This window comes from Enterobacter sp. S-33 (assembly GCF_028735835.1).
GTDB classification, from domain to species: domain Bacteria; phylum Pseudomonadota; class Gammaproteobacteria; order Enterobacterales; family Enterobacteriaceae; genus Enterobacter; species Enterobacter vonholyi.
Map to the genome: position 1 here is coordinate 2,116,404 of NZ_CP117838.1, position 57,671 is coordinate 2,174,074.

Here is a 57,671-nt window from a genome sequence, read left to right on the forward strand (position 1 = left end):
CCAGATAAAAACGGGGCGACCCCTGACCAATATAGGCCGTGACGATTTTGGCTTCCGGCTGCTGGCCCAGCCACGCTTCTATTTTTGCGGTGGCGGCGCTGGTTTGCGCAATCGAGGTGCCGTAGGGCATCTGTACTTCAACCAGCACTTCCGGGCGATCGGAGGTCGGGAAAAACTGTTTTTTTACCAGCCCCATGCCGAGCACGGCCAGAATGAAAATGGCAACCACGGAGCCGGCCACGCGCCACTTTCTGGCGATTACGCGGCCAAGCAGCTGGCGAAAACGGTTATAGCGGGGCGTGTTATAGATGGCGGCATGACCCCCTTCTACTTTGGGGATCGCCGGCAGGATCTTCACCCCAAGATAGGGCGTGAACACCACCGCGACAAACCACGATGCAATCAGGGCGAGGCCGACAATCCAGAACATATTGCTGGTGTATTCCCCGGCGGTCGACTGGGCAAACCCATTCGGCATAAAGCCAATCGCCGTCACCAGGGTTCCGGCCAGCATGGGCGCGGCGGTATGGCTCCAGGCGTAGGCTGAGGCTTTGATTCTGTCGTAACCTTCCTCCATCTTCACCACCATCATTTCGATGGCGATAATGGCATCATCAACCAGCAGGCCGAGGGCGAGTATCAGGGAGCCCAGCGTGACGCGGTCAAAGTTTATTCCCGCGGCCTCCATCACCACGAAGACGACCGCCAGCGTCAGCGGGACCGCCGCCGCAACGACTACCCCCACGCGCCAGCCCATGCTGACAAAACAAACCACCATGACCACAAGCAGTGCGACAAAGAATTTGATCATGAACTCATCGACCGACGAGCGAATATTGACGGACTGATCGGTGACTTTGGTCAGGGACATGCCAAGCGGCAGGCTATCATTAATTTTTGCCGTTTCCGCATCCAGCGCTTTACCCAGCGCCAGACCGTTCCAGCCTTCGCGCATTACGATACCCAGCAGAAGGGCGGGTTCATGCTGATTGCGTATCAGCATCGTCGGGGGATCTTCGTAGCCTCGCTCAACCGTTGCCACATCGGACAGCTTGAGGGTTTTGCCCTGAGCGACAAAAGGCGTATCGCGGATTTTCTGCAGTTCATCGAACGCGCCGTCAAGGCGGATAAAAATCTGCGCTCCTCGGGTCTCAATCGAACCCGCCGCGGTCAACGCGTTCTGGCTGTTGAGGGCCTTGAAAATATCCTGGGGTGAGAGCCCTATCGTCGCCAGACGGTCGTGGGAGAAGGCGACATAAATCCGCTCGGCCTGTTCGCCGATAATGTTCACTTTCTTCACGCCGGGAACGTGCAGAAGCTGCTGGCGCAGGCCTTCGGCATCGCGTACCAGCTGCCGCTGCGGTTCGCCTTTTGCTTTCAGGGCAAAGAGGGCAAAGGTGACATCCGAGAATTCGTCATTGATCATCGGGCCGATGACGCCCGCCGGGAGACGCTGCGATTCATCTCCAAGCTTTTTACGCGCCTGATAGAACTCCTCCTGCACTTCGGCTGGCGGGGTTTTGTCCTGCAACGACAGCGTGATAAATGCCATGCCGGGGCGGGTATAGGTTTCGGTACGGTCATACCACTTGAGTTCCTGCAGGCGCTTTTCCAGCGGCTCCGCGACCTGATCCTGGATCTCCTGCGCGGTCGCACCCGGCCAGACGGTTATCACCGTCATTTGCTTTACCGTGAAGGGCGGATCTTCCGCGCGGCCGAGCCCAAAGAAGGCGTAAATTCCGGCAATCGTCACCAGAACGATCAGAAACAGCGTGATGGAACGTTCGCGGACGGCCAGCGCGGACAGGTTGAAGCGGCTTCCGCTCATGGCGTGTTCTCCGCCAGGGCGTTATTGCGTTGTTTCGCGAGTCTGACGACCTCACCTTCGTGCAGAAGATGTGCGCCTAGCGCAACAATCTTCTCACCGGGCTTCACGCCGCCCGTGACCTGCACGGCATCTTCACTCACGCTCAGCACCTTGACGGGCGTCCATGCGACCTTTGCGGGCTGGGCGGAAATGCGCCAGACGCCGGGACCTTTTCCTGCATCATAGAGTGAGGCCAGCGGGACCTGCATGATCTGACCTTCCGCTTTATTGTCCTGAATGTTCAGCGTGACGGTCGCCCCCAGCGGCGCGTTCGCCAGCAGGCCATCCAGCACGTAGCGGGCTTCATACGTGCGGGTCGCGGCATCGGCCGAGTCAGACAGCAGGCGAAGCGTTGCGGTGACCGGGTGTTTTTCATTGCCATAAAGCGTGGCCTGCGCTTCGCTGCCGACGGCAGGGCGCAATGTTTCCGGAAGCTGCACGAGCGCTTCACGCTGTCCCGCTCTGGCGAGCCTGATCGTCACCTGTCCGGCACTGACGACCTGACCCGGCTCGGCGAGCGTCTCCATCACCACGCCGTCTGAATCCGCCAGCAGGACGGCATATCCCGTGGCGTTTTGCGCCACGTTGGCCTGCGCGCGGGCGGCGCTGAGATCCGCCCTGGCCGTATCGGCCGCCGCTTTAATCTGATCGTACTCTGAGGCAGAAACGGCGCCGGACGCCACAAGTCCGCGATAGCGCGCCTCATCGCTGGTGGCTTTTCTCGCCCGCGCCTGGGCCGCATCCACCGCGCGCTGCTGCGCCTGAGCCTGTAATTTCAGGTCAACCGGATCCAGGCGCAGCAAGGGCTGACCCTGTTTGACGGTCTGGCCCGTATCAACCAGTCGCTCAAGGATTTTGCCCTGAACTCTGAAACCTAAATCGCTTTGCGTTCTTGCGACCACCACGCCCGTGAAGGTGCGGGCGCTATTGTTCGCAAGCTCGACGGATGCGGATCGGACAAGCGGTGGCTTTGTACGCGGATCGTCACTTGCGGAAATATCGCCGCATGCCACCAGGGCAAACGGCAGGAGACAAACGGCAACGCGGGCTGAAGTGAGCCTGAGCATGGGAAACCTTTTCGACGTAACAGGACGGTTTCCGCATTCTCTGACTAGTGACCAAAAATGTCAATGGTCACAAATTAGGGGGCAAGGCTTCTTAAAATGAGTGAAGAGAGAAGCACCGCCGCGGTGGGAGCCATTTCGAGATTGTACTGCAGCTGAACGGGATTAATAAAAGGACACATCACCATGTGGATAGCCTGAGTGACCTCATCCAGCGGCGTTTTTCTTTCAAACTCTCCGGCCTGCCTGCCTTCGATAATGATGCTCTCAATCAGCTTCATCAGGCTTTCTGCATACCGCTCTGTCGACGGCCACTGCTCGCGCGCGGCGACGGCGGCGATGTCGTAAAGCTTACGATCGTGGAAAAACAGCTCGCTTCCGGCCTCGGTGAGCGCCTTGAAAAGACGGCGGAGTTTTTCGCTTGCTGACGGCGCATCCTCAATGGCGGAAAGCACCGCCGCCATGATCAGCTCCAGGCGGTTAGCGCAGATCACCTCGCCAATAGCCTGTTTAGAATCGAAAAACTTATAAATGTAGGATTTTGAAAAACCTATGGATTTAGCCAGCTCGGCGACGGTGGTTTTTTCATAGCCGTAGTGACCGAAGTGCTCAAAGGCCGCTTCGACGATTTGCTCTCTGACAGAATGGTCAAGTGGACCACGTATTGATGGGGCGTTCATAGTTTTAGTCATTATGTAAGCTTAGCGTGACGGGCCAGGGTTGGCAACGAGTGACCATATTGTACTTTGGTTACTGTTGTGCTGCCTTACGCCGTAAAGACGGGACAATCGGCCAGGTGGAGTAAGTGTATCACTGTTTTTACGTTAATGTTTTTTAAGCCAGTCGAGAAAAAACTGGCTAAACGCCGTGACCTGAAGCGGCTGCAGTTTGCGCTGGGGGTAAACAAGCTGCAGCCCGACATCTTTGCGATCGTATCGGCTAAACCCGGTGAAGCTGTCGGCAAACAGCACCGTGAGCCTTCCGGTTTCAACGTCGTCTTTGACGTCCCACCACGATTTCCCCGCGATGCCCGCTCCGCTGAGCGCCCACTGACGAAGCAATGCTCCGTCGTCGCACACCATGGCGGGCTCAACGCGAACAATGCTTTCCTCACCATTAGTTTCAAAGCGCCATTCATTCATCACCACGCCCTGCGATTCCAGCGCCAGGCACCGGTGCCGGGCTAAATCGGCAAACGTGGCGGGGACGCCGTGGTCGTTAAGATACGCCCCGGAGGCAACCAGCACCCGACGGTTCGGGCGGATGTTTCTGACAACAAGACTGCTGTCCGGCAGGTTGCCAAAACGCACGCTCATATCCAGCCGGTTAGCGACCAGATCCTCAACGTGTTCTCTTAACGAAATGAAAAATTTAACGTCAGGATGGCGCCGGGAAAAATCAATGACGGCGGGGCTAAGATACTGTCTGCCAAAATCCGAGGGCGCGGAAAGGCGAATATTGCCGCTGAGCACGCCCTCTTTTTGCGTCAGTAACGACTCGGCATGATGCATCTCTTCCAGCACGCGCAGCGCGGCATGGTAAAACTCTTCCCCGGCGCGGGTCAGGGTGAGGGATCGCGTTGAGCGGTGAAACAGGCGCGTCTGGTAACGCTCCTCAATCGCCTTCAGCCTGGCCGTCATGGTCGCGGGGGAAAGCGACAGGCGTCGTCCGGCGGCGGAAAGACTTCCGGCCTCGGCAACTTCCACCAGTAAAGCCATGTCTTCGAGTTTACCCATTATTCATATTTTCCGAAAAGTGCATCTGCTTTTAGCGTAATTATCAAAATCAGATGCGGACTGTAAAGTGATTTTATCCAAACCATAAGGGATAAAATCATGCAACGTACCTCACTTTTTGAACGCTACAGGCTGGGTTCGCTGGACCTGAAAAATCGTATCGTCATGGCGCCGATGACCCGCGCGCGCTCCCTTCAGCCGGGAAATATCCCCTCCGCGCTGATGGCAGAGTATTACCGGCAGCGTGCCAGCGCGGGATTAATCATCACGGAAGCCACGCAGATTTCGCCTCAGGGCCAGGGATACTCATGGACACCCGGCATCCATTCGCCTGAACAGGTTTCGGGATGGCAACTCACGACGGGCGCCGTGCATCAGGCGGGCGGAGTGATTTTTTCGCAACTCTGGCACGTCGGGCGAATGTCGCACGCCAGTTTTCACCAGGATGGTCAGCCCGTCGCCCCGTCAGCGCTGGCCCCGGATGCGCAGGTGTGGGTGGTGAATGAGCGTGGGGAAGGCCAGATGGTTGACTGCCCGCAGCCGAGAACACTCTCGCGCAAGGACATTCAGAACATCGTCGCGGACTATCGCCAGGCCGCTTTGAATGCCGTTCAGGCCGGGTTTGATGGTGTCGAGGTCCACGGCGGAAACGGGTATCTGATAGACCAGTTCCTGCGCCAAACCTCCAACAATCGCACGGATGAGTACGGCGGTACGCTGGTGAACCGCATCCGTTTTGCCCAGGAGGTGTTAAGCGCCATTGCCGAGGCCATTGGTCACGAGCGCACGGGCATCCGCCTTTCCCCATTTATTACCCAGCGCGGGATGAACGACCCGCAGGTCTCTGAAGCCATACTTGCGCTTGCGGCCTGGTGTGAACAAAAAGGTATTGCATTCATCCACCTGGCGGAAGCCGACTGGGATGATGCCCCTCAGGTACCCGAGCGTTTCCGTCAGTCCCTTCGCGAGACCTTTAGCGGAACTCTTATCGTCGCGGGTAACTATGACCTTGATAAAGCTGAAAAGATCCTTGCTGCCGGCTATGCCGATTTGATTGCCTTCGGCCGTCCGTTTATTGCCAACCCCGATTTGCCCCACCGGCTGGCAAACCAGCTGCCTCTTGCCCAGGTGCGCGACCCCGCCACGCTGTTTGGCGGTACCGGCACGGGATATACCGATTACCCAACGTACGCTCTACAGGAGGAAACATTATGACCCGTAAAACTTTAATTATCGGTGGCGGTTCCGGCATCGGTTTCGCCTTGGGCAGCCTGCTTGCCGGGCGCGGTGAGGAGATTATTCTTGCCGGACGCAACAGCGCAAAACTGGACGCCGCGCGACAGCGGCTGAGCGCCCACGCCGCGTCCGTTCACACCCTCGTGCTGGACATCAGCCGTGAGGAAGAGCTTGTTGCGCTCGGTGAAACGCTGGGCGAGGTCAATAATGTTGTCGTCACGGCGGGTTCACAGGCGCCGGGCGGGTTGCTTTCCGGACTGGATCTCCGTGCGGCAAGGCAGGCCTTTGATACAAAATTCTGGGGAAGCCTCAATGTCGCCCGCTATCTCAGCGGGAATATTGCCCCCCGCGGTACGTTGACGTTCACCAGCGGTTTCGTGGCGCGCCGCACCGTGGCGGGCGCCATCGTAAAAACAACGATGAATGCCGCCATTGAGGCTGCGACAAAAGTGCTGGCGAAAGAGCTTTCACCGCTGCGCGTCAACGTCGTCAGTCCGGGGCTGACCGACACGGAAGCGTATGCGGGGATGGACGCCGCCGCGCGGGAAAAAATGCTCGTCGGCGCGGCGGAAACCCTGCCAGCCAAGGCCTGGGGAAGGGCGGAGGACATCGCGCAGGGGTATCTTTTCGCCATTGATAATCCCTTTGTCACGGGGTCGATTATTGATATTGAGGGCGGGGCGTTAATTAACTGACCCTCATTTAAATTGGTCCGCAGGTCTTCGTCTGCGGGTGACGTAATACTCTATTGAGAAACAACATGAAATATACGACGTGTTTTCGTCCCGCTATCGCGGCGCTTATTTTTGCCGGTCTGTCGGGCAATGCTATTTCCTCGCAGGGGGAATGGCTGCAGCCGAAACAGCTTATTGTGGACAACAGTCTGTCACAGGCACAATTAAAGGCGAATGAAGCCGCTGCCAGAAAATATTCCACGTTCTGGAACACCGGTAATGAAACTCTGGCGCGTGATGCCCTGGCAGTAAACTTTATTGATAAAACGCCCCCGGAAGGACGTAAGCAAGGTCCCGAGGGCGCTATTCTAGCTTCCAGGGCGTTTCGGACAGCCGTGCCTGATTTGCGTTGTGACGTTGAGCAAATGATTATTTCAGGCGATCGCGTGGTTTCGCATCTACATTTTCACGGCACTTTCACCGGGACATTTGGCAAGCTGAAAGGACAGGGGCAGAAAATAGATTTTATCGCCACCGATATTTATGAAGTCGCTGACGGTAAGATTGCGGCAAACTGGCACATTGAGGACAACCTGACGCTGATGAAACAGCTCGGCGCGCTGTAAAGTCACCACTCCGGGGCGGCCCGGAGTGATGCGAAAATCCTATAAGCCAAGATCGCTCAGCGAAGGGTGATCGTCCGGGCGTCTGCCCAGCGGCCAGTGGAACAGCCGCTCGGATTCTTTTATCGGCATATCGTTTACGCAGGCAAAGCGGCGCTTCATCAGGCCGTCCGGCTCAAACTCCCAGTTTTCATTGCCGTAAGAGCGGAACCAGTTGCCGGAATCATCATGCCATTCATAGGCATAGCGCACCGCGATCCGGTTATCCGTAAATGCCCAGAGCTCTTTAATCAGACGATACTCCAGCTCTTTTTTCCATTTCCGCTCCAGAAACGCCTGGGCTTCTTCACGGTTGGTTGCGAACTCTGCGCGGTTACGCCATTGGGTGTCCAGCGTATAGGCAAGCGCGACTTTCGCCGGATCGCGGCTGTTCCAGCCATCTTCTGCCAGCCTGACTTTTTCGATGGCGCTTTCACGAGTGAACGGCGGTAAAGGAGGACGAGTGTTCATGGCGATTACCTCAGTGTGATTTATGTAGACAGGTCTGTCTACTTACGGTAATCTATGTCTGAAAAATAACGCTGTCAACACTCTTTTTGAGACTGTCGAAAAAATGAAAACCGAACCCGCAGGTAACGAGACAAAAATCAGCGTCAGAGATAAAATATTACTCACGGCGCACGATCTTTTTTATTCCACTGGCTTCAGGGCGACGGGGGTGGACACGCTGATTAAAGCATCGAAAGTGACTAAGGTGACGTTTTATCGCCATTTTCCGAGTAAGAGCTTGCTTATTCTCGCCTATTTACACTATCGACATGAAATATGGATTAACTGGTTTGAGGCCACGCTTCGTCGACATCTCGTTGAAGGCCAGACGCCTGCGGACGCTCTATCGGCTACCCTTTATGAATGGTTTATTTCGCCCGAGTTCCACGGCTGCGCGTTTATTAACGCCAGCGCGGAAGCCAAATCCGAAGAGATTGAAAGCGAAATAAAAGAGATTTGCCGCGATCATAAAATCGAAACAAAGAAGATTATTGCGTTGCTGACGAAGATTGCTGATGAGCGCGTCGTCAATGAAATCATGTTGCTCATTGACGGCGCAATTATTCATGCGCAAATGGGCATGGATACAGAAACGATAATAAATGCGTTAAAAAGGGTCTTAGCGGAACTGACCGGCCAGTGAGATTCCGGTGCTTAATCAACTCTTGCACCAGGTCGATTAAGCATCCGCGTTACACTGTTGGAATGGTGCCGCCATCAATCACAAATTCAGTACCTGTGATACTCGCAGCATGCGATGAAGCGAGGAAGACGATGAGGTTGGCAACCTCAATCGGTCGGGCAGGGCGTCCGAGCGGTATTCCACCTAACGCCTTCATAATGATCTGTTTGCCACCTTCATAGTCTGTTCCTGCCTGCTTTGCCAGTCTCTCCGCCAGTGCCACTGCCGCTTCAGTTTCGATCCAGCCGGGGGCAACGCGCACCACCCGAACACCTTTCGGCGAGACTTCCTTTGAAAGACTTTTACTGTAGGTTGAGAGGGCTGCCTTAGCCGCCGCATAACCCGTTGTTGAATCCGGTAAAGGCAGTTCGCGCTGGATAGACGTCACGTGAATAATCACCCCATTTCCCTGCTCAAGCATTCCGGGAAGCAGGGCGCGATCTAAGCGTACTGCAGGTAACAAATTAAGATTGAGCTCCTGCTGCCACTCGTCTTCGCCAAGTGCAGCAAAACCGCCACCGGGTGAGGTTGAACCGCCTGCAACATGGATAATTACGTCGACACCTCCCATCTGTTCCTGCACTGCGGATGCGACTGAGGCACATCCAGCGACCGTAGTAAGATCAGCGGCTACGAAAGTATCCGCGATATTTACGTCTGGATCGTGGCGCGCCGTGGTAAATACCGTTGCACCGAGTTGTTTTAAAAGTCCGACGACTGCTTTGCCGAGCCCTTTCGTGCCAGCGGTAACAAGCACGCGCTTGCCTTTAAAATCAATATCTAATGACATGGACTTTCGCTCCCATTATTTACAGTACAGGTATATTCAACCTAGACTGAGTAATTGACAAGTACGCACGAAAAAGTGAGTTACTAAATTATGAGTAAGTTATATAGTCCGGAATCTGCCGCAAGCGGCGTGGAGCAAGTATTACGGTTGCTGGAAGGGCGCTGGAAATTAATTATTCTTTTTCATCTTTTCGACGGAAAAGTGCAGCGCTATTCTGATTTCGAAAAACTGATCCCCGGTATTTCCCAAAAGATGCTGGCGCAGCAACTTCGACAACTCGAGTCCGACGGTATCGTTTCGCGGATGGTTTACCCTCAAGTGCCACCGAAAGTAGAGTATCGCCTCACCGATTGGGGGCAGGCATTATGTCCGGCGCTTGATGCCATGCTGAAATGGGCAGAAAAACGTGAGGCTTACGCAAGCCTGTAAGCCTGGCGGTCAGCACGCTTCAATGGAATAGCGTTATCCGTAACCCATTTGTGCAAAGGAAACGAAAAAATGAGAACACAGAAACGATGCCTTGGCTGCGTGGCTATTGTGGTTGATGACTACGATCGTGCCATTGAGTACTACACAGATAAGCTGGGGTTTACCCTCGTAGAGGATACGCCGCAACCGGGGAAACGCTGGGTAGTCGTCTCACCCAACCCGGAAAGCGACTGCAATATCCTGCTGGCTCGTGCCTCTAACGAGAGGCAGGAAGGTTTTATCGGTAATCAATGCGGCGGCAGAGTTTTCCTGTTCCTTCAGACGGATGATTTTTGGCGCGATTACCATGCCATGAAGGCAAAAGGCGTTCATTTCTGCGAAGAACCTCGTGAGGAAGAGTACGGTACGGTGGTGGTGTTTGAAGATATTTACGGCAACCGCTGGGATCTTTATCAGACTGCGCAACCGTGAATACCACCGCAAATGATGTGTCATTCGCCTTTTGTCCTGTACGCTTCCCAGCAGAGCGTACTCAAAATTATGGGGATGTCTCTTTAGGGCCAGGGCCCTCGTCCCGCTGTGCCAGCGACAGCGCGCTGGCGCTTGCGGGATCGAACAGCGAGATGCTCTCAATCTGATTGAGTAAAATCACCTTGCGGAATGACATGGCGCTGCGGGGTTCAGAGTCGAGCGTAATGTCATGCTCCGCATACCACCTGCTGTAATTATTCTCGATGCGCAGGTTCATCGTATTCGCATCCCGGTACCCGCTCAACATCGGGATCAGCACGATATTGGCCGTTTTTTCATACTCCAGCGTCGCGGTGTGGATCATACCCACGTATATCCGCCTCGAGCGGAGCGTGACCTGCGCCAGCTCGCCTTGTTCCATACACTGGTATAGCAGCTGTTCGATACCGCTCGACTGCGCCAGACGTTTGTAGAGCTTTTTCCGGCTTTCGCCGTCCAGCCTGGCGCTGCCTGCCCAGTTAGAGCGGTAGAGGCAAAACAGGATGGCGAACGCCAGCATCACGACAACCGGCGCCTGAATGCCCAAAAAACTCCAGTTCATAAAGTCGATTTGCCAGTCGGTGTATTTCGGTGAGGCAAAGTGAAAAGCGTTATTGGCGGCGGAAAGGGCGAGCAGCAGCAGCCAGAGCAGCCCCGTAGCAATCACCCCCTGCAAAACGAAAATACAGCCGTAAAGTGCAACGAGAAAATAGACGTCCCAGCCGAAGGAACGCTTGATTTTAAAGCGGGTCGACAGGTCGCGGCTGGTGTACCAGTACCCGCAGACCATCAGCACCATAAATATCGCCGTTCCCATATCAGGCCCTCTTCAGCATGTTGACGTGACGCAGAAAATCCTGCCGCACCTCATTGCTTTTGTAGTTAACGGAGGCGTTCCCGTCCTGGTCGATAATGATGCGGTCGCCATCTTCGACGGCTTCAATAATTTCCTGCTGGCTCATCACCTGCAGTAAGGATTCCGGGCTGGAGAAAAGGGAGAGAAAGAAACGTTTCATGTCAGGCATCCTTATGAATAAAAAGGATAAGCCTGGAAGATGACCGCTGAATTTGCCTTAAGGATAACCTGAAAGTGAAAGCCGGGTAGCGGCTACGCCTTACCCGGCCTACAAAAACGTCAAATGATTGAGTTATCAAGTTGTTGATATTTATAAGTAATAAAAAATAAATTTGCACAAACTTGGACAAATAACGTTAATTGTGTAAGTTTTAAGTATGCGATTACGCCACGTTGTTTACAGCCAGGATGTGACCCATGAGCACTTTGCCCTCTGTCGTGAGTCGGTTTGTTGAGTACTACGCCGCACTGGATAGCCAGCCGCCGTCCGCGCTGGTCGGGCTTTACCATTCAAATGCCACACTTGTCGATCCGTTCGGCGAGCATGACGGTATCTTTGCGCTTCAGCGCTATTTCACCCATTTGCTGGCCAACGTCGAGAACTGCCGTTTTTCTATCGATCCGCCGCTGTGCAGTGGGAACCGGTTTGTTGTCACCTGGGTGATGCACTGGTCGCATCCGCGCATTGCCGGAGGTGAGCCGCTCGATCTGCCGGGGTGCTCGGTGGTGGAGACGGAAAACGATCTCATCACGCACCAACGCGACTACTACGATGCGGGAGAGATGATCTACGAACATCTCCCTCTGCTGGGCTGGGCGGTACGCGGCGTGAAGCGGAGGGTTAAATCATGAAGACGGTGCTGATTACCGGCGCAAGCTCGGGCATTGGCGCCGGGCTGGCAAAATCCTTTGCCGCTGACGGCTACCATGTGATTGCCTGCGGGCGCGATCCGGCGCGTCTGGAAGCGCTGCATCAGACCTGCCCCAATCTTACCGTTCGTCTGTTCGATATGACGGACCGGGACGCCTGTCGCCAGGCGCTGACCGGCAGTTACGCCGATCTGATTATTCTCTGCGCCGGAACCTGCGAATATCTCGACCAGGGCGTGGTGGACGCAGCGCTGGTAGAGCGGGTCATGAACACCAATTTCCTCGGGCCGGTGAACTGCCTTGAGGCGCTACAGCCGCAGCTGGTTGCCGGTAACCGCGTGGTGCTGGTGAGTTCGATGGCCCACTGGCTTCCCTTCCCGCGTGCTGAGGCCTATGGCGCGTCTAAAGCCGCGCTGAGCTGGTTTGCCGAAAGCCTGCGCCTGGACTGGGAGCCAAAAGGCATTGCCGTGACGGTTGTTTCCCCGGGCTTTGTCGATACGCCCCTGACGCAAAAAAACGATTTCGCCATGCCGGGCAGGGTGACCGTCGACGAGGCGGTGAAGGCGATCCGTATCGGGCTGGCGGCTGGGAAAATGCACATCGCGTTTCCGTCCGGGTTTGGCTTCATTTTGCGGCTGCTCTCCGGGCTGCCTGCGTTTCTACAGCGCACGCTGCTGCGCAGGATGGTGCGTTCATGAACATTGCAATTATCGGCAGCGGCATTGCCGGACTGACCTGCGCCTGGCGCCTGGCCGGGCATCATCAGGTGACCCTGTTTGAAGCGGGATCCACACCGGGCGGCCATACCGCAACGGTTGACGTGACGACGCCCCAGGGCACATACGCGATCGATACCGGTTTTATCGTCTACAACGACCGCACCTATCCGCGCTTTATGGGCCTGCTCAGCGAGCTGGGCATCAGCGGGCATAAAACGCAGATGAGCTTTTCGGTACACAACCCCGAAACGGGGCTGGAGTACAACGGTCACACCCTGACGTCGCTGTTTGCCCAGCGTCGCAACCTGGTGAATCCGGCGTTCTGGCGTCTGCTTGGCGAGATCGTCCGCTTCAATCGTCTGGCAAAACAGGCGCTGGATGGGGTGGTGGACCCGAACGCCACGCTGCAGACGTTTCTGGACCAGCACGGCTTTACGCCGTTTTTTGCGCGCCACTATATTTTGCCGATGGGAGCCGCCATCTGGTCATCCTCGCTGCAGGAGATGAAGCGCTTCCCGCTGCCGCTTTTCTTACGTTTCTTCCAGAATCACGGGCTGCTGGATATCACCCATCGCCCGCAGTGGTACGTTGTGCCGGGCGGCTCGCGAGAGTATATCCGTGCGATGCTGGACAAATTAGGCGATCGGCTGACGCTGCATCTCAATTCACCGGTGCAGCGGGTGAGCCGCCACGAGGACGGGGTTACGCTTCAGCTTGAAAACGGCAGCCATACTTTCGATCGGGTGATTTTTGCCTGCCACTCCGCCAGTGCTCTGGCGATGCTTGACGATCCCACCTCCGCAGAGCGCGAGGTGCTGGGCGATATTGGCTGGCAGCGCAACGAGGTGGTGTTGCACAGCGACCCGCGCTGGCTGCCGGTGCGGCCGCGGGCGTGGGCGAGCTGGAACTACCGCCTGAGCGCGCAGGAGCAGGCCAGCGCCTGTGTTACCTACAACATGAACATTCTGCAGGGGCTGCCTGCGGGCAGTCCGCTGTTCTGCGTCACCCTGAACCCTGACGCACCGGTAGATGAACGCTTCGTTCTGCAACGCTTCGTTTATGAACATCCGCTGTTTAACCCGCAAAGCTGGCGGGCGCAGGCGCGGCGCGGCGAGATCAACGGTCATAACCGGAGCTGGTACTGCGGGGCCTACTGGTACAACGGTTTTCATGAGGATGGCGTGCGCAGCGCGCTGGACGTGGTCAATGCGATAGCGGCCGGAGAGGGGAACTAAGATGAACAGCTGCCTCTACCACGGCGTATTACGCCACCGCCGCCTCCAGCCGAAAAACCACGAATTCAGCTACAGCGTCTTTATGGCCTGGCTGGATCTCGATGAACTGCCGCTGCTGCCGTCCGTCGGCGTACGGCACAATCGCTTTGCCGCCGCCTCGTTCCACGACGCGGACTATCCGCTCGGCACGCCGCTTAAGGAGAACGTGCTCAGCAGGCTGGAGAGCCTGACCGGAGAACGTCCGGACGGGCGGGTCATGCTCCTGACGCAGCTGCGCTATTTCGGCTTTCATTTCAATCCGGTCAACTTTTACTACTGCTATGACGAGAAGGAGACGCTGCGCTGGGTGCTGGCGGAGGTCCGAAACACGCCGTGGAATGAACGTCATTACTATGCCGTCAACGGACAGAATGCACAGCCCACGGAAAAAGCGTTTCACGTTTCCCCCTTCAATCCAATGGACATGATCTACCACTGGCGCTTTAACGACCCGGATAACACGCTGCATATGCACATTGAAAATCATCAGGAAGCGAAGGTCTTTGACGCCACGCTGGCGCTGCGCCGGGAGCCTTTGACGCGCCCCGCGCTGCGTGGGCTTTTGGTGCGTATCCCGCTCATGACCCTGAAAACCGTTTTTGCCATTTACTGGCAGGCGCTGCGGCTCTGGCTCAAGCGCGTGCCGCTGTATAACCACCCCGTCAGCAGGAGTGAACGCTCATGACCGATCCCGTCTTTGCGTTAGAACCCGATATCCCGCGCAACGTGCGCATCGCGCGCTGGCTGCTTTTTCGTCTGTTAAGCGGTATCCGCGGCGGCTCGCTCACCCTGCGTGAAGGGGCGCAGACCTTCCATTTTGGCGAGACATCCTCCGCGCTGCACGCCGACGTACAAATCCTCACGCCCGGCGTTTACTGGCGAGTTTTAACGGGCGGTAGCCTTGCTGCCGCAGAAGCCTGGATGGACGGCGAATGGGAAACCACGCACCTTACGCCGCTTCTGGAACTGCTGGCGCTCAACGGCGAGGTGCTTGGCCGTCTGGAAAACGGGTTCCGCCTGTTCGGCAGGCCGCTGGAGCGTCTGCGCCACTGGACGCGACGTAACTCCCGCGCGCAGGCGCGTGAAAATATTGCCGCTCATTACGATCTGGGCAATACCTTCTATGCCCATTTTCTGGATAAAGAGCTGCTCTATTCCAGCGCCTTGTTTACGGAGGACGAGCAGGATCTGACGGCGGCCCAGCAGGCCAAAATGGCGCGCCTGTGTGACCAGTTAATGCTAGAACCGAATGACCACCTGCTGGAAATCGGTACCGGCTGGGGCGCGATGGCGGAATACGCGGCCCGTCATTATGGCTGTCGGGTGACTACCACCACGCTGTCGCGGGAGCAATACGTCTGGGCGACCGAGCGAATTGCGCGCGCCGGACTGCAGGATCGGGTCGAGGTGCTGCTCTGCGACTATCGCGACCTCACCGGACAGTACGACAAGCTGGTCTCGATAGAGATGATTGAAGCCGTCGGTCAGCGCTATCTGCCCACGTTCTTCCGTACCTGCCAGGCGCGGCTGCGCCCGGGAGGACGGATGGCGATTCAGGCCATCACGATTCAGGACCAGCGCTATCGCGACTACAGCAAAAGCGTCGATTTTATCCAGCGCTACATCTTCCCCGGCGGCTTCCTGCCGAGCATCACCGCGATGAACGAGCTGATGACGCGCCACACCGATTTCGTGGTGCGCAATCTGTTCGACATGGGGCCGGACTACGCCCGCACGCTGGCGCACTGGCGGCAGCGCTTTGTCCACGCCTGGCAGGAGATTGAAAAGCTCGGCTTTGATGAGCGGTTTCGCCGCATGTGGCTGTACTACTTTGGCTACTGCGAAGCCGGGTTTAACGCCCGCACCATCAGCGTGGTGCAGCTGACCGCCGAGCGCGTATGAAACGATATCTTCAGGTCTTTCTGCTGGCTGTCGCGTTCGATCTTTACTGGACGCTGGTGGTGCTCTTTCGCGAAAAGGGCCTGATTATCTGGCTCGCGCTGGCGATCCTGGCGTGCCTGCTCTTGCCGTCTGTATATCGTTTTTACGCCATCGGGCTGGCCGCGGCGGGCAGTTTGCTGGATACGCTCTGGGCGCTGACGGGACTGATAGCCTTCACGGGCGAGTCTCTGATGCCGCTATGGATGGTGGCATTGTGGCTGATGTTCGCCACCGTCTGGACGCAGCTGACGCGCACCACCACGTTGCCCGGCTGGCTGCTGACCCTGCTGGCCGCCGTGGGAGGCCCGGTGGCGTACATGATTGGCGAGCGGCTGGATGCCATCACGTTTCTGGAGCCGACCTTTATCGTCGTCAGCTGGATGGCACCGGGTTGGCTGGTGTTGATGCTGTTTTTCCACCTGCTGATGGGGAGACAAAAATGAGAGCTGCGATTTTGCTGCTTTGGCTGATCGCCATGTCTGCGGCCCAGGCCGCCGACTGGCTGGCGTGGCGTAAGGTGGGCGATGCCACGCTCACCTGGGGGCCGTTCACCGTCTACACCTCCCAGCTGCGTACGCCGGATGGGCGTTACGGTCGGGAGAACCAGGATCAGGCGCTGATAATTACCTATGCGCGCGACATCGATCGCGATGAGCTGGTCGAGGCGACCCGCGACCAGTGGCAGGCGCAGGGGATCCTGGCGCAGGAACCGCAAAGCGAAGCCTGGCTGCGGATGCTCCGGTCGCTGTGGCCCGATGTCCGACAGGGCTCACAGCTGGCGTTTGTTCTCAACGATAAGCAGGGGCAGTTCTGGTATCGCGACCCGACCCTTCAGAAAACCTTTATTCCCCTGGGACCACGCCAGTCAGAAGCGTTCAGCACCCGCTTTCTGGCCATCTGGCTCGATCCCCGCACGCAATACCCTGAACTGCGTCAGCAGTTAATCGGAGGCCAAAAATGAAACGTTTCCTGATGATGGCGCTGGCATTGACGATGCTTCTGGCGGGCTGTAGCACGGAGGTGACCGAGTACCGCCAGCAGCAGCCGCGGCTGGATATCTTCCACTACTTCCAGGGTAAAACTGAAGCGTGGGGGATGGTGCAGGATCGCAGCGGCAAGCAGATCCGTCGCTTTCACGTTGAGATTGCCGGGGATGTGATTGGCGATACGCTGACGCTCAACGAGCACTTCGTTTATGACGACGGTGAGAAGCAGCAGCGGGTCTGGCATATCCGGCGCCTGGGGAACGATCGCTATGAGGGCACGGCGGGGGATATTGAAGGGCTAGCAACGGGGCAGGCCGCAGGCAACGCGTTCAACTGGCATTACAGCATGAACGTGAAGGCCAACGGGAGCACGTGGCTACTGAACTTTGACGACTGGATGTACCTGCAGGATGAGAACCATCTGTTTAATAAAACCGAGATGAAGAAACTGGGCGTCACCGTCGCCACGGTAACGCTGTTCTTTACCCGTAAGACATGAGTCTAGTCGCGGGTGCTGTGAATTTTACTGCTCGAGTAGATGAACCAGAGAGCAATACCCAGGCAGACTACCGCCCCCAGACGGCTCGGCGAAAAGGGAATAGCGGCATTACCCAGCCAGCCAAAGTTATCAATCAACATGCTCATGGCGAGCTGGCCGAATATGACCGCCACCGTGGCGACGGCGGTGCCGATGCGCTGTACGGCGAGGACCATTATCACGATATAGGGCACGCCAAACATTGCGCCGAGAAGCTGCCATTTCGGCACGTCCAGCAGGCTGACGGCCTGCTTAGGCTCAAAGAAGAAAATCAGCAGGGCGGTCACCAGCGCGCCGACGGAAAAGGTCAGAAACGCGCTTTTGAATACGCCCACGCTGCTGCCGAGCTGTCCGTTGATTGCGGCCTGAATGCTCAGCGTCGCGCCGCCGCATACGGCCAGAAGAATCATAATCAGTGTCATACGTTACCCCTGCGCGACCAGAACCAGTGCCGCAATAATGAACCCCAGTGCAATAATGCGCTTTGCGTTTATCTTCCTGTGCGGCGAACCCAGCAGACCATAGTGGTCAATGATCAGGCTTTTAAAGACCTGGCCGGCCAGAATGCCAATCATGGTCATGGCAATGCCGATGGCGGGTGTCGCCACGGTCAGGATGACCACGTACACCGGACCGAGCACGCCGCCGAGCAGCTGCCAGCCGGGCTGTGCGAAAAACGACGGGCTGTTGCGCGGGCTGAAAAACAGCATCAGCAGAAACGTCAGCGCGGCGCCGACGCCAAAAATGCTGAACGTCGCCCATAAATCCCCGACCTTTCCCCCCAGCGGTCCCAGCAGGCCCGCCTCGACGGAGAGGCCCATCCCGCCAGCAATCACCAGTAAAATCAAAACCAACTGCATTCTTCTTCCTCCGTTTTCAGGCGAAGAAGATTACGTGGGTTGTCCAGTGAGAAAAATGCCATAATGGTGGAAACACCTTTGCGAGAAATGCATTAATGGTTGACGCCAGCAATATCAACATTCGCACGCTGCTGATCTTCATCGACGTGTATGAAGCGCAGAATTTCTCAGTCGTGGCGCGGCGGCAGGGCATTTCGGCCTCGCAGATATCGCGCGTGATCCACCAGCTTGAGGATGCGCTCGGGCAGCAGCTTTTCTATCGCAATACGCGGGCCGTCATTCCCACGGAAAGCGGTCATCTGTTTATCCGCTACGCCCGGTCAATGGCGGAAAACCTGGAAGAGGCGCGACGGGAGCTGGACGCGCGTGCGGTGGAACCGTCCGGTGCGATCCGCATTAACGGACCGGTGTTTTTCGGCCAGAAGCACATTGCGCCCGGCCTTCCCGGCCTGTCGGAACGCTATCCCCGCCTGAACGTAGAGCTGACGCTGACCGATGATTTTATCGACCCGCACCGCGATGCCGCCGACGTGATCTTCCGGATTGGCGTGCTAACGGACTCATCTTTTCACGCGCGGGTGTTCGGGCAGCAGGTGTATCATCTGGCCGCGTCGCCAGATTACGTGCGTAGACACGGTGCGCCTGAAGGACCGGACGATCTTAACCACCATCACTGTCTGGTCTATCGCGGATCGTCAGGGCCCAACCGCTGGCTGTTGCGCAGTGCAGGCGAGGCGTGGAGACACTATCCCGTAACGCCATTGATGACCTCGAATAATGCGGAAGCGCTGCTGGCTGCGGCGCTTGGCGGGATGGGGATCGTGCTGTTCCCGGACTGGCTGGTGAGCGAGCAGCTCCAGCGCGGTGAGCTGATTCCGCTCCTGCCCGCGCTGGAGTGCGCCATCAATACGGAACAGCAGGCGATCGCGGCGATCTACCCTGATGCCCGACATCCGCCCCTGAACGTCAGGGCGGTAATTGATTATTACGTTGAGCGTTTTGGTACGCCGCTTTACTGGCAAACGTAAGGGATTACGCGCCAAGCTCTTTGCGGATAATCTCTGCGCCAGCGCTGAGTGCTCTCAGCTTGCCGTTAGCAACCTGACGGGAGAGGGGAGCCATGCCGCAGTTGGTTGACGGATAAAGCTTGTCCGCATCGACAAACTGCAGCGCTTTACGCAGCGTATCGGCCACTTCCTCCGGCGTTTCAACCGTGTTGGTTGCTACGTCAATCGCGCCAACCATCACTTTTTTGCCTCGGATCAGCTCAAGCAGATCCATCGGCACGCGGGAGTTGTGGCACTCCAGGGAGATGATGTCGATGTTAGAGGTCTGCAGCTTAGGGAAGGCCTCTTCGTACTGGCGCCACTCGGATCCGAGCGTCTTTTTCCAGTCGGTATTGGCCTTGATGCCGTAGCCGTAGCAAATGTGTACCGCGGTCTCGCACTTCAGCCCTTCAATGGCGCGTTCCAGCGCGGCGATGCCCCAGTCGTTGACCTCGTCAAAAAAGACGTTAAACGCCGGTTCGTCGAACTGGATAATATCCACGCCCGCGGCCTCTAACTCACGCGCTTCCTGGTTGAGGATTTTGGCGAATTCCCAGGCCAGCTTTTCGCGGCTTTTATAGTGCGCGTCGTAGAGGGTGTCGATCATGGTCATCGGCCCCGGCAGGGCCCATTTGATCGGCTTGTCCGTAAGCTGGCGCAGGTACCTGGCATCGTCGACGAAGACCGGTTTCTGGCGCGCAACCGCAGAAACTACGGTCGGCACGCTGGCGTCATAACGGTTACGAATGCGCACCGTCTGGCGGTTCTCAAAATCAACGCCGCTCAGGTGTTCAATAAAGGTGGTGACGAAGTGCTGGCGGGTCTGTTCCCCGTCGCTGACGATATCGATTCCCGCACGGATCTGCTCATCCAGAGACAGGCGCAGCGCATCCTGCTTGCCCGCCAGCAGTTCCTGATCCTGTAATTTCCAGGGTGACCACAGCGTTTCAGGTTGCGCAAGCCAGGTCGGCTTTGGCAGGCTGCCAGCGGTAGAAGTCGGGAGCAATGTTTTCATAATAAAAGACCTTTTTTAATGTATTAAAGCGTGTAGTTATCAGACCACTGCTCAAGAATGTGTTTGTAAGGCTTAATAAAGTATTCTTCGGTAAACCGACCCTGTTCAATCGCCAGACGGCTTCGCTCTTCCCGGTCATACACAATTTTGGTTAATGAGTGATCCTGCTGGTTCAGATCCGGTCGGTAGCACAGCCCGGCCGCCGAGTTGGCGTTATAAATCTCCGGGCGATAGATCTTCTGGAACGTCTCCATCGTGCTGATGGTGGCGATCAGTTCGAGATCGGTGTAGTCGCTCAGCAAATCCCCGGTGAAGAAGAAGGCGAACGGCGCCACGCTGTGTTCCGGCATAAAGTAGCGGACGCTCAGGCCCATCTTCGCGAAGTACTGCTCCGTTAGCGATTCGCCGTCCGGCTGATACTCAACGCCCAGCACGGGGTGCTGGTTGCCGGTGCGGCGATAGGTATCTTTGCTGGAGACGCTCAGGCAAATCACCGGTCCTTTTGTGAAGTTCTCTTCGTATTCCGGTGAACTCACAAAATGGCGGAAAATATTACCGTGCAGTTCGCCAAACTTTTCCGGGATGCTGAAGTGCTGCTGGTTCTTGTTGTGCTCCAGCAGCAGGACGCTGAAATCATAATCCCGCACGTAAGACGAGAAGTTATTCCCGACGATGCCAGGGATGCGCAGGTTGTTTTTCTTGTCGACAATAGTGGTTTGCAGTATCTCAATAGCCGGGAACGGCTTTTCCGCGCCAATGTTCAAATCGACAGAGATGATTTCAAGCTCAACCGCATAGCGATCGGCGTTTGGGTTATCCCAGCGCGCCAGAGCGTTGAAGCGGTTGTTGATCATCACCAGCGTATTGCGCAGGTTTTCCTGACGTTTTTCCCCGCGCGCCAGGTTGGCAAAGTTGGTGGTCGTACGCGTATTTTCAGACGGGTTGTAATTCTCATCGAAGCAACTGCGCTTAAGGGTATATGTGAAAGCTTTGCTCATTGTGGTTATGCATCCTAAGTTCATGTTGCTAAGAAGTTACCAATGCATAATTTATGCCTGAGCCCGCGGCGCAGGGGAAGTGACTTAATTTCACTGCAACATGAGGGAAGTTCATGATGTTGATCACAAATTCCCACGACTCCCGTTTAGTGCCAGTTTTTTTGCTAAGCAGACGGCTTCTTGCCTGCCGATGTAGGGACCATAGTTGTCAATTACGCGGTAGCCATTTCGCTCATAGAATTTCACCGCACGAGCATTAACGTGTCGGGTTTCTAGCCAGATTTCGCTATAACCTAAACGCTGTGCCGACGCTTCAAGAAAAGCCAGTAAAACCTTACCAATACCCGGCTCGCTCCTGTCGGAATACATGCGTTTCAGCTCGGCAACCTGTTCGGAAAGTGGTCGTAGTGCGGCACATCCAACGGCATCACCTGTTTCATTCCTGGCGACCAACCACAGGGCGCGTTCGGCCATCATCGAGTCGACGTTAAAATGACGCGTACCGCCATCCCCGGTAATGTTCGCCAGTTCTGATGATAATTTTTCAATCAGACTCAGGGATTCAGAAGAGTGCAGGTCGGCTTTTTGAATCGTTATCATTGGAGTGTTCCATTGTGTTTTATTTTGCAGGCGTCAAATTATCAGACGGTTAAGGTGAACCGTCCTATGTTTTACTTATGTTTCGGCACGCCCTTAATGACGCTATAATCCCCAAAATTTCCAACCGGTTTAGAAACAATCATGACAAAACTCACCTTACAAGAGCAGATGCTGAAAGCGGGCCTGGTCAGCAGCAAGAAAGCGGCGAAAGTGCAGCGCACGGCAAAGAAATCACGCGTTCAGGCGCGTGAGGCTCGGGAAGCGGTAGAAGAGAACAAGAAGGCGCAGATCGAGCGTGACAAGCTGCTGAGCGAGCAGCAGAAGCAGGCCGTGATGGCGAAAGAGTTTAAGGCGCAGGTGAAGCAGCTGATTGAGATGAATCGCATCACCGTGGCGAAAGGCAACATCACCTTTAATTTCACCGACGGTAATCTGATCAAAAAAATCGACGTCGACAAGCAAACCCAGGCTCAGCTGATCAACGGTCGTCTGGCGATTGCCCGTCTGGTGATTAACGCCAGCGGCGACTGCGAATACGCAATTATCCCGGCGGTGGTGGCCGATAAAATTGCCCAGCGCGATGCCGACAGCATCGTGTTAAACAGCGCGCTCAGCCAGGAAGAGCAGGACGAAGACGATCCGTACGCGGACTTCAAAATCCCTGACGATTTGATGTGGTAAAACGCGTTCAGAACGGGGCGGCGTGACGGGCGTTAACCGGCTCTCCGCTCACGGGATGAATAAAATTCAGCTCGCTGGCATGCAGCATCAGCCGGGGCGTTCCTTCAGCGCCCGGTACGTCAAGACCACCATACAGATCGCAGCCCAGAATCGGGTGCCCCAGCCGCTGGCAGTGAATACGCAGCTGATGGGTTCGCCCGGTCTCCGGAGTAAGTTCAACCCGCGTTAACGGCAGTCCCGTCTCCTGATAAAACCGTTCCATCACCCGGTAGCGGGAGCGGGCGGGTTTCCCGGTGATGGCGCAGATCGACATCAGCGGGAACAGCGCCGGGTCTTTGGCAATCGGCGCATCGATTACACCTTCGTCATTTTCCACATGTCCGCAAAGCAGGGCGCTGTAGACTTTCTCCACGCTACGCTGGCTGAACTGCTGGCACAGTGCCGCGTTGATGGTCTTATTGCGCGCAACCACCATCAGCCCGGACGTGCCGAAGTCCAGGCGGTGTACCAGCGTGCAGCCGGGGAAGGTCTGGACCAGACGATAGTGAACGGAATCAAGGTTTTGCGGATTTTTTCCCGAGAGGCTGAGCAGGCCGGAAGGCTTATCGATCAGCAGCAGATGTTCATCCTGCCAGAGGATCTGAATGTCATCGTGACACGGTGGGGCAATAAAAGAATCAATAATCGCAGACATCGGGCCGCCCGGCTGGAGAGTGGGAGCGGATGATAACGAAATGCGGGGGAAAAGAAAAACCCTCCCACCGGGCGGTGAGAGGGTGAAGTCTTACGCTGCAACCAGGCTGTCGATGGCGGCTTTCGCATCGGTCTGCGCTTTGGTCGCCACTTCAGGACCGTAAGCGATACCTTCTGCGAACACGAAGTTCACGTCAGTGATGCCGATGAAGCCCAGGAACAGGCTCAGGTACGGCGCAACCAGGTCGGTTGGGGTGTCTTTATGGATGCCGCCACGGCTAGTCAGTACGATCGCACGTTTGCCTTTCACCAGACCTTCAGGGCCATTCTCGGTGTAACGGAAGGTTACGCCAGCGCGTGCCACCAGGTCGAAGTAGTTCTTCAGCTGGGTAGGGATGTTGAAGTTGTACATCGGGGCGTTGATGACGATAACGTCGTGCGCCTGCAGCTCGGCAATCAGCTCGTCAGAGAGCGCCAGGGCTTCCTGCTGACGTGGGCTCAGCGGTGCATCGCTTGGGCGCAGCGCGCCAACCAGCTCGCCATCCAGCACAGGAATTGGGTTTGCAGCCAGGTCACGCACGGTGATTTCGTCAGCAGAATGCTGTTCACGCCACTGTTCAACGAAGTAATCAGACAGCTGACCAGACTGAGAGTACCCTGCCAGAATACTGGATTTCAAAACTAATACTTTGCTCATGGGTGATTCCTGTTTTTGCATTTGATTGAAGGGGGTTGCCCCGTTGCTTGTTGAGACTCTATTCACAATCCTGCCATAGAGATAGCGCAATATATCGAAGCCTATGTTCGAATTTTTTGAATAAGGCGCGAAAGGCGTCATTGTGGTACTCTATAGCAATCATTAAAAAGAGAATTTATCAGGGCGTGTACTGCCCTTTAACGCTATGACAGAACAACAAAAATTCACCTTCCCGATGCTCCTGCAACAGCTCGATTCTCTGATGCTGCGCGACAAACAGCGTTTCGCCCGCCGTCTGCACGGCGTTAAGAAGGTTAAAAATCCTGATGCTCAGCAGGCCATTTACCAGGAGATGGCGAAAGAGATTGAACAGGCGGCAGGGAAAGTCTTGCTGCGCGAAGCCGCGCGACCGGCGATTACCTACCCGGAAAACCTGCCCGTCAGCCAGAAAAAACAGGACATCCTTGAGGCCGTCCGCGACCACCAGGTGGTGATTGTCGCGGGTGAAACCGGTTCGGGGAAAACCACCCAGCTGCCGAAAATCTGTATGGAGCTGGGCCGCGGGATAAAAGGCCTGATTGGCCACACCCAGCCGCGTCGTCTGGCGGCGCGCACCGTTGCCAACCGTATTGCCGAAGAGCTGCAGACGGAGCCGGGCGGCTGCATCGGCTACAAGGTCCGTTTCAGCGACCACGTGAGCGATAACACCATGGTCAAGCTGATGACCGACGGTATTCTGCTGGCGGAAATCCAGCAGGATCGCCTGCTGATGCAGTACGACACCATCATCATTGACGAAGCGCACGAGCGCAGCCTGAACATCGATTTCCTGCTCGGCTACCTGAAAGAGCTGCTGCCGCGCCGCCCGGATCTGAAAATCATCATCACCTCCGCGACCATCGATCCGGAGCGCTTCTCGAAGCACTTCAACAATGCGCCGATTATCGAGGTGTCAGGTCGCACGTATCCCGTGGAAGTGCGCTATCGCCCGATTGTGGAAGAGGCGGATGATACCGAGCGCGACCAGCTGCAGGCCATCTTCGATGCCGTTGACGAGTTGGGTAACGAAAGCGCGGGCGACATTCTGATCTTCATGAGCGGCGAACGCGAAATCCGCGATACCGCCGATGCGCTCAGCAAGCGCGACCTGCGCCATACCGAGATCCTGCCGCTCTACGCCCGTCTGTCAAACAGCGAGCAGAACCGCGTCTTCCAGCCGCACGGCGGACGCCGCATCGTCCTGGCGACCAACGTGGCGGAAACCTCGCTGACCGTGCCGGGGATCAAATATGTGATCGACCCGGGCACGGCGCGCATCAGCCGCTACAGCTACCGCACCAAGGTCCAGCGGCTGCCGATTGAGCCGGTCTCCCAGGCGTCCGCTAACCAGCGTAAGGGCCGCTGCGGCCGCGTGTCGGAAGGGATCTGTATTCGTCTCTATTCCGAAGACGATTTCCTGTCGCGTCCGGAATTCACCGACCCGGAAATTCTGCGCACCAACCTGGCGTCCGTTATCCTGCAGATGACGGCCCTGGGGCTGGGCGACATCGCGGCGTTTCCGTTCGTCGAAGCGCCGGACAAACGCAACATTCAGGACGGCGTGCGTCTGCTGGAAGAGCTCGGGGCGATTACCACCGACGAGCAGGCGACGGTTTATAAGCTGACGCCGCTGGGCCGCCAGCTCAGCCAGCTCCCGGTCGACCCGCGTCTGGCGCGCATGGTTCTGGAAGCGCAAAAGCACGGCTGCGTGCGCGAGGCGATGATCATCACCTCTGCGCTCTCCATTCAGGACCCGCGCGAGCGCCCGATGGACAAACAGCAGGCGTCTGACGAAAAGCACCGCCGCTTCCACGATAAAGAGTCCGATTTCCTCGCCTTCGTGAACCTGTGGAACTACCTCGGCGAGCAGCAGAAAGCGCTTTCCTCGAACCAGTTCCGCCGCCAGTGCCGCGTGGATTTCCTCAACTACCTGCGCGTGCGCGAGTGGCAGGATATCTACACCCAGCTGCGCCAGGTGGTGAAAGAGCTGGGCATTCCGGTGAACAGCGAACCGGCGGAGTACCGCGAAATCCATATCGCGCTGCTGACCGGCCTGCTGTCCCACATTGGGATGAAGGACGCCGAGAAGCAGGAGTATACCGGCGCGCGCAACGCCCGTTTCGCCATCTTCCCGGGTTCTGGCCTTTTCAAGAAGCCGCCGAAGTGGACCATGGTCGCGGAGCTGGTGGAAACCAGCCGCCTGTGGGGACGCATTGCCGCCCGTATCGATCCGGAATGGGTGGAGCCGGTGGCGCAGCATCTGCTTAAGCGCTCGTACAGTGAACCGCACTGGGAGCGCGCGCAGGGCGCGGTGATGGCGACCGAAAAAGTGACCGTTTACGGCCTGCCGGTGGTCGCCGCGCGTAAGGTCAACTACAGCCAGATCGATCCGGCTCTGTGCCGCGAGCTGTTTATCCGCCACGCGCTGGTGGAGGGTGACTGGCAGACGCGGCACGCCTTCTTCCGTGAAAACCTGAAGCTGCGCGCCGAAGTGGAAGAGCTGGAGCATAAATCGCGCCGCCGCGACATTCTGGTGGACGATGAGGCGTTGTTTGAGTTTTACGACCAGCGCATCAGCCATGATGTGATTTCCGCCCGCCATTTCGACAGCTGGTGGAAGAAGGCCAGCAAAGAGACGCCGGACCTGCTCAACTTTGAAAAGAGCATGCTGATTAAAGAGGGAGCGGAGTCGGTCAGCAAGCTCGACTACCCGAACTTCTGGCATCAGGGCAACCTCAAGCTGCGTCTGACCTATCAGTTTGAGCCAGGGGCAGACGCGGACGGCGTGACCGTCCACATTCCGCTGCCGCTGTTAAACCAGGTGGACGAGAGCGGGTTCGAGTGGCAAATCCCCGGCCTGCGCCGCGAGCTGGTGATTGCGCTGATCAAATCCCTGCCGAAACCGGTGCGTCGAAACTTTGTGCCTGCGCCAAACTACGCGGAAGCGTTTCTGGGCCGCGTAACGCCGCTGGAGCTGCCGCTGCTGGACGCGCTGGAGCGTGAATTCCGCCGCATGACCGGGACGACCATCGACCGCGACGACTGGAACTGGGATCAGGTGCCCGATCACCTGAAAATCAGCTTCCGCGTGGTGGACGATAAAAACAAAAAGCTGCTGGAAGGGCGTTCCCTCAGCGAGCTGAAAGAGGCGCTGAAAGGCAAAGTTCAGGAGACGCTCTCTGCGGTGGCCGACGACGGCATCGAGCAGAGCGGGCTGCATATCTGGAGCTTTGGCCACCTTCCGGAGAGCTACGAGCAGAAGCGCGGTAACTATAAGGTTAAAGCCTGGCCGGCGCTCGTGGACGAGCGCGACAGCGTGGCGATCAAGCTGTTTGATAACCCGCAGGAACAGCAGCAGATGATGTGGCGCGGGCTACGTCGCCTGCTGCTGCTCAACATCCCGTCGCCGATTAAATATCTGCACGAGAAGCTGCCGAACAAGGCCAAGCTGGGGCTCTACTTTAACCCGTACGGTAAGGTGCTGGATCTGATTGACGACTGCATCTCCTGCGGCGTTGACAGACTCATTCACGAAGCGGGCGGCCCGGTCTGGACGGAAGGGGGCTTTGCTCAGCTTCATGAAAAGGTGCGCGCGGAGCTGAACGACACCGTGGTGGAGATTGCCAAACAGGTCGAGCAGATCCTCACTGCCGTGTTCAACATCAACAAGCGCCTGAAGGGACGCGTGGATATGACCATGGCGCTGGGACTGTCGGACGTGAAGGCGCAGATGACCGGACTGGTTTACCGCGGCTTTGTCACCGGCAACGGCTTTAGCCGTCTTGGCGATACGCTGCGCTATCTGCAGGCCATTGAAAAACGCCTGGAGAAGATGGCTATCGACCCGCACCGCGACCGGGCGCAGATGCTGAAAGTGGAGAGCGTGCAGCAGGCGTGGCAGCAGTGGCTCAACAAGCTGCCGCCAGCCCGTCGCGACGATGAAGACGTCCAGGCGATCCGCTGGATGATCGAGGAGCTGCGCGTCAGCTTCTTTGCCCAGCAGCTCGGTACGCCGTATCCGATTTCGGATAAGCGTATATTGCAGGCGATGGAACAAATCAATAATTAATTAATAACAAGTGGGGGTTAAATGTTTACAAACCTTAAAATAGAGAATTTTAAAGCATTCTCAAGTGAGCAAGAGATCGATTTTGCACCAATCACACTTATCTTTGGTCAAAACTCCTCGGGTAAAAGTTCTATTATTCAGTCCATTTTGGCACTGAAGCAAACGCTGTTAAATCCTACTAACAATGCCAGTTTTATAACTAGCGGGTCTTGCATTGATCTAGGAGGGTATTTATCAGCTGTAAACTCTCATGATGCAAAAAAAGATATTAAATTAGAAATTTCCTTTGTTAATAATCTTTCACCTCAAGAGTATAATGATGAGTTTTTAGAATATCCAATATTCTCAATAACTGATGTAAGAAATGTTGGTTTCAAATATAGTTACTCTAATAAAGAAGGGGTAAAAGATAGTTTCTTGAGGGATTTCTCATACTCTGTTCAAACACAAGGTTCTCGACACAAAAAAATAGAGTTAAATATAAAGAAAGGTGTGACGGGATTTACAAAAACTTTAGATGAAACATATTATAGTGATACGAATTCCTTAAAATCATTTTTCTCGTTCATAACTAGGCCGAGTAATAAACAAATGGCTAAGGAAATTGAGCCGATTAACAGGATGATTTATGAATCACTCGCAACAGGTGTGTATAAAGTAAGAAAAGACATTGCAATGCCTCTGATGCTAAACGGTGATGTTATGGTTAATATTCCAAATGGATATCTTCAAAAAATATCGGAAGAAATCAAATTCGAATTCAATAAAACAAAATATTTGGGTCCATTGAGAACTCATCCTAAAAGATTTTATCAAGCTGGTAAAGACATGGCTTCTAAAACCAAAGGTGAAACAAACTTAGGGGGAGAGTTGTATGAGGCAGGTGAAAGTGTAATATCTGAAATAAATAAATGGTTGGAGTCTTTTGAAATACCATATAACATCAATGTCAATAATTTAGGCGACGAAACAATTGGAGATGTTATTTCTGTTATCCTAAATGATAAAAGAACTAATACGTTAGTTACTCCAGCTGATGTTGGTTTTGGTATCGGGCAGGTAATGCCTATTGTCACAGAAGCTATAGCATCAAAAAACATTACAATATGTGTTGAACAGCCTGAAATTCATTTGCACCCTCGCTTACAAGCACATCTTGCCGATTTATTCATCGACTCCGTTAATCCTGCTGGTAAGAATAATCAGTGGATCATTGAAACTCATAGTGAATCACTAATGTTAAGGATTCAAAAGAGGATTCGTGAGAAAAAAATAGATTACCGATTAGTAAAGGTTTTTTATGTAATTCCTGATTCTGACGGTTCAAAGATTATGGAGCTTCCATTAGATAGCGATGGTGACTTTACTGTACACTGGCCTGAAGGATTTTTTGACGAAAGGCTTGACGATCTTTTTGGAGTTTAATATGTTAACTGAATTCCATTTTGATGAAGAATTATTATCATGTGATGAAATTATTTCAGAAGTATCTCATGCTTTGAATATCTCTTTGCTAGAGTTTTGGTATGAGAGAGGATGTCTTGTTTTTCCTTATTCACATTTAATAAAATACAAAGAATGGATGCAATATATTCATCCAAAATATATACAGAAATGGCAGGCAGCTTTGGCTTCCAACTTAACTGTAGACATGCCAAATGGATATAGGATGATTAGTGAATATGAGGATTTTAACGCTTTAACAACATCTTGCGTTTCTAACGGAATAGATTTGGTATTAGTTCCCGGTAGTTTTGATAAGCTTGGTATAACATCAGATAATGATTTTTATAGTGATGTAATTGACATAACTAAGGTGGGTTCATTTTTATCATCTCCTGTTATTAATCGCAACAAAATATTTTCCACCAAAGGTATTCTTCCTGGTGAAGATATCAATGATATATGGGAAAAACAGTTTTTGAAAGTTGCTAAACACTCTAAAAAGATAACCATAATAGATAGATATTTCGGTAAGAATCTATGTGATGATATTTTGATTGAAACTCCTTTAAAAAAAACATGTCTTCACAAATTTATCGAGCTTTTATCTGTTGCTAACAAGAAGTTCAATGTTAACATCTTGACTGTTGGCGATGGAAAAAATTCACAGATGCATTTGAATATTGAAACCTATGCTCGAAGGTTATTACAGAAACCAGGTGTGGGTAATACAATCTCCTCTTTAACAATATCTTCCTGTGATGATATTGTATTTAGAGATCATTCACATGAAAGATATTTATGCTTTGAATCCTTTGTTTATAAAATTGACCGTGGGATGAAAATATTCTCTCCTTTTCCACAAGTGGCAACGTCAATTTCTGTTGATCGAAACATAGCAGGATCGACCTTTAATCATGCATTGCAGGAGTTGATGAAAAAAAGGTTATGGGTTTACTGAGAAGTATTTGGCGCAAAGAATATGTGATCTTTGCGCTTTTAAATCTTATTAGCATCTTATTTTATATATTAATACAATCAGGACATTACAATCGCCAACGTAAACCCATCCCATCCCTTAACCCCCACCGTTTGCAGCGCGGTGGCGGTTAAGCGCGGGTTATCCCCCGTCATCTCGATAAAACGCCGCACGCCCAGCACGCGCGCGTCGTCGCTTTGCCCGTTAATGACCTCGCCGTCGCGGACCACGTTATCGCCGATGATCACCGTGCCGGGACGGGAATAGTGCAGCGCCCACTCCAGATAGCCGGGATTGTTTGGCTTATCGGCATCAATAAAGATCAGGTCGAACGGCGGAACGTCGCCGAAATTCTCCAGCGAGCTCAGCGCCGGGCCTTCAATTAATTCAATGCGTTCGTTTAACCCGGCAAGCTGAATATTCTCGCGCGCAACGCGGGCATGCGTGGGATCTGCCTCAAGCGTAATCAGCTTACCGTCCGGCGGCAGCGCACGCGCCATCCAGATTGAGCTGTAGGCACCCAGCGTCCCAATCTCAAGAATGCGTCTTGCCTGCGTCATGCGCACGAACAGCGCCAGCAGCTGCCCCTGATTGGCCGCTACGTCGTGCTCGGGGAGCCCGGCGCGTTTGTTGTTTTCCAGAACCTGATTCAGTACGTCATCGTCAGGAATAAGCGACGAAATCATGAAATTATCAACTGCAGACCACTGTTGTTGCATAGATTGTCTCCTGAGGGGGAATCGCCGGGTGGCGGCTGCGCCTTACCCGGCCTACGTGACGAAATCCAGGCCCGTTAAGCGCCTTCAGACATTGACCCAGCCGCCGCCCAGCGCTTTATACAAATCAATCTGCGCAAGCAGCAGGTTGTTTTTCACCTGCACGACGCTGGTCTGAACCGAGTACAGCGTGCGCTGGGCGTCCAGCACGTCCAGATAAGAGGAGTAGCCGTTGCGATTGCGGTTCTGCGCAATGCGCAGCGTCTCCTGGGCCACCTCCTGCTGGGCAAGCAGCTCCGTCAGCTGTTCCTGATAGCGACTTATCGCATCAAGGCTGTTGTTCACTTCGGCAAACGCGTTACGCACGGTTTTTTCATAGGCGTAGAGCACCTGGTTACGCTGGGACTGAGAAATATCTAACTGCGCATTCAGCGCCTGGCGGTTCAGCAGCGGGGCAAGGATACTACCTCCGACGCTCCAGAGCTGAAGCGGGTTGTCCAGCAGGCCGGAAAGGGTGCGATCCTGAACCGAACCGGTGGCGGTCAGGTTGATCGACGGCAGCAGGCTGGCGCGCGACGCCGCGAGCGAGGCGTCAGCCGCCACCAGCTGGCGTTCGGCCTGGACGATATCCGGCCTGCGGTTCAGCAGCGTAGAAGGCAGCTGTGTCGGCAGCGTAAGCGGCGTCAGTCCCGCGAAGCTTTCGCTGCGCGCCACCGCGCCGGGATTGCTTCCCAGCAGCAGGCTGAGGGCATTCTCCTGCTGCGCAATCTGATGCCGCAGCACGGGAACCTGCGCCCGCGTTGAGCGCAGTTCGGAATCCGACTGCATTAGCTCCAGGCGTGAGCTGTAGCCCGTCTCAAACTGACGTTTCGCGAGGTTAAACGCCTCTTCGCGTGATTTCAGGGTGGATTCGGTCACGCGCAGCTGTTCGTCAAGCGAGAGCAGGGTGACGTAGCCGGATGCAACGGAGGAGGCAACGGTCAAATCCGCGGCCGCGGCGGCGGCTTTTTGCGCCGCCAGCGAGGCCTCGGCGGCTCTGGCCGTGCTGCGGTTGACGCCCCAGATATCCACGTCATAGCTCGCCGTCAGGCTACCTCTGTACAGCGTGCCGTAGACCGGCAGCCCGGTCGCGGCGGACTGCGAACGGGCGCGCGTCCCGGTTACGCCCGCGTCAAGCGAAGGAAACAGGCTCCCGTCAGCTGCATAGACCCGCGCCTGATACTCGTTAATTCGTTCGCGGGCGATCAGCACGTCGCTGTTATTCTTAAGCGCCTGATCCACATAGCGGTTGAGGTGGTTGTCATGAAAATTGCGCCACCAGAGCTGCTCCGCCGGGCTGGCAGGGCCGGAGACGGTGCGCCACTGCGCAGGAATTTGCAGCGTCGGCTGCGCCGGTTTTACGTCTGCGGACTGGCATCCGGCCAGCATGACCGCCACCGCCAGCGCGGCAATCGGGCGAAGGATCATTACTTCGCCTCCCGCGTATCAATGGTCACCTGTACCGACATACCCGGACGCAGCAGCGCGGAATCTTCTGGCTTACCGAGCACCTCAATGCGCACCGGAATACGCTGGGCGATTTTGACAAAGTTGCCGGTGGCGTTGTCCGGCGTGATGGCGCTGAACTCCACGCCGGTCGCCGGGGAAATACTCTCCACGCGGCCCTGATACGCTTTGTTGTTCAGGGCATCTACGGTGAACTTCACCGGCTGGCCGACGCGCAGCTCTGCGAGCTGAGTCTCTTTAATATTCGCAATGACCCAGTGCTGAGGCGGCACCAGGGTGGTGAGATGGGTTCCTGCGGTCACATACGCCCCGAGACGCACGGCGATCTGGCCGAGCTGGCCGTCGCGCGGCGCCACGATGCGGGTGTTTAGCAGGTCAATCTGCGCCAGCTCAAGCGCCGCTTTCGCGTTTTCGACATCCGCCTCCAGCGCGCCGCGGTTCACAATCACCGTCTGCAGATCCTGACGCGACATCTCAAGGGCGGCTTTCGCCTGGTCGATGTCGGCACTGCCCTGGGCGGCACTGGCCAGCGCCGCGTCGCGCTCGCGAATGGAAAGCGAGCCGTCAGACGTCAGCTCTTTCACCCGCTTTAAATCCGCCTGGCTTTTCAGGCTCTGGGCGCGGGCATTTTTCAGCGCCGCGTCGTTTTTGGCAATCGTCGCTTCGGCGCTTTTACGCTGCTGCAGGTTGTTATTCAGGGCGGCAATTTTCATCGCCAGCTGCGCCTCGGCCTGATGCACGCGCTGCCGATAGATTCGGTCATCGATCTGCACCAGCAGGTCGCCTTTTTTGACCTGCACAAAGTCCTGAACCTTCACCTCGGTGATATAGCCGTTTACCTGCGGGCTTATAAACGTCGTCTGACCGCGCACGTAGGCGTTATCGGTAAACTGCGCGTGGCGGGTGAACGGCGGCAACTGCCACGCGTAAAGGATCACCAGCACGCCAACAATACCGATGGCGGCGGCGGTAAAAACGGAAACAATACGCACATTTTTGCGGGTGTTGGCCTGCTCTTTGGCGGCATCCTGCTGACTCATAAACTCTCCAGAACTCTTTCAATTATTTATTGCCGGTGGCGTTCTTCAGCGCCAGACGGGCAGTGATGCGCAGGCGCAGCAAGCGCCATAAAATCCAGACCAGCGTGGCGGCAGCGATGCTCGCCGTCAGCAGATAAGTATCGTTGTAAGCCAGAATATTCGCCTCCAGCGCGGTGACCGTTTGCAGCTGCGTTATCGCCTGGGTTCCCAGCAGCGCGCTGTCGCCAATCAGGCTTTTGTACATCTGGGTATAAAGCTGAATTCGCTCGTTGACCAGCGGGTTGAGCGTGGTGAGCTGGTCCGCCAGCAGGCTGGAGTGGTACTTCTCGCGCCAGGTCTGGAAGGTGCCGAGGATCGCGGAGCCCAGCAGGCCGCCGAGGTTCTGGCTCATGCCAAACATCACCGAGAAGCTGACCAGGTTGCGCGGGTCGGCGATCACGCCGCCAATGGCGGCCAGCATGGCGGGCGCCAGGAAGAAGGCGCTGCCGAAGCCGAGCAGGAACTGGCTTACCATCAGCTGATCCGGGCGGGTCAGGTTGTTAGACTGGCTGTCCAGCAGCGAGGCAACAATCATCAGCGCCAGGGAGGTAATAATTGGCCACGCCAGTTTGGTGGGCTTGATGGTGAGACAGCTGGTGACGATCCCGCAGACGATCCCGGCGAAAATAGACCACGCCAGGTGCGTCATCTGCTCGTTCTGTAAGCCTACGTACTGCAGCCAGCCGATGACGCCGGTGTTTTGTTCGGCCAGCACGATACGGATCAGCAGCATAATCAGCCCCAGGCGGACGATGCTGCCGCTCGACAGCCAGCGGGTGTTCAGCAGCGGGTTAGTGCGGTTATGTTCAAAGACGATGGCCGCCACAATGAGCACCAGCGATAGCGCCAGCGACCAGCCAATCCACGGCGCTTCGAACCACCAGTCAAGGCGGCCTAACGAGAGTACGGCGCAGAGCAGGGCCATCCCGGGGGCCATTAAAAAGAAGGTGATAAAGTCTTTTTTCTCGAATACCTTGCGCCGGTCGCCCGGCGGCAGTTTTAAGGCTATCACGCAGGCCAGGGAGATCAGCGCCAGCCCCAGCTCGAAGAAATAGAGCCCGCGCCACTCGTCCAGCTGCAGCAGCTCGGTCGAAAACAGACGCGCCAGCGGGATGGCGAGCGACGATCCGGTGATGCCGATGGTCAGCGCCTTCAGGCGGTGCTTCGCAGGCCAGGCCTGGATTTGATAGTAAATCCCCAGCGAGCTGAGCGCGGCGGCCACCATGCCGTGCGCGGCGCGCACTATCAGCGCCGAGCTGAGATCGTTAACGAACAGGTGGAAAAAGGTGACCAGCACGTACAGCACCAGAAACCCTTCCGTAAAGGCCCGCAAACCGTACTGCTGGCGGAATTTGACCAGAAGCAGGTTAATGGAAATGTTGGTCATCACATAGACCGCGGGCAGCCAGGCGATTTCAGTCGACCAGGCGCCGAATGTCCCCTGCAAATTTTGCAGGTTGGCGGTCACCACCGCATTCCCCAGCGCCCCCGTCAGGCAGACCAGCAGGCCCACGACGCCGTAGGCAATGCGTTTTGGCGTACTGTGTTCGGGCGTGGAGGGCGAACCCAGCAGGGCGGGTTTCTCATGTGGCTGCCACTCGCGAGGAGCATAAGGGTCGCGTTCGGGCAGGCGCATAACGTCGTTTACCTTAGAAATGATTGAATAATTAGCGGGCTAGCGATTCTACGTCTGCCGCAAATGATAATTCAAGTGAATATGATTTACGCATGTTAATCAAATGGTGAAGGGAAATTTAAGGAAAAAGAGCGGCCCGCAGGACGGGCCGGGAACGGTCAGAGACGTTCGGGCTGCGCCTGGATGAGTGTTGCACGCTTAACGCGGCTGGCGCAGAAAATCGCGATTAAGGAAATGGTTACCGTGACGGCAAGATACCAGGCCACCGGCACCCAGTCGCCGTCGTATTTCGCCAGCAGGCCGGTCGCAATCAGCGGGGCGGTACCGCCTGCCAGCGCGGCACCCAGCTGATAGCCGAGCGTAATGCCGGTGTAGCGCACGTTTGCACTAAAAATTTCAGAGCACAGCGTGCCGAGCACCGCCGTGACAGGGGCCCACAGCACGCCAAAGGCGATGACCGTCGCGAGCACGATGCCCCAGGTTGTACCGGTATTGAGCAGCATAAACCACGGTACGATAAACAGGCCCAGCACGAAGACGCTGATTGCGTACATGCGCTGACGGCCTATTTTATCGGAGAGCAACCCCATCAGCGGGATCATAATGGTCGCTACCAGAGCTCCCAGCGTCACGGCTTCCAGCGCCTGTGATTTTTGATAGGTCAGCGTGCTGGTGGCATAGCTCACTACAAACGTAGAGAAGATGTAGAAGGGGGCGGTTTCAACCACCTTCAGACCGGCGGCGATCAGCACTTCACGCCAGTGATGCTTCAGCGTATCGCGCAGCGGGGCCTTAGCCACCTGACCGGACGCTTTGACTCTCTTAAAATCGGGCGTTTCATCAATATCTTTGCGGATCCACAGGCCGAGCAACACCAGAACCGAACTCAGCAGGAACGGGATACGCCAGCCCCAGGAGAGAAAATCCTCCTCGCTGAACAGTGTCATCAGCGAAACGATAAAGGTTGCCATCAGCATGCCGATGGTGACGCCCGCCTGAGGAATGCTGCCGAAGAAGCCTTTACGTTTTTCTGGCGCGTATTCATAGGCCAGCAGCAGCGCGCCGGCCCATTCACCGCCGATGCCCATCCCCTGAATGATGCGCATCAGGATCAGCAGAGCAGGAGCCCACAGGCCGATCATCTCATATGTGGGCAGCAGGCCAATCATAACGGTTGCACCTCCCATCAAAGAGAGGGTCAGCACGAGGGTTTTTTTACGTCCGATGCGGTCGCCAATGTGGGCGAAAAGTACCCCGCCAATGGGGCGAATAAAAAAGGTTAATGAGAAAGAGAGATACGAGAGAATGAGCCCGATCACCGGATCGACCATCGGGAAAAAGATCTTATTGAAGACCAGCGCGGCCGCCGTACCGTAGAGAAAATAGTCAAACCATTCAATGGCGCTCCCGGTAAGGCTGGCGATTAATACCTTTTTATTTTTTCGTAATACCGTCGTCGTACTTTCATGTTCTGTCATGACCTGAAACCCCGCCACGTTGATGATGAGAGAGAGGTGTCACCTGGCGCGCTTCAGGTGCAACCTGTGATGATGAAAAAGGTTGTGAAATTGTTAAGCAACTTAGGGTTGGATGTTGCTTTTGGCAAGCGCAGGGGGGATAAAACTGGTCAGATCACGGTGAAATAAGCAGCGCCGGGTGCTTTTTCATAACGCCTGAACAATACAATGTTTTGTAAGGCTGGGAATCAAAAGCATAATAGGCAGGTGCAACCCGATGATTTTTGGATGTTTCTGGTTATTTCAGAAAATGATAAATTCGGCGCTTCAACAACATGAGGAGTTCATCATGGTTCACCCCCATTTTCCCCTTCTGGCGGATGCCACGCTGGCGGCCATCAATACTGTCGGCGCATGGCTGGCGCAGGACGAACTGAGCGTGACGCGTCAGTCCCCGGAGATTGATGCGGTGATTCTGGCTGGAAACGCGGTGATCCCAACCATTGACGCGGCCTGCCGTTTTGCCGCGCAGAGAGAAGTCCCGCTACTGATTAGCGGCGGCATCGGGCATTCGACCAGCTTTTTATATGCTGCCATCGCCAGTCATCCGCGTTACCACACCGTACCGGTCGCAGGGCGGGCCGAAGCAAGCATTCTTGCCGACATTGCGCGGGAGTTCTGGCAGATCCCGCAGGCGCATCTGTGGGTTGAGGATCAATCCACCAACTGCGGTGAAAACGCGCGCTTTAGCTGGAACATGCTGAAACAGCGTCATCGAACGACCGGGCGGGTGCTGGTGGTGCAGGATCCGACGATGCAGCGCCGCACGATGGCGACGTTTGCCCGCGTGTGTCGTGATGAGCCCGATTCACCGGAGTGGACAAGCCATCCCGGGTTTACGCCAACGCTGCAAAACGGAAAAGATGGCGTGGAATTCGGTGAGGGCTACACCGCGCTGTGGCCCGTTGACCGCTATCTTTCTCTCGTTCTGGGGGAACTACCGCGCCTGTATGATGACGCAAACGGCTATGGCCCGGCCGGGCGGGATTATATTGCTCACGTTGAATTCCCCGAGGCCGTCATGGCCGCATGGAAACAGCTGCAGCAGGATCCGGTCCTGAAGGTGACGCGAAAAATCATCTGAGCACGGAACAATTCCCTCGCCCCAATGGGGAGAGGGTTAGGATGAGGGGAAAAAATCACAGCGCCGCAAACTTATCCAGCGTCCGCACCAGTTGAGTGACGAAACCGTATTCGTTGTCATACCAGGCAACGGCTTTCACCAGCTGAAGTTCTCCCGCCTCTGACACCTCCGTCTGCGTGGCGTCAAACACCGAACCATAGTGCGAGCCAATCACATCTGACGACACAATTTCTTCGTCGGTATACCCAAACGATTTATTGCCCTGCGTCGCCTTTTTCAGCGCGGCGTTGATCTCCTCAACGGTGACTTTCTTGCCCAGAATGGCCACCAGCTCGGTTACCGAACCCGTTTTTACCGGCACGCGCTGCGCGTGGCCCTTCAGTTTGCCGCTGAGCGCAGGGATCACCAGGCCAATGGCTTTGGCGGCACCCGTGGTGTGCGGAATAATGTTCTCTGCCGCCGCCCGGGAGGCGCGAAGGTCTTTCCCACGCGGGCCATCTACCAGCGCCTGCGTACCGGTATAGGCGTGAATGGTGGTCATGGTGCCCACCTTAATTTCAAACGCATCGTTCAGGGCTTTCGCCAGCGGAGCGAGGCAGTTGGTGGTGCAGGAGGCGACGGAGATGATGGTATCACTGGCGTCAATGGTGTCGTCATTCACGCTGTAGACGATAGTTTTCATGTCACCCGCAGGCGCAGAAATCAGCACTTTCTTCGCGCCGGCGTCCAGGTGCGCCCGTGATTTCTCTTCAGAAGTATAAAAGCCGGTGCACTCCACGACGATATCCACGCCTGCGGCTTTCCACGGAATGTGCTTCGCCTCTTTCTCGGCGTACACCGCAATGGTTTTACCGTCCACAATCAGCGCATCCTCGGTGAAGTCCACGCTCCACGGGAAGCCACCGTAGTTGGAATCATGCCTGAGCAGGTAGGCCAGCACTTTCGGGGAGGTGAGGTCGTTGATGGCGACGACGGTATTACTGTCCTGGGTTTCAAGAAGGCGACGCAGTACAAGGCGCCCAATGCGTCCAAAGCCGTTAATGCCAATTTTACTCATGGTGCTCTCCTGTAAACGTGTCGATGCGACAGTTTGAACTCATCCAGGCTTAGACCATCACGGGCAGGGCGGCAATTGAAGATGCTTCATGCGGGAGGAAGTATTTGAAAAACCATACAGAAAAGTTAATGAATTTTTAAGGAAAGGGGATTATGTTGGCGCGGTAACTGTTTTTAATCGAGAAATCACATGCGCACTAAATATACAAGCCTGCAAATCGGCATCCACTGGCTGGTGTTTCTGTTAATCATCGTCGCCTACTGCGCCATGGAGTTCAGAGGTTTCTTCCCGCGCACCGCGCGCCCGGCGATCAACATGATCCACGTCTCATGCGGGATCGGTATCCTGGTGCTGATGGTGACGCGTCTTCTGGTTCGCCTGAAGTTCCGCGCGCCACCGATTGAACCGAAGCCAAAAGCGATGGTAACGGGGATGTCCCATCTGGGGCATCTGGTGGTGTATGTGCTGTTTATTGCGCTGCCGCTGATTGGCATTGTGATGATGTATAACCGGGGCAGCGACTGGTTTGCTTTTGGTCTGGCGATGCCGCATGCGGCAGAGTCCAATTTTGACCTGGTTGATGTGCTGAAAGAGTGGCACGAAACGCTGGCAAATCTGGGCTATTTTGTGATTGGCCTGCACGCCGCGGCGGCGCTGATGCACCACTATTTCTGGAAAGATAATACCCTTCTGCGCATGATGCCGAAAAAGCGTTCGTAGTCTTTAACGCTTGCCGGGTGGCGATGCGCCACCCGGCTTGTTTTTTAACCCAGCAAAGCACGCTCTTCGGCAGTTAACGCCAGCCCCTGAGTTGACCCCGTCTCCGACGACTTCACCGCCGCTTCCAGCACGGCCATCACCGCTAATGCCTCAACAGGATGGACAGGATTGGCGATTTCCCCGCGTAGCGCATCACGCACGTTAATATAGTACTGTCGCTGATCGCCTTTCGGGGTAGGGATCGTCTGCGGCGCGCCGTCAGCGCCGAAGAACACCATACTGTCGCTGTCTTCGCCCCAGGTTTCACTGCCGGGGATCACCCCTGAGAGCAGCTGTGCTTCCTGCTGATCGATTCTGGCCTTCACCACGCTGCCCTTGTCCCCGTGAACGGCAAAGCGCGCCGTACCGCCTGCCACCAGCATGCTGGCGTGCAGAATCACCTTATGCTCCGGGTAGTTTAAGACCACGTGCGCCCAGTCGTTAACTTCTGCGCCGTCGCGCAGCGTCGCGATATTCCCCTGAACCGACTGCGGCAGGCCAAAGAGCTGCAGCGTCTGGTCGATAAGATGAGGCCCCAGGTCAAACCACAGGCCGCTCCCGGGGACGTTCTGCTCGCGCCAGCGCACGCGCACTTCCGGGCGGAAGCGGTCGATGTGCGATTCAAGGTGTTTAACCTTGCCGAGCGTGCCTTGCTCAATAACCTGCTTAATGCCGAGGAAATCGCTGTCCCAGCGGCGGTTGTGGAAGACGGAGAGCAGCAGCTGCTTTTCCTCCGCCAGCGCAATCAGGTCGCGGGCTTCCTGCATGTCGAGGGTGAAAGGCTTATCCACGACCACGTGTTTACCCGAGTTCAGGGCCAGCGTCGCCAGCGGGGCGTGCGTGGCGTTGGGGGAGGCAATCACCACCAGGTCAACATCAGGATGCTGAATAGCCTCTTCAGGGGTGGCGACCACCTGTACGTCCGGCAGATCGCGTTTTACCTTCTCTTCATCGCGAGAAGAGACAACTGCCAGCTTAAGCCCGTCCACAGACTGGATCAGCGGAGCATGGAAGGTTTTCCCGACAAATCCATACCCGATCAGCGCAATGTTGATTGTTTGAACTTTACTCATGACCTTCTCCACGTTAATTCGCGCACACCGTGACCTGTAATGCGCCAGGGTCCCCAAGCTCAGGCCAGGGACGATCTAAAAAGAGATGTTGAATGTTGGATAACCCGGAAACCAGATACGGCTCGCAGCGGTTAATTTTCAGATGATCGGCGACAATCCAGTGCTCGTGGCTTGCGTCGAGCATCGCGCGTTTAACCTCGGCATCCGCTTCTTTACCGGCGCTCAGACCGAGTTCGGCATGAATGGCGCACGCCCCGAGGATGGCGATATCTGCCCGATAACGGGACAGCAAAGATAACGTGGCGCTTCCGGCAAACAGGCGCTGCTGGTGGTCCCATTTGCCGCCGAGCAGGATCAGCTCAACGTCTTCCCGGTCGCTAAAGTGCTGGGCGATATCCAGCGACGTGGTAATGACGGTGAGCGGCCCCTGAAGAAAGGTGGCGACGGCCATCACCGTGCTCCCGGCATCCAGAAAAAGGGTGGAGCCCGGTGGAACCTGCTGTGCGACCTGCTTACCCAGGCGCTGTTTGGTCTCCGGCAGCAGCGTATTGCGGCCCTGACGGTTCATGGCGGAGAGATTCAACGCGATGGCTCCGCCGTGGTTCTTCTGCGCCAGGCCCTGGTTCTCCAGGTCGGTCAGATCCCGACGGATGGTATCGGCTGAAACCTGCAGCTTTTCGGCCAGCTCGGTGATGCTGGCCTGGCCTTGCTCGCTCAGGATATCCAGAACGTAGCGTTGACGAGCGGTTTTGTGCATGGGGTACAATCCTGCAAAATGTCGCAATAGTTTGCATAATACAGCATTTTAACGCAGAGAAAAGGGCAATGTCGTTTTGATGTCGGGGAGTGCGGTGATGATTCAGATGCGTGATTATTAAAATTTTATTAAAAAGGTATAAGCAAGCCGTTTTGAATGTTAATCATAATGTTATTGTTATGTTTTATTTAACAGTTTGGGTTATGTAACCACTGCACCATCATTGTCTGGGTTTTAATTCTGTTAAATGGTGATAGTTCGGTTTTTAATTGCTTTAATTAGTTTATTAATGGCATTAAATTTTAATTGGGCCTGTTTGGCTACTTAAATTGACACTTCTTTGAAAATCTTTGTGTCTGACCCGAGCGGAAATTAACGCAAAAATGTGCAGGGAGCAAATTAAGAATTTTCCTTAAATAACAGTCGGTTTATATGTTTCATCTGAAAGGTCATTTTAAGAGTTTTGTCCAGAAACCCCATGTTTTTTCTTAATTGTAACACCGCCTTAACATTGGGGGTGTAGTGGCCTATAACACATTTTGTTATGCTGCTAACCACTTTAGGAAATAAGTAAATTCTTAATTTAAATAAGACGCAGGCAGATCTCATCTCCAGAGGAAATGGGTATGGGGGAGTTTTACCTAAAATACGGCAAGGATGCTAAATAAGATATTTGTCTAATTATCTATACCTCTTTTTGGGTAATTGCTTCAGTGTCACTCAGAGTCAGGGAGATAACAATGACGATATTACGAAAGCCTATGTTACGCCGATTTACAGCAGCACTGGCATTCATTTCATTAGCCATAAATACGGCGTACGCCAATAGCAGTCAGGTGGGCATTGCCCCGGTTGCCACGACAACCTTAAAAGAAAGCATTCTTTTTGCTATCGATCGCGATCCGTCTATTAGTCAGCAGGCCGCACAATTAGGTATTGGCCAGGCACAAATAGATGAAGCGCGCAGCGGCTGGATGCCGCAAATATCGTTGAACGGGAGTACAGGGCACAGCCAGACCACCGATTCCAGCGGGTCGCTGAAGAATTCGGCCGCCTGGGGGCTGAGCCTGACGCAGCTGCTGTACGATTTTGGCAAGACCAATAACAGCATCAGCCAGTCTTCGGCCCAGCGCGATAGCTATCGCTATCAGCTGATGGGCACGCTCTCTGACGTGGCGGAAAAAACGGCGCTGAGCTACGTCGAGGTCAAACGCTATGCCGATCTACTGCAGGCGGCAAAGGAGAACGTTCAGGCGCTGAAAAACGTTGAGCAGCTGGCAAAGCTGCGTGCCGACGCGGGCGTGAGTTCGACCTCCGATGAGCTCCAGACCCGCACGCGTATTGCCGGCATGCAGGCGACGGTCGCACAGTATCAGGCCGCCTTAAACAGCGCCCGCGCGCGGCTTGCGGTATTAACCGGTATGCAGGCAGAAAACTATTCGCCTGTACCCGCAAACCTCGCGGTTGAACCTGATTCGCTCAACCGCATTGATTATTCGCTGATACCGGCGGTTATGGCCGCGCAAAACATGGAGCGCTCTGCCCAGTACGGCGTGGAAACGGCGAAGTCCCAGCACTGGCCGACGTTAAGCCTGAAGGGCGGGCGCACCCGTTATGAATCGGACAACCGTTCGTACTGGGACGACCAGATCCAGCTCAATATTGACGCACCGCTTTATCAGGGGGGCGCAGTTTCCGCACGAGTGCGGCAGGCTGAAGGAGCACGAGCGATGGCCTCCTCTCAGGTCGATCAGGCGCGTTTCGACGTCCTGCAAAAAGCCTCCGTCGCGCAGGCGGACTGGACCGGCGCACGGGGAAGAATGGAGGCCGGGAAGCAGCAGCTGGAAAATGCCCTGCGCGCCCGGGATGTTTATAAAAATGAGTACACCCTGAGCAAGAGGAGCATTAACGATCTGCTCAGCGTTGAGCAGGATGTCTGGCAGGCTACTTCGGCGAAAATAATCGCTGAGTATGATGGCTGGAGTTCGGCAATTAATTATGCTTCCGCGGTTGATAATTTAATGCCGCTTATTGGAATAGAGAAAAACGCTGCCGCAAAATTACCCGATTTGAGTTAATAAAAGACGCGCAGTGTTGCGCAAAGTAAGACTGAAAATAATGGGTGTTTTTTCCCAGGGATAGCTACATCCATCTGGTGGACATATCCACAGGAATCCGTACACCTGCAAGGAGAAGAATATGAGTAACATAAAAGTTGTTGATGTCATCATTCGCAAAACGGCGGAGAAAACGAAATTAACCGGCGAAGGAAATCTGTCGGTCTCTATTTCATCCCCGAGCGTGATTGAAATCCAGGGTTCTGCTCAGGATGTGGTGCGCTATGTCCGCCAGGGTAAAGACCTCCTTATTTATATGAAAGATGGCAGCGTTATTCGCTGCAATAACTATTTTGTTGAAGATCCTGAAACGCATACTCAGTCAGAGCTGGTATTCAACGATCGTCAGGAACTGACGCATATTTCTTTTGCCGATGCCGGGGACGCGTCAGGCGCTGCGGTGACCGAGTTAACCGCTCAGGCCACACCGATTAGCAGCATTCAACCTTTCCTTGAACAGGAAAGCGTCTTAAGCGACGCGCCGTGGGGCTGGATTGCGGGAGCTGCATTAGGTGGCGGTGCCATCGGGGCGCTGCTGGCAAACGGCGGCGACGGCGAAACTAAGACAAAAGTTATTGATAATACGAAAGAGGTGGAAAGCGCCACGCCAACCTTCCTGCTGTCGGATAAAGCGGGTGACAAGCAGGGCGTGCTGAGCGCAAACGAGATCACAGACGACAGCAACCCAACCTTTAGCGGTACCGGTCAGCCGGGCGCGACCATCCAGGTCAAAGACAGCAGCGGCAGCACCATTGCGAGCACGATGGTCGGCAAAGACGGCACGTGGACGGTAATGTTACCGACCCAGACGGACGGGGAGCACACCTGGTCGGTCGTGCAGATCGACGGCAGTAAAACCACCTCTGCGGGCAGTATCACCGTGACGGTTTCAACCGCCGATGCCGCCATTACGCTTGCCACCACGGCGGGCGATAACGTGCTGAACGCCAGCGAACAATCCGCGGGCTTTACGGTTTCCGGAGCCAGCAAAAACCTGGCGCAGGGTACCGTACTTACCGTAACGCTGAACGGCAAAACCTACGCGGCTGAAGTCGGGGCAGACGGCGCGTGGAGCGTGAACGTGCCTGCAGCAGACGCGCAGGCGCTGGGCGACGGCACCTGGACGATTAACGTCAGCGGCAAAGACGCGGCGGGTAATACCGTGAGCGGCAGCCAGACGATCGGCGTGGATACCACCGCACCAACCCTCTCTGTCGATACCCTCGCGCAGGACAACATCATTAATGCGGCTGAGCACAATCAGCCGCTGACCCTGACCGGTAAAACGAATGCGGAAGCCGGTCAGATCGTCACGGTCACGCTGAACGGTAAAAACTATAACGCTACGGTGGGTAGCGACGGCACCTGGTCCGTCACGCTTGCAGCGAACGACGTGCAGGCGCTCAACGAGGGCAATCACACTCTGACGGTTAACGTTAGCGACAAAGCGGGCAACGGTACGTCCGTGACGGGAGATTTCACGGTTGATACCACTGCGCCGGTCGTCACTATCGATACCGTGGCGGGCGACGATACCCTCAATATCAGCGAGCAGGGGCAGGCGCAGATTATTTCCGGGCAGGCGAGCGGCGTGTCGGCAGGCGATGTGGTCACCGTGACCGTTGGCGGACAGTCTTTCACCAGCGTGGTGCTGGCGGACGGCAGCTGGAGCGTAGGCGTTCCGGCGTCCGTGCTGGGCGCGTTGGGAGAAGGTAACCATACGATTTCAGTTTCCGTGACCGACGCGGCAGGCAACACCGGCAGCGCCACGCACGATATTACGCTGAGCGGAAACCCGCCAGAATTTACGATTGACGCCATCAGCCAGGACAACGTGCTGAATGCTCAGGAGGCAATGCAGCCGCTGAGCCTCACAGGCACCAGCAACCTGCCTGACGGCAGCACCATCACCGTGACGCTGAACAACGTCAGCTATCAGACCACAGTTGAAAACGGTATCTGGGCGGTCCAGGTGCCGGTTTCCGACGTGCTGAATCTGGCGAACACCCTTTACACCGTCAGCGTCAGCGGTACCGACAGCGTGGGTAACGGCGGCTCTGCCGGGGCGACGCTGCTGGTGGATACCGTACTTCCGCAGGTCATTATCAACACCTTTGCGGGCGACAACCTGGTCAATAACGCCGAAGCGGGCGTCGATCAAACCCTCAGCGGTCGCGTCACCGGCGCGGCGGCGGGCGACACCGTATCTGTCACCGTGGGCGGCAAGAGCTACACCGCAACGGTTGGCAGCGACCTGACCTGGAGCGTGAAAATTCCGTCAGCGGATCTTCAGGCCTTCGGCGACGGGGATTTAACCTTTACCGCGTCGGTGACCAACGGGCACGGCAATACCGGCACCGGCGAGCGCGATATCAATATCAATGCTGAACTGCCGGGCCTGCGCGTAAACACCATTTCCGGCGATGACGTGATCAACGCCATTGAGCAACAGCAGGATCTGAGCGTCACCGGCTCCAGCACCCATCTGGCAGCGGGCACGCAGATTATCGTCACCATCAACAACGTTGAGTACGTTACCGCGGTGAACGCCAGCGGCCACTGGCAGATCGGCGTTCCGGCGGCGGACCTGCAGGCCTGGAGCGCGGGAGGCATCACGGTTAGCGTCAGCGCGGTAGATGCCTGGGGCAACAACGTTGCGGCTGAACACCCGATTGAACTGGATCTGAACGCCGTGGCGGTCACCATTGATACCGTCTCCGGCGACGACCTGCTGAATGCGGCAGAAAAAGGCGCCGATTTAACCCTTTCCGGCCAGACGCAGGGTGTAGAGGCGGGGCAGACCGTGGTGGTTAAATTCGCCGACCAGACCTTCACCGCGCAGGTGCAGCAGGACGGCTCCTGGAGCCTGACCGTGCCCGCCAGCGCCATGGAAACTCTGATTGACGGGCGCGCGCAGGTGAGCGTCAGCGTCACTAACGTCAACGGCAACAGTGCCGACGCGTCGCGCGTGGTCACGGTGGATACGCTGCCGCCGGCGATTACGCTCGATAACCTGACCGCCGATAACATCATCAACGCGGCTGAAGCGCAGCAGGATTTACTGTTAAGCGGTAGCAGCAGTGCGGAACCGGGCCAGACGGTTACCGTGACGCTGAACGGCAAAACGTATCAGACTACGGTCCAGACGGACGGTACCTGGCAGCTGAGCGTCCCGGCGGCTGATGTCGGTGCCCTCAACGATGGCATCGTTACCGTGACGGCCACCGTGAGCGACGTGGCGGGCAACACCAGCAGCGCCGACCGCGTGGGTCTGGTGGACGCGACCGTGCCGCAGGTGACCATCAACAGCTTTGTCACCGACACCAACACCGTTAACCAGCTCGCCCATTCACAGGCGCAGGTCCTGAGCGGCTCCGTCACCGGCGCGGCAGCGGGCGATCTGGTGACCATCACCATTAACAGCGTCGATTACACCACCGTGGTGGATGCGGCGGGCAACTGGAGCCTTGGCCTGCCGGCGTCCGTCGTGCAGGGGCTGGCTGACGGCACCTGGACAGTTGACGTCTCCGTGACCGACAGATCCGGCAATACCGGAAGCAGTTCGCTGGATGTGGTGGTGAATACCGTGACGCCTGTCATCGGTATCAACACGCTGGCGGCGGACGACGTGATTAACGCGACCGAGAAAGGCGAAGATCTGCAGATTTCCGGCACCAGCAACCAGCCGGAAGGCACGACTATTACGGTGACCCTGAACGGCATTCAGTACACGGCCACCGCTGACGCCAGCGGCAACTGGAGCGCGACCGTACCGGCGGCAAACGTGCTGGCGCTGGGCGAAGCGAATTACACCGTGACGGCGAACGTCACCGATAGCGTAGGCAACAGCGCCTCAGCCTCACACGATGTGCTGGTAGACAGCTCGCTGCCGGTGGTGACGATTAACACGCTGGCGGGCGACAATATCGTTAACGCGGCGGAAGTGGCGGCAGGGCAAACCCTGACCGGTAAGGTCACGAACGCGGCGCCAGGTGACACTGTCACGATTATCCTTGGCGGCCAGACATACACGGCTACCGTACAGGACGATCTGACCTGGAGCCTGCCGTTAAGCGAGAGCCAGTTCACCGCGCTCGGCAACGGGGATCTCACCGTATCGGCCAGCGTCACTAACGCGCACGGCAATACCGGTTCCTCTTCGCTCGACTTCACCATCGACGCCCAGCTTCCGGGACTGCGTATTGATACGGTCGCAGGCGACGACGTGATCAACGTGATTGAACACGCGCAGAACCTGATTGTGTCCGGCACCAGCACCGATCTGGCGGCGGGCAGCGCCGTGACCGTGACCATCAACGGCAAAGCCTATTCCGCAACGGTGCTGGCGGACGGCACCTGGCAGGCAGCGGTACCTGCAGCGGACGTGTCCCAGTGGGCGGATGGCTCGCTGGATATCAAGGCAAGCGCGCAGGATGCTTCTGGCAACCCGGTAACCATCGGGACCGTCGTGGACGTCGATCTCGCGCCGGTCGCCATCACCATCAACAGCGTGACCGACGACAACGTGCTTAACGCGGCGGAAAAAGGCCAGGATTTGGTGCTGTCCGGCACCACTTCCAGTGTTGAAGCGGGCCAGACCGTGACCATCACCTTCGCAGGGAAAACCTACACCACGACGGTGGATGGCAACGGCGACTGGACCTGGACCGTTCCGGCTGCCGATCTGAGCGGCCTGAAAGACGGCGACGCCAGCGTTCAGGTTAGCGTCACCAACGTGAACGGCAACGCCGCGTCTTCGGCGCAGGCATTCAGCGTCGACACCACCGCGCCGACGGTGACCATCAACACCATCAGCGGCGATAACATGCTGAATGCGGCAGAGGCGGCGCAGGATCTGACCCTGAGCGGGACCTCTACTGCCGAAGCGGGCCAGACGGTCACCGTGACCTTCAACGGCAATCAATACAGCGCGCAGGTGCAGGCGGACGGCAGCTGGACGCTGGACGTGCCTGCGGCGGATCTGGCGGGCATCACCGATGGCAGCGCGGCGGTCACGGCATCCGTGTCCGATAAAGCAGGTAACCCGGCCAGCGCGGGCTCATCGGTGCTGGTGGACACCACCGTACCGCAGATTTCATTCAACATCGTTGCGGGCGATGACATCATCAATATTGCCGAGCACGGCCAGGCGCTGATCGTCTCCGGTAAGGTGACGGGCGCGCAGGCGGGTGACGCGATCACCGTGACCCTGAATGGTAAAGATTACACCGCCATGCTGGACGCGTCCGGCAGCTGGAGCCTGGGCGTTCCGGCGGCGGACGTGGGCGCGCTGGTCAACGGTGAGCAGACGATTTCTGCGACCCTCACCGACAAAGCCGGTAACAGCACCACCGCGACGCACGAGTTTGACGTCTCCCTGACCGCGCCGGTCATTGCCATCAATACCCTGGCGGCTGACGACGTGATCAACGCGACCGAGAAAGGCCAGGATCTGCAGGTGTCCGGCACCAGCAACCAGCCGGAAGGAACCGCCATTACGGTGACGCTGAACGGCATCAGCTATACGGCCACCGCCGACGCGAGCGGGAACTGGAGCGTGACCGTTCCGGCGGCAAACGTCTCCGCGCTGGGCGAAGCGAGCTACGTGGTGACGGCGAGCGTAACCGACACCGCGGGCAACAGCGCGGGCACCGGTCACAGCGTGCTGGTCGACAGCGCGCTGCCGCAGGTCACCATCAACCCGGTCGCCACGGACGACGTTATTAACGCGGCGGAAGTGGCTGCCGGACAGACCCTGAGCGGGAAAGTGAGCGGCGCGGCGATCGGTGACACTGTCACCGTTACCATCGGCGGCAATACTTATACGGCGACGGTTCAGGACGATCTGAGCTGGTCGGTCAACGTGCCGTCCACGGTCTTAACCGCCATCGGGAACGGCGATCTGACCGTGTCAGCCAGCGTCACCAACGGCCACGGCAACACCGGAACCGGCGAGCGCGAAATCGTGATAGACGCTAACCTGCCTGGCCTGCGCGTCGACACCGTGGCGGGCGACGATGTCATCAACAGCATCGAGCACGCGCAAAACCTGATTATCACCGGTTCCAGCGAAGGCCTGGCAGCGGGCGCAGCGTTAACGGTGACCGTCAATGGTAAAACCTACGCCGCAACCGTGCTGGCGGACGGGACCTGGACGGCGGCCATTCCGGCGGCAGACGTCAGCGCGCTGAATGCGGGCACGGTCACCGTGACCGTGGACGGCCAGAGCGCGGCGGGCAATCCGGTTTCCATCAGCCATGACGTGAAGGTGGATCTGGCGGCAGTCGCCATCAGCATTAACCCGATTGCCTCTGACGACGTGATTAACGCGGCGGAGAAAGGCGCGGACCTGGTGCTGTCCGGCTCCACCACCAACGTGGAAGAAAACCAGACCGTCACCATCACCTTCGGCGGCAAGTCGTACACCGCGACGGTCGATGCCGACGGCAACTGGACGGCTACCGTGCCGTCCGCCGATTTGGGCAGCCTGAAGGACGGCGATGCCAGCGTGCAGGTGAGCGTCACCAACGTGAACGGCAACAGCGCCTCGGCGGGCCGCGAGTACAGCGTGGACGCTACCGCGCCGACGGTGTCTATCGAGATCGTCAGCGACAATAACATTATCAATGCGGCCGAAGCGCAGCAGGATCTGGTGATTAACGGCGTCACCAACGCCGAAGCGGGTCAGACCGTCACCGTGACCCTGAACGGCGTGGACTACACCACCACCGTTGAGGCTAACGGCAGCTGGAGCGTGACCGTACCGTCCGCCGATCTGGGCGCGATTGCCGACGGAAACTACACCGTCAGCGCCGCCGTATCGGATAAAGCGGGCAACCCGGCCTCCGCGGATCGCGACGTGCTGGTTGATACCACCGTTCCACAGCTGACCATTCACACCGTTTCCGACGACGACGTGATCAACAGCGCCGAGCATGCGCAGGCCCTGATTGTCACCGGTTCCGTGACCGGCGCGGCGGCGGGCGATGTGGTCACCGTCACCCTCAACGGCAAATCGTACACCGCCACTCTCGACGCCTCCGGCAACTGGAGCGTTGGCGTGCCTGCGGCGGACGTAACCGCGCTGGCCGCCGGGGATTACACCATCACCGCGGCGCTGACCGATAAAGCCGGCAACAGCAACAGCGCCACGCACGGCGTAGAGGTGAACCTGACCGCGCCGGGGCTGACCATTGACACCGTTTCCGGTGACGATGTAATCAACAATACTGAGAAAACCCAGGATCTGACCCTCTCCGGTACGGCTTTCGGCCTGGCGGCAGGCGCGGTGGTGACCGTGATGCTCAATGGCAAAGCGTACAGTGCGCAGGTGGACGATAGCGGAAAATGGACCACCACCGTTCCGGCGAGCGAAGTCGGTCAGCTGGGCGAGGCGCTTTACACCGTCACCGCCTCGGCGACGGACGGCGTCGGTAACAGCACCAGCGCGTCGCACACCGTGAACGTGGAGTCCGTTCTTCCGGGCGTGATCGTTAACACCATTGCGGGCGACGACGTCATTAACGCGGCAGAGCTGGCAGCCGGCCAGACCATCAGCGGTAAGGTGGTGAATGCCGAAGCGGGCAACACCGTGACTGTGACCATTGGCGGTAACATCTACACCGCAACGGTGCAGAGCGATCTCACCTGGTCCGTCGATGTCCCTGAATCTGTTCTGACGGCGCTGGGCAACGGCGATTTGACGGTGTCAGCCAGCGTGACCAACGGCGTCGGCAACAGCGGATCCGCTGAGCGCGATATCACGATCGACGCTAACCTGCCGGGCCTGCGCGTGGATATCGTGGCGGGTGACGACGTGATCAACAGCATCGAACACGGGCAGAACCTGATTATCACCGGTTCCAGCGACGGGCTGATGGCAGGCGCGGCGCTGACCGTGACCGTAAACGGCAAAACCTATCCGGCGACCGTGCTGGCGGACGGCACCTGGAGCGCGGCGATCCCGGCCGCGGACGTGGGTGCGCTGAATGCAGGCACGGTCACCGTAACCGTTGCGGGCCAGAGCAGCGCCGGTAACCCGGTTTCCATCAGCCACGATGTAACGGTGGATCTGGCGAGCGTTGCCATCAGCATTGACGCCATCGCCACCGATGACGTGATTAACGCGACCGAGAAGGGCGCGGATCTGGTGCTCTCAGGCACTACCTCAAACGTCGAAGAAAACCAGACCGTCACCATCACCTTCGGCGGCAAAAGCTACACCGCGACCGTAGGCGCCGACGGCAAGTGGACGACCACGGTGCCAGCGGCCGATCTGGCGGGTCTGAAAGACGGCGACGCCAGCGTGCAGGTGAGCGTCACCAACGTCAACGGCAACAGCGCCTCGGCGGGCCGCGAGTACAGCGTGGATGCGACCGCACCGTCCGTGACCATCAATACCCTGGCGACGGACGACATTCTCAATGCCACCGAAGCGAAGAGCGATCTGACGGTTTCCGGCACCAGCACCGCCGAAGCGGGCCAGACGGTCACCGTATCGCTGAACGGCAAAGACTACACCACAACCGTCAGCGCGGACGGCAGCTGGACGCTGAACGTTCCGGCGGCCGATCTGGCAGGATTAACCGACGGCAGCGTCACCGTTACCGCATCAGTCAGCGACAAGGCGGGTAACCCGGCGTCCGTGGATCACAACCTGGCGGTAGATATCACCGTCCCGGCGGTGACCATCAATACCGTGGCGGGCGATGACGTGATTAACATCGCAGAACACGGCCAGGCGCAAATCATCAGCGGCACCGCCACCGGCGCGGCTGCGGGCGATAAGGTCACCGTCACCATCGGCGGCCAGACGTACACCACCGTGCTGGACGCGGCGGGGAACTGGAGCGTGGGCGTCCCGGCGAACGTAATTTCCGGCCTCAGCGACGGCACCGTGACCGTCACCGCGTCGGTTACCGACGCGGCGGGCAACACCGGCACCGGCACGCATAGCGTGACCGTCGATACCGGTCTGCCTTCGGTCAGCTTCAACGCCATCAGCGGCGATAACGTGCTGAACGCGGTGGAGAAAGGTCAGGACCTGAGCGTCAGCGGCACCAGCGCCAACCTCGCGGAAGGCACCGTGGTGACCGTGACCCTGAACGGCAAAAACTACACGGCCACGACGGCGGCAGACGGCACCTGGAGCCTGACGGTTCCGGCGGCGGATCTGGCGGGTCTGGGTCAGGCCAACTACACCCTGAACGCGAGCGCCACCAACGGGGTGGGCAACAGCGTGAGCAACACCGCGAACCTGCTGGTGGACACCGCGCTGCCAACGGTCACCATCAACACCGTGGCGGGCGATAACGTCATTAACGCGGCGGAAGTGGCGGCAGGCCAGACCCTGAGCGGCACCGTTGCGAATGCCGAAGCGGGCAACACCGTCACCGTGACCATTGGCGGCAACACCTACACCGCGACGGTGCAGAGCGATCTGACCTGGTCCGTCAACGTGCCGTCTGACGTGCTGACCGCGCTGGGTAACGGCAGCCTGAGCGTAACGGCGACCGTCACCAACGGCCACGGCAACACCGGTACCGGCGAGCGCGAAATCGCTATCGACGCTAACCTGCCGGGCCTGCGCGTCGATACCGTGGCGGGCGACAACGTGGTCAACAGCATCGAACATACTCAAAACCTGATCGTCAGCGGATCCAGCGACGGGCTGGCGCCGGGCACGGCGCTGACCGTCACCATCAACGGCAAAGACTATGCGGCCACGGTGCTGGCGGACGGCTCCTGGAGTGCGGCTGTTCCGTCTACCGACGTGAGCGCGTGGCCGGAAGGCACCGTCAAAATCAGCGTGACCGGCGACAGCTCAGCGGGTAACCCGATTACCATCAGCCACGATGTGACGGTAGATCTGGCGACCGTTGCCATCAGCATCAATGCGATTGCGACCGACGACGTGATTAACGCGGCGGAGAAGGGCGCGGATCTGGTGCTGTCCGGTGCGACCACCAACGTGGAAGCCGGGCAGACCGTGACCATCAGCCTGAACGGCAAAATCTACACCACCACGGTGGACGACAGCGGCAGCTGGACCTGGACCGTACCGTCTGCGGATCTGGCTGGCCTGAAGGACGGCGATGCCAGCGTGCAGGTGAGCGTCACCAACGTCAACGGCAACAGCGCCTCGGCGGGACGTGAGTACAGCGTGGATGCCACCGCGCCGACCGTCACGATTAATACCCTGGCGACGGACGACATTCTCAATGCCGCCGAAGCGAAGAGCGATCTGACCGTGTCCGGTACCAGCTCTGCAGAAGCTGGCCAGACGGTGACCGTGTCGCTGAACGGCAAAGACTACACCACAACCGTCAGCGCGGACGGCAGCTGGACGCTCAACGTCCCGGCGGCCGATGTTGCGGCCCTGACGGACGGCAGCGTGACCGTTACCGCATCGGTAAGCGACAAGGCGGGCAACCCGGCGTCGGTTGATCACACTCTGACGGTGGACGTGACCGTTCCTGCGGTGACCATCAATACCGTGGCGGGCGATGACGTGATTAACCTCGCAGAACACAGCCAGGCGCACATCATCAGCGGCACCGCCACCGGCGCGGCAGCGGGCGATAAGGTGACCGTCACCATCGGCGGCCAGACGTACACCACCGTGCTGGACGCGGCGGGGAACTGGAGCGTGGGCGTCCCGGCGAGCGTGATTTCCGGCCTCAGCGACGGCACCGTGACCGTCACCGCGTCGGTTACCGACGCGGCGGGCAACACCGGTAGCGGCAGCCATAACGTGACCGTCGATACCGGTCTGCCTTCGGTCAGCTTCAACGCCATCAGCGGCGATAACGTGCTGAACGCGGTAGAAAAAGGTCAGGACCTGAGCGTCAGCGGCACCAGCGCCAACCTGGCGGAAGGCACCGTGGTGACCGTGACCCTGAACGGCAAAAACTACGCGGCCACGACGGCGGCAGACGGCACCTGGAGCCTGACCGTTCCGGCAGCGGATCTGGCGGGTCTGGGCGAAGCGAATTACACCCTGAGCGCGAGCGCCACCAACGGCGTGGGCAACAGCGTGAGCAACACCGCGAACCTGCTGGTGGATACCGCGCTGCCGACCGTCACCATCAACACCGTGGCGGGCGATAACGTCATCAACGCGGCGGAAGTGGCCGCGGGCCAGACCCTCAGCGGCAAGGTAACGAACGCGGAGGCGGGCAATACCGTCACCGTGACCATTGGTGGCAACACCTACACCGCGACGGTGCAGAGCGATCTGACCTGGTCCGTCAATGTGCCGGAGTCCGTCCTGACGGCGCTGGGCAACGGTGACCTGACCGTGTCAGCCACCGTCACCAACGGCCATGGCAACACCGGGACCGGCGAGCGCGAAATCGCTATCGACGCCAGCCTGCCGGGCCTGCGCGTTGATACCGTGGCGGGCGACGATGTGATCAATAGCATCGAACATACTCAAAACCTGATCGTCTCCGGCACCAGCGACGGGCTGGCGGCAGGCACAACGCTCTCCGTGACCGTCAATGGCAAAACCTATGCGGCCTCCGTGCTGGCAGACGGCTCCTGGAGCGCGGCGATCCCGGCGGCAGACGTCGCGGCCTTCGCAGCAGGCACGGTCACCGTGACCGTTGCAGGCCAGAGCGCGGCGGGCAACCCGGTGACCATCAGCCATGACGTGACCGTCGACCTGGCGTCGGTGGCTATCAGCATCGATGCGATTGCCACCGACGACGTGATTAACGCGGCGGAAAAAGGCGCGGATCTGGTGCTCTCCGGCAGCACTTCGAACGTGGAGGAAAACCAGACCGTTACCGTTACCTTCGGCGGCAAGACTTACACCGCGAAGGTGGATGCTGACGGTAACTGGACGGCCACCGTGCCGTCTGCGGATCTCGCGGGCCTGAAGGACGGCGATGCCAGCGTGCAGGTGAGCGTCACCAACGCGCACGGCAACAGCGCGTCGGCGGGGCGTGAGTACAGCGTGGACGCCACCGCACCAACCGTGACCATTGATACGGTTGCAGGCGATAACGTGATTAACGCCAGCGAAGCGGCTGCGGGCGTTGCCATCTCCGGCACCACTACGGCAGAGGTCGGTCAGACGGTCACCGTGACGCTGGGCGGTAAGAGCTATACCGCGCAGGTGCAGCAGGGCGGCATCTGGAGCGTTAACGTTCCGGGCAGCGACCTCTCCACGCTGGCGGATAACGGCTACAACGTGCAGGCGAGCGTGAGCGACGCCGCGGGTAACCCGGGCAGCGCGGGCAAAACAATTACGCTTGATACCACGCCGCCGACCGTCAGCTTTAACGTTGTCGCGGGCGATGACGTGATTAACAGCGTGGAGCACGGCCAGGCGCAGATCGTCAGCGGGTCGGCAACCGGCGCGAACGTCGGGGATAAAGTAGTTATCACCCTCGGTTCGCACCAGTACACCACCACCGTTGACGCCAGCGGCAACTGGAGCGTGGGCGTTCCGGCCAGCGTGATTTCCGCCCTGACCGACGGCACCGTGACCCTCAGCGCAACCATTACCGACAGCGCGGGTAACAGCAGCACCCAGACCCATGACGTGGTGGTCAACACCGCCTCCGTGGCGCTGACGGTGAACACCGTTAGCGGTGACGACGTCATCAACGCGGCTGAAGCCGGTTCGTCACTGGTGATTAACGGCTCCAGCGCGCAGTTCGCCAGCGGGACCCAGGTCACCGTGACCCTGAACGGCAAGAGCTATACGGCCACCATTCAGAGCGACGGCACCTGGACGACTACCGTACCGGTTGCAGACGTCAGCGCCCTGGCCGATGGCGCCAGCTATCAGGTGTCCGTATCGGCACAGGACAGCGCGGGCAACAGCGCCTCCGCAACGCATACTATCAGCGTGGATACCACTGCGCCGGTGGTGAGCATTGGGACGCTGTCGGTTGACGACATGCTGAACGCCGCGGAAGCGCAGCAGCCGCTGACCGTGCACGGTTCTTCCAGCGCGGAGGCGGGTCAGACCGTTACCGTGACGCTGGGCGGCAAAACCTATACTGCGCTTGTCGGCAGCGACGGCACCTGGACGCTCGACGTGCCGGCGGCCGATCTGGCTGCCCTTAGCCAGGGCGCGCTGACGGTCACCGCCTCGGTCAACGACAAAGCCGGTAACAACGGCCAGACCACGCACACCTTAACGGTAGACACCGTTGCGCCAACCGTGACCATCAGCACCGTGGCCGATGACGATATCGTCAACAACGCGGAGCAGCTGGCGGGCCAGACGATCCGTGGTACGACCACGGCGGAACAGGGCCAGACGGTGACCGTCTCCTTCAACGGGCACAGCTATCAGGCGACCGTCGGGGCGGACGGATCGTGGTCGGTCTTCGTGCCGGGCCGTGATTTCCTCGGCCTGAGCGACGGGGAGTACACCATCACCGCTTCGGTGAACGATAAGGCGGGCAACCCGGGCAGCGCAACGCACGGCGTGACGCTGAACGGCGATGTCCCAACCATCACCATCAACACCTTTGCGCAGGACGATATCGTCAACGCCGCCGAGCACGGCACGCCGCTGGTCATCAGCGGTACCACCGACGCGCCTGCAGGCCAGACGGTGACCATCACGCTGAACGGTAAAACCTATGCGGCTACCGTCCAGAATGATGGCACCTGGAGCTACACGGTGGGCAGCGCTGACGTGACTGCGCTGGCAGACGGCGGCTCGTACGTGATTAACGCCCAGGTGAGCAACACCATCGGCAACAGCGCCAGCGATAACCATACCGTCACGGTGGATCTCACCGCGCCGTCGATGGGGATAAGTATTGATTCGCTGCAAAACGATACCGGCCTGAGCGCAACGGATTTCATCACCAACGACAGCCAGGTCGTCGTCAACGGCTCGCTGACCGCGCAGCTCGGCAATAACGAGAAGGCGCAGATC

45 protein-coding genes and 1 pseudogene (2 of these 46 cut by a window edge) are annotated in these 57,671 nt (G+C 57.3%); 23 read left to right on the forward strand and 23 right to left on the reverse strand.

Annotated elements, in window-relative coordinates:
* The 4 genes from PUP35_RS10035 to PUP35_RS10050 all read right to left on the reverse strand — a co-directional run.
* Positions 1-1,828 carry the 5' portion of an efflux RND transporter permease subunit gene (locus tag PUP35_RS10035; RefSeq protein WP_274243066.1) on the reverse strand. 1,262 nt of this gene lie to the left of the window's left edge, so only the first 1,828 of its 3,090 coding nucleotides appear in the window; the start codon lies at positions 1,826-1,828; its stop codon lies beyond the left edge, outside the window.
* Positions 1,825-2,934 (reverse strand): efflux RND transporter periplasmic adaptor subunit, encoded by a 1,110-nt coding sequence (locus tag PUP35_RS10040; RefSeq protein WP_274243067.1) that lies wholly within the window; start codon positions 2,932-2,934, stop codon positions 1,825-1,827. The genes PUP35_RS10035 and PUP35_RS10040 overlap by 4 nt, the downstream gene beginning before the upstream one ends.
* A 74-nt stretch (positions 2,935-3,008) precedes the next feature.
* A complete protein-coding gene (locus PUP35_RS10045) occupies positions 3,009-3,623 on the reverse strand; it encodes a TetR/AcrR family transcriptional regulator (protein ID WP_115874978.1) in 615 nt (204 codons plus the stop codon).
* Between the two features lie 132 nt (positions 3,624-3,755).
* On the reverse strand, positions 3,756-4,667 hold the full coding sequence (locus PUP35_RS10050) for a LysR family transcriptional regulator (protein WP_115874979.1): 912 nt from the start codon (positions 4,665-4,667) through the stop codon (positions 3,756-3,758).
* A 99-nt stretch (positions 4,668-4,766) separates the two neighbouring features.
* On the opposite strand from PUP35_RS10050, the gene PUP35_RS10055 reads away from it, so the two are divergent.
* The 3 genes from PUP35_RS10055 to PUP35_RS10065 all read left to right on the forward strand — a co-directional run bounded on the left by PUP35_RS10055 (position 4,767) and on the right by PUP35_RS10065 (position 7,203).
* Positions 4,767-5,882: an alkene reductase gene (locus PUP35_RS10055; RefSeq protein WP_274243068.1), complete on the forward strand. Its 1,116-nt coding sequence runs from the start codon at positions 4,767-4,769 to the stop codon at positions 5,880-5,882.
* Positions 5,879-6,598 (forward strand): SDR family oxidoreductase, encoded by a 720-nt coding sequence (locus PUP35_RS10060; RefSeq protein ID WP_274243069.1) that lies wholly within the window; start codon positions 5,879-5,881, stop codon positions 6,596-6,598. The genes PUP35_RS10055 and PUP35_RS10060 overlap by 4 nt, the downstream gene beginning before the upstream one ends.
* A 65-nt stretch (positions 6,599-6,663) precedes the next feature.
* Positions 6,664-7,203: an ester cyclase gene (locus tag PUP35_RS10065; protein ID WP_274243070.1), complete on the forward strand. Its 540-nt coding sequence runs from the start codon at positions 6,664-6,666 to the stop codon at positions 7,201-7,203.
* A gap of 39 nt (positions 7,204-7,242) precedes the next feature.
* Here the strand turns inward: PUP35_RS10065 and PUP35_RS10070 are convergent, their stop codons facing one another.
* Positions 7,243-7,710 (reverse strand): nuclear transport factor 2 family protein, encoded by a 468-nt coding sequence (locus tag PUP35_RS10070; RefSeq protein WP_111964691.1) that lies wholly within the window; start codon positions 7,708-7,710, stop codon positions 7,243-7,245.
* A gap of 103 nt (positions 7,711-7,813) precedes the next feature.
* Between PUP35_RS10070 and PUP35_RS10075 the strand changes: the two genes are divergently transcribed.
* Entirely contained in the window at positions 7,814-8,392 is a 579-nt protein-coding gene (locus PUP35_RS10075) for a TetR/AcrR family transcriptional regulator (protein ID WP_136194816.1), read from the forward strand.
* A 49-nt stretch (positions 8,393-8,441) separates the two neighbouring features.
* Here PUP35_RS10075 and PUP35_RS10080 read toward each other — a convergent pair whose 3' ends face one another.
* Positions 8,442-9,221: an SDR family oxidoreductase gene (locus PUP35_RS10080; protein ID WP_049121983.1), complete on the reverse strand. Its 780-nt coding sequence runs from the start codon at positions 9,219-9,221 to the stop codon at positions 8,442-8,444.
* A 90-nt stretch (positions 9,222-9,311) separates the two neighbouring features.
* Between PUP35_RS10080 and PUP35_RS10085 the strand changes: the two genes are divergently transcribed.
* Positions 9,312-9,650 (forward strand): winged helix-turn-helix transcriptional regulator, encoded by a 339-nt coding sequence (locus PUP35_RS10085; protein WP_115874985.1) that lies wholly within the window; start codon positions 9,312-9,314, stop codon positions 9,648-9,650.
* Between the two features lie 69 nt (positions 9,651-9,719).
* Positions 9,720-10,121, forward strand: a complete 402-nt coding sequence (locus PUP35_RS10090) for a VOC family protein (RefSeq protein WP_223582177.1) — start codon at positions 9,720-9,722, stop codon at positions 10,119-10,121.
* Between the two features lie 67 nt (positions 10,122-10,188).
* Here PUP35_RS10090 and PUP35_RS10095 read toward each other — a convergent pair whose 3' ends face one another.
* Both PUP35_RS10095 and PUP35_RS10100 read right to left on the reverse strand, forming a co-directional pair.
* Positions 10,189-10,977 (reverse strand): hypothetical protein, encoded by a 789-nt coding sequence (locus PUP35_RS10095; protein ID WP_274243071.1) that lies wholly within the window; start codon positions 10,975-10,977, stop codon positions 10,189-10,191.
* Position 10,978: 1 nt separating this feature from the next.
* Positions 10,979-11,176, reverse strand: a complete 198-nt coding sequence (locus tag PUP35_RS10100; protein ID WP_023311615.1) for a hypothetical protein — start codon at positions 11,174-11,176, stop codon at positions 10,979-10,981.
* A gap of 257 nt (positions 11,177-11,433) precedes the next feature.
* Here PUP35_RS10100 and PUP35_RS10105 point away from each other — a divergent pair, with 257 nt between their 5' ends.
* From PUP35_RS10105 to PUP35_RS10140, 8 genes are read left to right on the forward strand one after another with little or no spacing between them, the layout of a single operon-like run.
* The gene (locus tag PUP35_RS10105; protein WP_008502330.1) at positions 11,434-11,868 is read left to right on the forward strand and encodes a nuclear transport factor 2 family protein; all 435 of its coding nucleotides are present in this window, start codon (positions 11,434-11,436) and stop codon (positions 11,866-11,868) included.
* Positions 11,865-12,584 carry an SDR family NAD(P)-dependent oxidoreductase gene (locus PUP35_RS10110; RefSeq protein ID WP_127730732.1) on the forward strand — a complete coding sequence of 240 codons (720 nt, stop codon included), beginning with the start codon at positions 11,865-11,867 and terminating at the stop codon, positions 12,582-12,584. Before PUP35_RS10105 ends, PUP35_RS10110 begins: the two co-directional genes overlap by 4 nt.
* Positions 12,581-13,840, forward strand: a complete 1,260-nt coding sequence (locus tag PUP35_RS10115) for an NAD(P)/FAD-dependent oxidoreductase (RefSeq protein ID WP_115874990.1) — start codon at positions 12,581-12,583, stop codon at positions 13,838-13,840. The genes PUP35_RS10110 and PUP35_RS10115 overlap by 4 nt, the downstream gene beginning before the upstream one ends.
* A 1-nt stretch (position 13,841) precedes the next feature.
* The gene (locus PUP35_RS10120; RefSeq protein ID WP_115874991.1) at positions 13,842-14,564 is read left to right on the forward strand and encodes a DUF1365 domain-containing protein; all 723 of its coding nucleotides are present in this window, start codon (positions 13,842-13,844) and stop codon (positions 14,562-14,564) included.
* A complete protein-coding gene (locus tag PUP35_RS10125) occupies positions 14,561-15,781 on the forward strand; it encodes an SAM-dependent methyltransferase (protein ID WP_274243072.1) in 1,221 nt (406 codons plus the stop codon). The genes PUP35_RS10120 and PUP35_RS10125 overlap by 4 nt, the downstream gene beginning before the upstream one ends.
* On the forward strand, positions 15,778-16,263 hold the full coding sequence (locus PUP35_RS10130; protein WP_274243073.1) for a DUF2878 domain-containing protein: 486 nt from the start codon (positions 15,778-15,780) through the stop codon (positions 16,261-16,263). The genes PUP35_RS10125 and PUP35_RS10130 overlap by 4 nt, the downstream gene beginning before the upstream one ends.
* On the forward strand, positions 16,260-16,781 hold the full coding sequence (locus PUP35_RS10135; RefSeq protein WP_274243074.1) for a hypothetical protein: 522 nt from the start codon (positions 16,260-16,262) through the stop codon (positions 16,779-16,781). Before PUP35_RS10130 ends, PUP35_RS10135 begins: the two co-directional genes overlap by 4 nt.
* Positions 16,778-17,305: a DUF3833 domain-containing protein gene (locus tag PUP35_RS10140; protein WP_274243075.1), complete on the forward strand. Its 528-nt coding sequence runs from the start codon at positions 16,778-16,780 to the stop codon at positions 17,303-17,305. Before PUP35_RS10135 ends, PUP35_RS10140 begins: the two co-directional genes overlap by 4 nt.
* Before the next feature lie 2 nt (positions 17,306-17,307).
* Here the strand turns inward: PUP35_RS10140 and PUP35_RS10145 are convergent, their stop codons facing one another.
* Both PUP35_RS10145 and PUP35_RS10150 read right to left on the reverse strand, forming a co-directional pair.
* Complete coding sequence (locus PUP35_RS10145; protein WP_127730741.1) at positions 17,308-17,766, reverse strand: DMT family transporter; 459 nt, start codon at positions 17,764-17,766, stop codon at positions 17,308-17,310.
* 3 nt (positions 17,767-17,769) lie between these two features.
* Positions 17,770-18,204 carry a DMT family transporter gene (locus tag PUP35_RS10150; RefSeq protein ID WP_047075294.1) on the reverse strand — a complete coding sequence of 145 codons (435 nt, stop codon included), beginning with the start codon at positions 18,202-18,204 and terminating at the stop codon, positions 17,770-17,772.
* A gap of 95 nt (positions 18,205-18,299) precedes the next feature.
* On the opposite strand from PUP35_RS10150, the gene PUP35_RS10155 reads away from it, so the two are divergent.
* Positions 18,300-19,232 carry a LysR family transcriptional regulator gene (locus tag PUP35_RS10155; RefSeq protein WP_274243076.1) on the forward strand — a complete coding sequence of 311 codons (933 nt, stop codon included), beginning with the start codon at positions 18,300-18,302 and terminating at the stop codon, positions 19,230-19,232.
* A gap of 4 nt (positions 19,233-19,236) precedes the next feature.
* Here PUP35_RS10155 and PUP35_RS10160 read toward each other — a convergent pair whose 3' ends face one another.
* The 3 genes from PUP35_RS10160 to PUP35_RS10170 all read right to left on the reverse strand — a co-directional run bounded on the left by PUP35_RS10160 (position 19,237) and on the right by PUP35_RS10170 (position 21,863).
* Positions 19,237-20,265 (reverse strand): methionine synthase, encoded by a 1,029-nt coding sequence (locus PUP35_RS10160; RefSeq protein WP_111964677.1) that lies wholly within the window; start codon positions 20,263-20,265, stop codon positions 19,237-19,239.
* Between the two features lie 23 nt (positions 20,266-20,288).
* Entirely contained in the window at positions 20,289-21,263 is a 975-nt protein-coding gene (locus tag PUP35_RS10165) for a DUF1852 domain-containing protein (protein WP_271367827.1), read from the reverse strand.
* Between the two features lie 123 nt (positions 21,264-21,386).
* The gene (locus PUP35_RS10170) at positions 21,387-21,863 is read right to left on the reverse strand and encodes a GNAT family N-acetyltransferase (protein WP_127730749.1); all 477 of its coding nucleotides are present in this window, start codon (positions 21,861-21,863) and stop codon (positions 21,387-21,389) included.
* A 141-nt stretch (positions 21,864-22,004) separates the two neighbouring features.
* Between PUP35_RS10170 and PUP35_RS10175 the strand changes: the two genes are divergently transcribed.
* Positions 22,005-22,544, forward strand: coding sequence for a DUF2058 domain-containing protein (locus tag PUP35_RS10175; RefSeq protein ID WP_115875000.1), 540 nt, complete (start codon positions 22,005-22,007; stop codon positions 22,542-22,544).
* Between the two features lie 7 nt (positions 22,545-22,551).
* On the opposite strand, the gene PUP35_RS10180 is transcribed toward PUP35_RS10175, so the two are convergent.
* Together PUP35_RS10180 and azoR are read right to left on the reverse strand one after the other, a co-directional pair.
* On the reverse strand, positions 22,552-23,238 hold the full coding sequence (locus tag PUP35_RS10180; RefSeq protein WP_274243077.1) for an RluA family pseudouridine synthase: 687 nt from the start codon (positions 23,236-23,238) through the stop codon (positions 22,552-22,554).
* 90 nt (positions 23,239-23,328) lie between these two features.
* On the reverse strand, positions 23,329-23,934 hold the full coding sequence (gene azoR / locus PUP35_RS10185; RefSeq protein WP_008502313.1) for an FMN-dependent NADH-azoreductase: 606 nt from the start codon (positions 23,932-23,934) through the stop codon (positions 23,329-23,331).
* A gap of 205 nt (positions 23,935-24,139) precedes the next feature.
* Here azoR and hrpA point away from each other — a divergent pair, with 205 nt between their 5' ends.
* From hrpA to PUP35_RS10200, 3 genes are read left to right on the forward strand one after another with little or no spacing between them, the layout of a single operon-like run.
* Positions 24,140-28,042 (forward strand): ATP-dependent RNA helicase HrpA, encoded by a 3,903-nt coding sequence (gene hrpA, locus PUP35_RS10190; protein ID WP_274243078.1) that lies wholly within the window; start codon positions 24,140-24,142, stop codon positions 28,040-28,042.
* A gap of 21 nt (positions 28,043-28,063) precedes the next feature.
* Positions 28,064-29,467 carry an AAA family ATPase gene (locus tag PUP35_RS10195; RefSeq protein WP_274243079.1) on the forward strand — a complete coding sequence of 468 codons (1,404 nt, stop codon included), beginning with the start codon at positions 28,064-28,066 and terminating at the stop codon, positions 29,465-29,467.
* Between the two features lies 1 nt (position 29,468).
* The gene (locus PUP35_RS10200) at positions 29,469-30,446 is read left to right on the forward strand and encodes a hypothetical protein (protein ID WP_274243080.1); all 978 of its coding nucleotides are present in this window, start codon (positions 29,469-29,471) and stop codon (positions 30,444-30,446) included.
* 77 nt (positions 30,447-30,523) lie between these two features.
* Here the strand turns inward: PUP35_RS10200 and PUP35_RS10205 are convergent, their stop codons facing one another.
* From PUP35_RS10205 to PUP35_RS10225, 5 genes are all read right to left on the reverse strand, one after another.
* Entirely contained in the window at positions 30,524-31,183 is a 660-nt protein-coding gene (locus tag PUP35_RS10205) for an O-methyltransferase (RefSeq protein WP_274243081.1), read from the reverse strand.
* Positions 31,184-31,267: 84 nt separating this feature from the next.
* Complete coding sequence (locus PUP35_RS10210) at positions 31,268-32,647, reverse strand: efflux transporter outer membrane subunit (protein ID WP_274243082.1); 1,380 nt, start codon at positions 32,645-32,647, stop codon at positions 31,268-31,270.
* A complete protein-coding gene (locus PUP35_RS10215; RefSeq protein WP_274243083.1) occupies positions 32,647-33,726 on the reverse strand; it encodes an HlyD family secretion protein in 1,080 nt (359 codons plus the stop codon). Before PUP35_RS10215 ends, PUP35_RS10210 begins: the two co-directional genes overlap by 1 nt.
* A gap of 22 nt (positions 33,727-33,748) precedes the next feature.
* Entirely contained in the window at positions 33,749-35,401 is a 1,653-nt protein-coding gene (locus PUP35_RS10220; RefSeq protein ID WP_274243084.1) for an MFS transporter, read from the reverse strand.
* Between the two features lie 158 nt (positions 35,402-35,559).
* Positions 35,560-36,879 (reverse strand): MFS transporter, encoded by a 1,320-nt coding sequence (locus PUP35_RS10225; protein WP_274243085.1) that lies wholly within the window; start codon positions 36,877-36,879, stop codon positions 35,560-35,562.
* 328 nt (positions 36,880-37,207) lie between these two features.
* Between PUP35_RS10225 and PUP35_RS10230 the strand changes: the two genes are divergently transcribed.
* Entirely contained in the window at positions 37,208-38,002 is a 795-nt protein-coding gene (locus PUP35_RS10230) for a YdcF family protein (protein WP_274243086.1), read from the forward strand.
* A gap of 55 nt (positions 38,003-38,057) precedes the next feature.
* Here PUP35_RS10230 and gap read toward each other — a convergent pair whose 3' ends face one another.
* The gene (gap, locus tag PUP35_RS10235) at positions 38,058-39,059 is read right to left on the reverse strand and encodes a type I glyceraldehyde-3-phosphate dehydrogenase (RefSeq protein ID WP_023311641.1); all 1,002 of its coding nucleotides are present in this window, start codon (positions 39,057-39,059) and stop codon (positions 38,058-38,060) included.
* A 189-nt stretch (positions 39,060-39,248) separates the two neighbouring features.
* Here gap and cybB point away from each other — a divergent pair, with 189 nt between their 5' ends.
* Positions 39,249-39,779, forward strand: a complete 531-nt coding sequence (gene cybB, locus PUP35_RS10240) for a cytochrome b561 (RefSeq protein ID WP_274243087.1) — start codon at positions 39,249-39,251, stop codon at positions 39,777-39,779.
* Positions 39,780-39,823: 44 nt separating this feature from the next.
* On the opposite strand, the gene PUP35_RS10245 is transcribed toward cybB, so the two are convergent.
* Both PUP35_RS10245 and PUP35_RS10250 read right to left on the reverse strand, forming a co-directional pair.
* Positions 39,824-40,891: an oxidoreductase gene (locus PUP35_RS10245; protein ID WP_274243088.1), complete on the reverse strand. Its 1,068-nt coding sequence runs from the start codon at positions 40,889-40,891 to the stop codon at positions 39,824-39,826.
* Between the two features lie 13 nt (positions 40,892-40,904).
* Positions 40,905-41,648 carry a DeoR/GlpR family DNA-binding transcription regulator gene (locus PUP35_RS10250; RefSeq protein WP_274243089.1) on the reverse strand — a complete coding sequence of 248 codons (744 nt, stop codon included), beginning with the start codon at positions 41,646-41,648 and terminating at the stop codon, positions 40,905-40,907.
* Between the two features lie 740 nt (positions 41,649-42,388).
* On the opposite strand from PUP35_RS10250, the gene PUP35_RS10255 reads away from it, so the two are divergent.
* Positions 42,389-43,726, forward strand: a complete 1,338-nt coding sequence (locus PUP35_RS10255) for a TolC family outer membrane protein (protein WP_133294365.1) — start codon at positions 42,389-42,391, stop codon at positions 43,724-43,726.
* A 121-nt stretch (positions 43,727-43,847) separates the two neighbouring features.
* Positions 43,848-57,671, forward strand: a pseudogene (locus PUP35_RS10260) (Ig-like domain-containing protein); its annotated part runs 2,269 nt beyond the window's last position; the annotation flags it as partial.

What these genes read in the sequence shown, in the direction of transcription:
- PUP35_RS10040 (WP_274243067.1), bottom strand. Translation starts at nt 2,934, where the DNA reads ATGCTCAGGCTCACTTCAGCCCGCGTTGCCGTTTGTCTCCTGCCGTTT.
- PUP35_RS10045 (WP_115874978.1), bottom strand. Translation starts at nt 3,623, where the DNA reads ATGACTAAAACTATGAACGCCCCATCAATACGTGGTCCACTTGACCAT.
- PUP35_RS10050 (WP_115874979.1), bottom strand. Translation starts at nt 4,667, where the DNA reads ATGGGTAAACTCGAAGACATGGCTTTACTGGTGGAAGTTGCCGAGGCC.
- PUP35_RS10055 (WP_274243068.1), top strand. Translation starts at nt 4,767, where the DNA reads ATGCAACGTACCTCACTTTTTGAACGCTACAGGCTGGGTTCGCTGGAC.
- PUP35_RS10060 (WP_274243069.1), top strand. Translation starts at nt 5,879, where the DNA reads ATGACCCGTAAAACTTTAATTATCGGTGGCGGTTCCGGCATCGGTTTC.
- PUP35_RS10065 (WP_274243070.1), top strand. Translation starts at nt 6,664, where the DNA reads ATGAAATATACGACGTGTTTTCGTCCCGCTATCGCGGCGCTTATTTTT.
- PUP35_RS10070 (WP_111964691.1), bottom strand. Translation starts at nt 7,710, where the DNA reads ATGAACACTCGTCCTCCTTTACCGCCGTTCACTCGTGAAAGCGCCATC.
- PUP35_RS10075 (WP_136194816.1), top strand. Translation starts at nt 7,814, where the DNA reads ATGAAAACCGAACCCGCAGGTAACGAGACAAAAATCAGCGTCAGAGAT.
- PUP35_RS10080 (WP_049121983.1), bottom strand. Translation starts at nt 9,221, where the DNA reads ATGTCATTAGATATTGATTTTAAAGGCAAGCGCGTGCTTGTTACCGCT.
- PUP35_RS10085 (WP_115874985.1), top strand. Translation starts at nt 9,312, where the DNA reads ATGAGTAAGTTATATAGTCCGGAATCTGCCGCAAGCGGCGTGGAGCAA.
- PUP35_RS10090 (WP_223582177.1), top strand. Translation starts at nt 9,720, where the DNA reads ATGAGAACACAGAAACGATGCCTTGGCTGCGTGGCTATTGTGGTTGAT.
- PUP35_RS10095 (WP_274243071.1), bottom strand. Translation starts at nt 10,977, where the DNA reads ATGGGAACGGCGATATTTATGGTGCTGATGGTCTGCGGGTACTGGTAC.
- PUP35_RS10100 (WP_023311615.1), bottom strand. Translation starts at nt 11,176, where the DNA reads ATGAAACGTTTCTTTCTCTCCCTTTTCTCCAGCCCGGAATCCTTACTG.
- PUP35_RS10105 (WP_008502330.1), top strand. Translation starts at nt 11,434, where the DNA reads ATGAGCACTTTGCCCTCTGTCGTGAGTCGGTTTGTTGAGTACTACGCC.
- PUP35_RS10110 (WP_127730732.1), top strand. Translation starts at nt 11,865, where the DNA reads ATGAAGACGGTGCTGATTACCGGCGCAAGCTCGGGCATTGGCGCCGGG.
- PUP35_RS10115 (WP_115874990.1), top strand. Translation starts at nt 12,581, where the DNA reads ATGAACATTGCAATTATCGGCAGCGGCATTGCCGGACTGACCTGCGCC.
- PUP35_RS10120 (WP_115874991.1), top strand. Translation starts at nt 13,842, where the DNA reads ATGAACAGCTGCCTCTACCACGGCGTATTACGCCACCGCCGCCTCCAG.
- PUP35_RS10125 (WP_274243072.1), top strand. Translation starts at nt 14,561, where the DNA reads ATGACCGATCCCGTCTTTGCGTTAGAACCCGATATCCCGCGCAACGTG.
- PUP35_RS10130 (WP_274243073.1), top strand. Translation starts at nt 15,778, where the DNA reads ATGAAACGATATCTTCAGGTCTTTCTGCTGGCTGTCGCGTTCGATCTT.
- PUP35_RS10135 (WP_274243074.1), top strand. Translation starts at nt 16,260, where the DNA reads ATGAGAGCTGCGATTTTGCTGCTTTGGCTGATCGCCATGTCTGCGGCC.
- PUP35_RS10140 (WP_274243075.1), top strand. Translation starts at nt 16,778, where the DNA reads ATGAAACGTTTCCTGATGATGGCGCTGGCATTGACGATGCTTCTGGCG.
- PUP35_RS10145 (WP_127730741.1), bottom strand. Translation starts at nt 17,766, where the DNA reads ATGACACTGATTATGATTCTTCTGGCCGTATGCGGCGGCGCGACGCTG.
- PUP35_RS10150 (WP_047075294.1), bottom strand. Translation starts at nt 18,204, where the DNA reads ATGCAGTTGGTTTTGATTTTACTGGTGATTGCTGGCGGGATGGGCCTC.
- PUP35_RS10155 (WP_274243076.1), top strand. Translation starts at nt 18,300, where the DNA reads ATGGTTGACGCCAGCAATATCAACATTCGCACGCTGCTGATCTTCATC.
- PUP35_RS10160 (WP_111964677.1), bottom strand. Translation starts at nt 20,265, where the DNA reads ATGAAAACATTGCTCCCGACTTCTACCGCTGGCAGCCTGCCAAAGCCG.
- PUP35_RS10165 (WP_271367827.1), bottom strand. Translation starts at nt 21,263, where the DNA reads ATGAGCAAAGCTTTCACATATACCCTTAAGCGCAGTTGCTTCGATGAG.
- PUP35_RS10170 (WP_127730749.1), bottom strand. Translation starts at nt 21,863, where the DNA reads ATGATAACGATTCAAAAAGCCGACCTGCACTCTTCTGAATCCCTGAGT.
- PUP35_RS10175 (WP_115875000.1), top strand. Translation starts at nt 22,005, where the DNA reads ATGACAAAACTCACCTTACAAGAGCAGATGCTGAAAGCGGGCCTGGTC.
- PUP35_RS10180 (WP_274243077.1), bottom strand. Translation starts at nt 23,238, where the DNA reads ATGTCTGCGATTATTGATTCTTTTATTGCCCCACCGTGTCACGATGAC.
- azoR (WP_008502313.1), bottom strand. Translation starts at nt 23,934, where the DNA reads ATGAGCAAAGTATTAGTTTTGAAATCCAGTATTCTGGCAGGGTACTCT.
- hrpA (WP_274243078.1), top strand. Translation starts at nt 24,140, where the DNA reads ATGACAGAACAACAAAAATTCACCTTCCCGATGCTCCTGCAACAGCTC.
- PUP35_RS10195 (WP_274243079.1), top strand. Translation starts at nt 28,064, where the DNA reads ATGTTTACAAACCTTAAAATAGAGAATTTTAAAGCATTCTCAAGTGAG.
- PUP35_RS10200 (WP_274243080.1), top strand. Translation starts at nt 29,469, where the DNA reads ATGTTAACTGAATTCCATTTTGATGAAGAATTATTATCATGTGATGAA.
- PUP35_RS10205 (WP_274243081.1), bottom strand. Translation starts at nt 31,183, where the DNA reads ATGCAACAACAGTGGTCTGCAGTTGATAATTTCATGATTTCGTCGCTT.
- PUP35_RS10210 (WP_274243082.1), bottom strand. Translation starts at nt 32,647, where the DNA reads ATGATCCTTCGCCCGATTGCCGCGCTGGCGGTGGCGGTCATGCTGGCC.
- PUP35_RS10215 (WP_274243083.1), bottom strand. Translation starts at nt 33,726, where the DNA reads ATGAGTCAGCAGGATGCCGCCAAAGAGCAGGCCAACACCCGCAAAAAT.
- PUP35_RS10220 (WP_274243084.1), bottom strand. Translation starts at nt 35,401, where the DNA reads ATGCGCCTGCCCGAACGCGACCCTTATGCTCCTCGCGAGTGGCAGCCA.
- PUP35_RS10225 (WP_274243085.1), bottom strand. Translation starts at nt 36,879, where the DNA reads ATGACAGAACATGAAAGTACGACGACGGTATTACGAAAAAATAAAAAG.
- PUP35_RS10230 (WP_274243086.1), top strand. Translation starts at nt 37,208, where the DNA reads ATGGTTCACCCCCATTTTCCCCTTCTGGCGGATGCCACGCTGGCGGCC.
- gap (WP_023311641.1), bottom strand. Translation starts at nt 39,059, where the DNA reads ATGAGTAAAATTGGCATTAACGGCTTTGGACGCATTGGGCGCCTTGTA.
- cybB (WP_274243087.1), top strand. Translation starts at nt 39,249, where the DNA reads ATGCGCACTAAATATACAAGCCTGCAAATCGGCATCCACTGGCTGGTG.
- PUP35_RS10245 (WP_274243088.1), bottom strand. Translation starts at nt 40,891, where the DNA reads ATGAGTAAAGTTCAAACAATCAACATTGCGCTGATCGGGTATGGATTT.
- PUP35_RS10250 (WP_274243089.1), bottom strand. Translation starts at nt 41,648, where the DNA reads ATGCACAAAACCGCTCGTCAACGCTACGTTCTGGATATCCTGAGCGAG.
- PUP35_RS10255 (WP_133294365.1), top strand. Translation starts at nt 42,389, where the DNA reads ATGACGATATTACGAAAGCCTATGTTACGCCGATTTACAGCAGCACTG.